The 55080-nt window shown below is 64.4% G+C and carries 57 protein-coding genes and 1 pseudogene (2 of these 58 cut by a window edge); 33 read left to right on the top strand and 25 right to left on the bottom strand.

The window, feature by feature from the left end; translation table 11 throughout:
- Positions 1-636 carry the beginning of a formate dehydrogenase subunit alpha gene (fdhF, locus tag QMG80_RS04175; protein WP_085771672.1) on the bottom strand. It extends 2244 nt beyond the left edge of the window, so 636 of the gene's 2880 nt are visible here — the first part of the coding sequence; its start codon is at positions 634-636; the stop codon falls past the left edge of the window.
- Between the two features lie 396 nt (positions 637-1032).
- Here fdhF and QMG80_RS04180 point away from each other — a divergent pair, with 396 nt between their 5' ends.
- Positions 1033-1524, top strand: coding sequence for a GNAT family N-acetyltransferase (locus tag QMG80_RS04180; protein WP_085771673.1), 492 nt, complete (start codon positions 1033-1035; stop codon positions 1522-1524).
- An 81-nt stretch (positions 1525-1605) separates the two neighbouring features.
- Here QMG80_RS04180 and hrpB read toward each other — a convergent pair whose 3' ends face one another.
- The 3 genes and pseudogenes from hrpB to QMG80_RS04195 all read right to left on the bottom strand — a co-directional run.
- Positions 1606-4161 carry an ATP-dependent helicase HrpB gene (gene hrpB / locus QMG80_RS04185; RefSeq protein ID WP_085771674.1) on the bottom strand — a complete coding sequence of 852 codons (2556 nt, stop codon included), beginning with the start codon at positions 4159-4161 and terminating at the stop codon, positions 1606-1608.
- Positions 4162-4435: 274 nt separating this feature from the next.
- Positions 4436-5401: an outer membrane protein gene (locus tag QMG80_RS04190; protein WP_245299884.1), complete on the bottom strand. Its 966-nt coding sequence runs from the start codon at positions 5399-5401 to the stop codon at positions 4436-4438.
- 218 nt (positions 5402-5619) lie between these two features.
- Positions 5620-6132: pseudogene (locus tag QMG80_RS04195) on the bottom strand (DEAD/DEAH box helicase); the annotation flags it as partial.
- A 530-nt stretch (positions 6133-6662) separates the two neighbouring features.
- Between QMG80_RS04195 and QMG80_RS04200 the strand changes: the two are divergent.
- The 3 genes from QMG80_RS04200 to QMG80_RS04210 all read left to right on the top strand — a co-directional run bounded on the left by QMG80_RS04200 (position 6663) and on the right by QMG80_RS04210 (position 8217).
- Positions 6663-6974 (top strand): hypothetical protein, encoded by a 312-nt coding sequence (locus tag QMG80_RS04200; RefSeq protein WP_085773666.1) that lies wholly within the window; start codon positions 6663-6665, stop codon positions 6972-6974.
- Positions 6975-7090: 116 nt separating this feature from the next.
- Positions 7091-7879, top strand: a complete 789-nt coding sequence (locus QMG80_RS04205; protein ID WP_085771676.1) for a tRNA-uridine aminocarboxypropyltransferase — start codon at positions 7091-7093, stop codon at positions 7877-7879.
- 194 nt (positions 7880-8073) lie between these two features.
- Positions 8074-8217 carry a hypothetical protein gene (locus QMG80_RS04210; protein ID WP_199769099.1) on the top strand — a complete coding sequence of 48 codons (144 nt, stop codon included), beginning with the start codon at positions 8074-8076 and terminating at the stop codon, positions 8215-8217.
- 209 nt (positions 8218-8426) lie between these two features.
- Here QMG80_RS04210 and QMG80_RS04215 read toward each other — a convergent pair whose 3' ends face one another.
- Entirely contained in the window at positions 8427-8924 is a 498-nt protein-coding gene (locus QMG80_RS04215; protein ID WP_245299885.1) for a phosphate-starvation-inducible protein PsiE, read from the bottom strand.
- A 283-nt stretch (positions 8925-9207) separates the two neighbouring features.
- Positions 9208-9375, bottom strand: coding sequence for a hypothetical protein (locus QMG80_RS04220; protein WP_158658716.1), 168 nt, complete (start codon positions 9373-9375; stop codon positions 9208-9210).
- A gap of 251 nt (positions 9376-9626) precedes the next feature.
- Between QMG80_RS04220 and QMG80_RS04225 the strand changes: the two genes are divergently transcribed.
- Both QMG80_RS04225 and QMG80_RS04230 read left to right on the top strand, forming a co-directional pair.
- Complete coding sequence (locus QMG80_RS04225) at positions 9627-9866, top strand: CopG family ribbon-helix-helix protein (RefSeq protein ID WP_085771678.1); 240 nt, start codon at positions 9627-9629, stop codon at positions 9864-9866.
- A complete protein-coding gene (locus tag QMG80_RS04230; RefSeq protein ID WP_085771679.1) occupies positions 9863-10150 on the top strand; it encodes a type II toxin-antitoxin system RelE/ParE family toxin in 288 nt (95 codons plus the stop codon). Before QMG80_RS04225 ends, QMG80_RS04230 begins: the two co-directional genes overlap by 4 nt.
- Before the next feature lie 27 nt (positions 10151-10177).
- Here the strand turns inward: QMG80_RS04230 and QMG80_RS04235 are convergent, their stop codons facing one another.
- From QMG80_RS04235 to QMG80_RS04250, 4 genes are all read right to left on the bottom strand, one after another.
- Positions 10178-10888 carry a c-type cytochrome gene (locus QMG80_RS04235; RefSeq protein ID WP_245299886.1) on the bottom strand — a complete coding sequence of 237 codons (711 nt, stop codon included), beginning with the start codon at positions 10886-10888 and terminating at the stop codon, positions 10178-10180.
- 50 nt (positions 10889-10938) lie between these two features.
- On the bottom strand, positions 10939-11556 hold the full coding sequence (locus QMG80_RS04240) for a c-type cytochrome (RefSeq protein WP_245299887.1): 618 nt from the start codon (positions 11554-11556) through the stop codon (positions 10939-10941).
- Positions 11557-11567: 11 nt separating this feature from the next.
- Positions 11568-12251 carry a c-type cytochrome gene (locus QMG80_RS04245; RefSeq protein WP_085773669.1) on the bottom strand — a complete coding sequence of 228 codons (684 nt, stop codon included), beginning with the start codon at positions 12249-12251 and terminating at the stop codon, positions 11568-11570.
- Between the two features lie 89 nt (positions 12252-12340).
- Positions 12341-14077: a hypothetical protein gene (locus QMG80_RS04250; protein WP_158658717.1), complete on the bottom strand. Its 1737-nt coding sequence runs from the start codon at positions 14075-14077 to the stop codon at positions 12341-12343.
- Positions 14078-14530: 453 nt separating this feature from the next.
- Here QMG80_RS04250 and QMG80_RS04255 point away from each other — a divergent pair, with 453 nt between their 5' ends.
- Both QMG80_RS04255 and der read left to right on the top strand, forming a co-directional pair.
- A complete protein-coding gene (locus tag QMG80_RS04255) occupies positions 14531-15295 on the top strand; it encodes a tetratricopeptide repeat protein (RefSeq protein WP_085773670.1) in 765 nt (254 codons plus the stop codon).
- 95 nt (positions 15296-15390) lie between these two features.
- Complete coding sequence (der, locus tag QMG80_RS04260; RefSeq protein ID WP_085771682.1) at positions 15391-16788, top strand: ribosome biogenesis GTPase Der; 1398 nt, start codon at positions 15391-15393, stop codon at positions 16786-16788.
- Positions 16789-16909: 121 nt separating this feature from the next.
- Here the strand turns inward: der and QMG80_RS04265 are convergent, their stop codons facing one another.
- A complete protein-coding gene (locus tag QMG80_RS04265) occupies positions 16910-17767 on the bottom strand; it encodes a bifunctional 5,10-methylenetetrahydrofolate dehydrogenase/5,10-methenyltetrahydrofolate cyclohydrolase (RefSeq protein WP_085771683.1) in 858 nt (285 codons plus the stop codon).
- Positions 17768-17859: 92 nt separating this feature from the next.
- On the opposite strand from QMG80_RS04265, the gene QMG80_RS04270 reads away from it, so the two are divergent.
- The 4 genes from QMG80_RS04270 (at position 17860) to QMG80_RS04285 (ending at position 20952) form a co-directional block, all read left to right on the top strand.
- Positions 17860-18948 (top strand): mitochondrial fission ELM1 family protein, encoded by a 1089-nt coding sequence (locus QMG80_RS04270; protein ID WP_085771684.1) that lies wholly within the window; start codon positions 17860-17862, stop codon positions 18946-18948.
- 228 nt (positions 18949-19176) lie between these two features.
- Positions 19177-20127, top strand: a complete 951-nt coding sequence (gene trxB, locus QMG80_RS04275) for a thioredoxin-disulfide reductase (RefSeq protein WP_085771685.1) — start codon at positions 19177-19179, stop codon at positions 20125-20127.
- Between the two features lie 15 nt (positions 20128-20142).
- Positions 20143-20382 carry a CDGSH iron-sulfur domain-containing protein gene (locus QMG80_RS04280; RefSeq protein WP_085771686.1) on the top strand — a complete coding sequence of 80 codons (240 nt, stop codon included), beginning with the start codon at positions 20143-20145 and terminating at the stop codon, positions 20380-20382.
- A 3-nt stretch (positions 20383-20385) separates the two neighbouring features.
- Positions 20386-20952 carry a hypothetical protein gene (locus tag QMG80_RS04285; protein ID WP_085771687.1) on the top strand — a complete coding sequence of 189 codons (567 nt, stop codon included), beginning with the start codon at positions 20386-20388 and terminating at the stop codon, positions 20950-20952.
- 82 nt (positions 20953-21034) lie between these two features.
- On the opposite strand, the gene fba is transcribed toward QMG80_RS04285, so the two are convergent.
- From fba to QMG80_RS04300, 3 genes are all read right to left on the bottom strand, one after another.
- The gene (gene fba / locus QMG80_RS04290; protein WP_085771688.1) at positions 21035-22099 is read right to left on the bottom strand and encodes a class II fructose-bisphosphate aldolase; all 1065 of its coding nucleotides are present in this window, start codon (positions 22097-22099) and stop codon (positions 21035-21037) included.
- Positions 22100-22427: 328 nt separating this feature from the next.
- A complete protein-coding gene (locus QMG80_RS04295; protein WP_085771689.1) occupies positions 22428-22820 on the bottom strand; it encodes a HEPN domain-containing protein in 393 nt (130 codons plus the stop codon).
- The gene (locus QMG80_RS04300; RefSeq protein ID WP_245299888.1) at positions 22817-23305 is read right to left on the bottom strand and encodes a nucleotidyltransferase domain-containing protein; all 489 of its coding nucleotides are present in this window, start codon (positions 23303-23305) and stop codon (positions 22817-22819) included. The genes QMG80_RS04295 and QMG80_RS04300 overlap by 4 nt, the downstream gene beginning before the upstream one ends.
- Before the next feature lie 109 nt (positions 23306-23414).
- Between QMG80_RS04300 and QMG80_RS04305 the strand changes: the two genes are divergently transcribed.
- From QMG80_RS04305 to QMG80_RS04350, 10 genes are all read left to right on the top strand, one after another.
- The gene (locus tag QMG80_RS04305) at positions 23415-24413 is read left to right on the top strand and encodes an ABC transporter substrate-binding protein (RefSeq protein WP_085771690.1); all 999 of its coding nucleotides are present in this window, start codon (positions 23415-23417) and stop codon (positions 24411-24413) included.
- A gap of 50 nt (positions 24414-24463) precedes the next feature.
- Positions 24464-24973, top strand: coding sequence for a pantetheine-phosphate adenylyltransferase (coaD, locus tag QMG80_RS04310; RefSeq protein WP_085773672.1), 510 nt, complete (start codon positions 24464-24466; stop codon positions 24971-24973).
- 63 nt (positions 24974-25036) lie between these two features.
- Positions 25037-25573: a peptidylprolyl isomerase gene (locus QMG80_RS04315; protein WP_085771691.1), complete on the top strand. Its 537-nt coding sequence runs from the start codon at positions 25037-25039 to the stop codon at positions 25571-25573.
- 157 nt (positions 25574-25730) lie between these two features.
- Positions 25731-26186 carry a peptidylprolyl isomerase gene (locus tag QMG80_RS04320; protein WP_085771692.1) on the top strand — a complete coding sequence of 152 codons (456 nt, stop codon included), beginning with the start codon at positions 25731-25733 and terminating at the stop codon, positions 26184-26186.
- Positions 26187-26217: 31 nt separating this feature from the next.
- Positions 26218-27060, top strand: coding sequence for a class I SAM-dependent methyltransferase (locus QMG80_RS04325; RefSeq protein WP_085771693.1), 843 nt, complete (start codon positions 26218-26220; stop codon positions 27058-27060).
- 174 nt (positions 27061-27234) lie between these two features.
- The gene (gene groES, locus QMG80_RS04330) at positions 27235-27522 is read left to right on the top strand and encodes a co-chaperone GroES (protein ID WP_085771694.1); all 288 of its coding nucleotides are present in this window, start codon (positions 27235-27237) and stop codon (positions 27520-27522) included.
- Between the two features lie 48 nt (positions 27523-27570).
- Positions 27571-29208 carry a chaperonin GroEL gene (gene groL, locus QMG80_RS04335; protein ID WP_085771695.1) on the top strand — a complete coding sequence of 546 codons (1638 nt, stop codon included), beginning with the start codon at positions 27571-27573 and terminating at the stop codon, positions 29206-29208.
- 126 nt (positions 29209-29334) lie between these two features.
- Positions 29335-30390: a hypothetical protein gene (locus QMG80_RS04340; protein ID WP_085771696.1), complete on the top strand. Its 1056-nt coding sequence runs from the start codon at positions 29335-29337 to the stop codon at positions 30388-30390.
- 72 nt (positions 30391-30462) lie between these two features.
- Positions 30463-30768 (top strand): HEAT repeat domain-containing protein, encoded by a 306-nt coding sequence (locus tag QMG80_RS04345; RefSeq protein ID WP_085771697.1) that lies wholly within the window; start codon positions 30463-30465, stop codon positions 30766-30768.
- Positions 30769-30886: 118 nt separating this feature from the next.
- The gene (locus QMG80_RS04350) at positions 30887-31312 is read left to right on the top strand and encodes a cupin domain-containing protein (RefSeq protein WP_085771698.1); all 426 of its coding nucleotides are present in this window, start codon (positions 30887-30889) and stop codon (positions 31310-31312) included.
- 73 nt (positions 31313-31385) lie between these two features.
- Here the strand turns inward: QMG80_RS04350 and QMG80_RS04355 are convergent, their stop codons facing one another.
- Positions 31386-31775, bottom strand: coding sequence for a cupin domain-containing protein (locus tag QMG80_RS04355; RefSeq protein WP_085771699.1), 390 nt, complete (start codon positions 31773-31775; stop codon positions 31386-31388).
- A gap of 179 nt (positions 31776-31954) precedes the next feature.
- On the opposite strand from QMG80_RS04355, the gene scpA reads away from it, so the two are divergent.
- Complete coding sequence (gene scpA, locus QMG80_RS04360; protein ID WP_085771700.1) at positions 31955-34111, top strand: methylmalonyl-CoA mutase; 2157 nt, start codon at positions 31955-31957, stop codon at positions 34109-34111.
- 151 nt (positions 34112-34262) lie between these two features.
- Here the strand turns inward: scpA and QMG80_RS04365 are convergent, their stop codons facing one another.
- Entirely contained in the window at positions 34263-34538 is a 276-nt protein-coding gene (locus tag QMG80_RS04365; protein ID WP_158658718.1) for a hypothetical protein, read from the bottom strand.
- A 165-nt stretch (positions 34539-34703) separates the two neighbouring features.
- Between QMG80_RS04365 and QMG80_RS04370 the strand changes: the two genes are divergently transcribed.
- Positions 34704-35123, top strand: a complete 420-nt coding sequence (locus tag QMG80_RS04370) for a hypothetical protein (RefSeq protein ID WP_158658719.1) — start codon at positions 34704-34706, stop codon at positions 35121-35123.
- Positions 35124-35129: 6 nt separating this feature from the next.
- On the opposite strand, the gene QMG80_RS21655 is transcribed toward QMG80_RS04370, so the two are convergent.
- Positions 35130-35534, bottom strand: a complete 405-nt coding sequence (locus QMG80_RS21655; protein WP_085771703.1) for an HU family DNA-binding protein — start codon at positions 35532-35534, stop codon at positions 35130-35132.
- Positions 35535-35894: 360 nt separating this feature from the next.
- Here QMG80_RS21655 and QMG80_RS04375 point away from each other — a divergent pair, with 360 nt between their 5' ends.
- Positions 35895-36173 carry a hypothetical protein gene (locus QMG80_RS04375; RefSeq protein WP_085771705.1) on the top strand — a complete coding sequence of 93 codons (279 nt, stop codon included), beginning with the start codon at positions 35895-35897 and terminating at the stop codon, positions 36171-36173.
- A 7-nt stretch (positions 36174-36180) separates the two neighbouring features.
- On the opposite strand, the gene gorA is transcribed toward QMG80_RS04375, so the two are convergent.
- Together gorA and QMG80_RS04385 are read right to left on the bottom strand one after the other, a co-directional pair.
- Positions 36181-37566, bottom strand: a complete 1386-nt coding sequence (gene gorA / locus QMG80_RS04380; protein ID WP_085771706.1) for a glutathione-disulfide reductase — start codon at positions 37564-37566, stop codon at positions 36181-36183.
- Between the two features lie 177 nt (positions 37567-37743).
- Positions 37744-38256 (bottom strand): DUF2380 domain-containing protein, encoded by a 513-nt coding sequence (locus tag QMG80_RS04385; RefSeq protein WP_158658721.1) that lies wholly within the window; start codon positions 38254-38256, stop codon positions 37744-37746.
- A 204-nt stretch (positions 38257-38460) separates the two neighbouring features.
- On the opposite strand from QMG80_RS04385, the gene QMG80_RS04390 reads away from it, so the two are divergent.
- Positions 38461-39828, top strand: coding sequence for a sensor histidine kinase (locus tag QMG80_RS04390; RefSeq protein WP_085771709.1), 1368 nt, complete (start codon positions 38461-38463; stop codon positions 39826-39828).
- Positions 39825-40481 carry a response regulator gene (locus tag QMG80_RS04395; RefSeq protein WP_085771710.1) on the top strand — a complete coding sequence of 219 codons (657 nt, stop codon included), beginning with the start codon at positions 39825-39827 and terminating at the stop codon, positions 40479-40481. The genes QMG80_RS04390 and QMG80_RS04395 overlap by 4 nt, the downstream gene beginning before the upstream one ends.
- A 28-nt stretch (positions 40482-40509) precedes the next feature.
- Here the strand turns inward: QMG80_RS04395 and QMG80_RS04400 are convergent, their stop codons facing one another.
- Together QMG80_RS04400 and QMG80_RS04405 are read right to left on the bottom strand one after the other, a co-directional pair.
- Positions 40510-40875, bottom strand: a complete 366-nt coding sequence (locus tag QMG80_RS04400; protein ID WP_085771711.1) for a hypothetical protein — start codon at positions 40873-40875, stop codon at positions 40510-40512.
- Positions 40876-41164: 289 nt separating this feature from the next.
- On the bottom strand, positions 41165-41605 hold the full coding sequence (locus QMG80_RS04405; protein ID WP_085771712.1) for a VOC family protein: 441 nt from the start codon (positions 41603-41605) through the stop codon (positions 41165-41167).
- Between the two features lie 292 nt (positions 41606-41897).
- On the opposite strand from QMG80_RS04405, the gene QMG80_RS04410 reads away from it, so the two are divergent.
- From QMG80_RS04410 to ftsH, 3 genes are all read left to right on the top strand, one after another.
- Positions 41898-43190, top strand: coding sequence for a hypothetical protein (locus tag QMG80_RS04410; protein WP_085771713.1), 1293 nt, complete (start codon positions 41898-41900; stop codon positions 43188-43190).
- 91 nt (positions 43191-43281) lie between these two features.
- The gene (locus QMG80_RS04415) at positions 43282-44700 is read left to right on the top strand and encodes a cation diffusion facilitator family transporter (RefSeq protein WP_085771714.1); all 1419 of its coding nucleotides are present in this window, start codon (positions 43282-43284) and stop codon (positions 44698-44700) included.
- A 158-nt stretch (positions 44701-44858) separates the two neighbouring features.
- Entirely contained in the window at positions 44859-46853 is a 1995-nt protein-coding gene (gene ftsH / locus QMG80_RS04420) for an ATP-dependent zinc metalloprotease FtsH (RefSeq protein WP_085771715.1), read from the top strand.
- 167 nt (positions 46854-47020) lie between these two features.
- On the opposite strand, the gene QMG80_RS04425 is transcribed toward ftsH, so the two are convergent.
- The 3 genes from QMG80_RS04425 to amrB all read right to left on the bottom strand — a co-directional run bounded on the left by QMG80_RS04425 (position 47021) and on the right by amrB (position 49310).
- Positions 47021-47515, bottom strand: a complete 495-nt coding sequence (locus tag QMG80_RS04425) for an Hsp20/alpha crystallin family protein (protein ID WP_085771716.1) — start codon at positions 47513-47515, stop codon at positions 47021-47023.
- A 344-nt stretch (positions 47516-47859) separates the two neighbouring features.
- Positions 47860-48462 (bottom strand): AmmeMemoRadiSam system protein A, encoded by a 603-nt coding sequence (amrA, locus tag QMG80_RS04430; RefSeq protein WP_085771718.1) that lies wholly within the window; start codon positions 48460-48462, stop codon positions 47860-47862.
- Entirely contained in the window at positions 48459-49310 is an 852-nt protein-coding gene (amrB, locus tag QMG80_RS04435) for an AmmeMemoRadiSam system protein B (RefSeq protein WP_085771719.1), read from the bottom strand. The genes amrA and amrB overlap by 4 nt, the downstream gene beginning before the upstream one ends.
- 51 nt (positions 49311-49361) lie before the next feature.
- On the opposite strand from amrB, the gene amrS reads away from it, so the two are divergent.
- The 3 genes from amrS to QMG80_RS04450 all read left to right on the top strand — a co-directional run bounded on the left by amrS (position 49362) and on the right by QMG80_RS04450 (position 54584).
- Positions 49362-50483, top strand: a complete 1122-nt coding sequence (gene amrS / locus QMG80_RS04440; RefSeq protein ID WP_085771720.1) for an AmmeMemoRadiSam system radical SAM enzyme — start codon at positions 49362-49364, stop codon at positions 50481-50483.
- Positions 50484-50852: 369 nt separating this feature from the next.
- Complete coding sequence (gene acs / locus QMG80_RS04445; protein ID WP_085771721.1) at positions 50853-52787, top strand: acetate--CoA ligase; 1935 nt, start codon at positions 50853-50855, stop codon at positions 52785-52787.
- Between the two features lie 210 nt (positions 52788-52997).
- The gene (locus QMG80_RS04450) at positions 52998-54584 is read left to right on the top strand and encodes an OpgD/OpgG family glucan biosynthesis protein (RefSeq protein ID WP_085771722.1); all 1587 of its coding nucleotides are present in this window, start codon (positions 52998-53000) and stop codon (positions 54582-54584) included.
- A gap of 90 nt (positions 54585-54674) precedes the next feature.
- Here QMG80_RS04450 and QMG80_RS04455 read toward each other — a convergent pair whose 3' ends face one another.
- A protein-coding gene (locus tag QMG80_RS04455) for a UDP-2,3-diacylglucosamine diphosphatase (RefSeq protein ID WP_085771723.1) crosses the window boundary here: on the bottom strand, positions 54675-55080 show its final stretch. 422 nt of this gene lie beyond the right edge of the window; only the last 406 of its 828 coding nucleotides appear in the window; its start codon lies off the right edge, out of view; it ends in the stop codon at positions 54675-54677.

Raw genomic sequence — 55080 nt, forward strand, 5'->3', positions numbered from 1 at the left:
CATGCCGGGAGAGACGCGCGAGTCGAAACCACGGCCTTCGATCGTCAGCGCGAAGGTCCCCTGCACCTCGGAGCAGGCGCGCACGCATCGGTTGCAGACGATGCACTTCGACGGATCGTAGGTGAAATAGGGATTGGACTTGTCCTTGGGCTTCCAGTCTTCGTTGGGGCGCCCGGCGTTGCGGGCGAAGACATGGTTGCGGCCCTCAGAGCCGTACCGCACCTTGCGCAAGCCCACCGCGCCGGCCATCGCCTGCAGCTCGCAGTCGCCATTGGCGGAGCAGGTCAGGCAATCGAGCGGATGGTCGGAGATATAGAGCTCCATGATCCCACGGCGCATCGCGTCCAGGCGCGGGGTGGAGGTCTTGACCGCAATGCCCGACGCGACCGGCGTCGTGCAGGAGGCGGGCAGGCCGCCGCGCCCTTCGACCTCGACGAGGCAGAGGCGACAGGAGCCGAAAGCCTTGATGTTGTCGCTCGCGCAGAGCTTTGGGATCGCGATCCCGATCTCCATCGCCGCCCGCATGATCGACGTTCCCTCGGGAACGGAAACCTCTCGCCCGTCGATCGTCAGCGTGACGGTTTTCCCGGATTTGGCCTCGGACGTGCCGTAGTCGATTTCCTTGATGAGCGGCATGACCGCCTCCTCCCCAGCGCCCCGCAGGGCCGCGCCTGCGTTATTTATTCATATTACATTGCGATGAATATTGAGGAATGGAGGCGGCCGGTCAATAAGGCTATTTCGTGCGGCTATGGGATTCGCCTATCGACAAAAGGTCGAGGGATGGGTCGGCGCCGACCTAGAAACCATTTGTTGCGGCAGGCTCCAACAGATTTTCAGCTGAGCGCTCCTTAACAGCGCGATGAACATGCAGGCGATGAGCAACTTGACTCCTCGTATCAAATAGGATGCGCGCGGATTCCGCTTCAAGCGTCCAGACTGTGGGTTCTCTTCTGTTTATCGTGGCGGAAGCCGAATAGACTGACAAACTCGGATAATTTTGGCGCACGTGATCGGATCACGGAGTTGAAAATGCCGCTGATGCCCCGAATTTCGATCCTGTCGGCGAACGCCTCGGATGGCCCCGATCTGCGTCGAGCCATCGTCGCGCTGCAGGAGCACGAACGCGCGCTGCACGACACAAGACGGCCCGGGGAGGATGTTGCAGACGCCTATCTCGCGCAGCTCCTTGGTCGAACGGCCGTGAGCGGCGCAATCTTGAAAGCCGACCTCGACGGCCTATTCGCCGGCTTTGTCGCGGGTTGGGTGGAAGAAAGCGACGCCATCGCAGAGACCGAGAGCTCCAATCGTCACGGGTTGATAGCGGACATTTGCGTGCTGCCCGAATATCGAACTCAGGGCATCGGCGCGTTGCTGCTGGCGGCCATGGAGAGGCGACTTGCAGCTTTCGGCGTCGAACGCATTCGTGTCGTCGCACTGAGCAGCAATAGTCTCGCCCGAGCGTCGTATGAGCGCGCCGGCTTCCACCCTTATGAAATCACCTATGAGAAGAAGTTGGACTGACAAAGAACGGGGCGCACCCTTGGCGAAGACATCAAGGATTTCATTCCGTGCGCCGTTGAGGGCGACATGGAAATCGTCGCGCTAGCCCTTCGGCTTCGCGCGCCTCGTCGGCAGGGCGTTCGCTGGATCGTCGGGCCAGACATGGCGCGGGTAGCGGCCCTTCATCTCCTTTTTGACGTCGTTCCAGGAACCCTTCCAGAAGCCGGGCAGATCGCGCGTCGTCTGGATCGGGCGATGTGCGGGCGAGAGCAATTCCAGCGTCACGGGAACACGGCCTTTCGCCAAGGTCGGATGGCGCTCGAGGCCGAAAAGCTCCTGCACGCGCACCGAGAGCAGCGGGCCATTGGCCGCCGCATAATCCAGCGCGATGTGTGAACCCGCCGGCGTCTCGAAAATGGCCGGCGCCTCTTCATCCAGACGGCGGCGCAGGGCGTAGGGGAGAAGCGTAGCGAGCGCCGCGTCGAGATCGCCCGCTTCGATCGCGGCAAGGCCCGTGCGCCCGAGGATGCACGGCGCGAGCCAATCGGCGGCGCTCTCGGCGAGCCCCGCATCGGAGAGATCGGGCCAGTCTTCGCCCTCCGCCGCGCGCAGGAAGGCGACGCGGTCGCGCAGCTGGCTCTGCGCCTTGCTCCAGGGAAGCCGCGCGATTCCGAGGCTCGCCGCGCCTTGGGCAAGCATCTGCGCCGAGGCGAGATCGGGCTCGATCGCGAGATTCTGCTCGGAGAGCCGGATCGCGCCGAGCTGCTTGAAGCGCCGCCGGCGCAGCGCGCCGCTCTCGGGCTCGAAACGAGTCTCCTCGCGCGCCTCGATGCGGCCTGCGGCGACCCCCTCGACTTCCGCGAGTGTGAGCGCCGCCGCAGCGAGAATGCGCGCGGCGCCGGCGCGACCGGCGATCTCGGCCACGGCGAGATAGGCCTCGCGCGAAAGCGCATGTTCCGGCGGCAGCGACGCCGCGCGGCCATTGGCCATGGTGAAGGCGCCCGCGCCCCGCGCCTTGGCGATCCTATCGGGGAAAGCCAGCGCGATGAGGGCGCCGTCGGAGAATTCCCTCTCCCCGCCTGCGGGGAGAGGGTTAGGGAGAGGGGCTTGGGCAGTTGGGGAAGCGCTTGGCCCCTCACCCGGGCCCTCTCCCCGCAGGCGGGGAGAGGGGGCGTCCTTGCTCGCCGCCCGCGCAATCCCTTCGGCCAGGCGCCGCGCGTCGCGCGCCCGCGGCGAATTTTCGTGGGCGAAGCGCTCCAGGCGATGCGAGAGATCGGGATCATCGCCGCCGAGCCCGCGTTCAGACAGCAGCGTCGCGAGCCGCGCCGCGCGCAAGCCCTCGCCTTGGCCCGCCGCCTCGATGATCATCGAGGCCAGACGCGGCGCCACGGGCAGGCTGCGCATCGCCGCGCCTTTTTCCGTGAGGCGGCCGTCTTCATCCAGCGCGCCGAGCGCCTTGCAGAGCGAGAGCGCCTCGGCCCAGGCGGCGGCGGGCGGCGGATCGAGAAAGGCGAGGCTTGAAGCATCGCTCACGCCCCAATGCGCGAGATCGAGCGCCAAGCCGGAGAGATCGGCGGCGAGGATTTCGGGCTCGGCGAAGGCGGGCAGCGCCCCGGTCGCCGCCTCCTCCCAAAGCCTGTAGCAGACGCCGGGCTCCACGCGCCCTGCGCGGCCGCGCCGCTGTTCGACATTGGCGCGCGAGGCGCGGATCGTCTCCAGGCGCGTGAGCCCCAGCCCCGGCTCGAAACGGGGCACGCGCGACAAGCCGCTGTCGATGACGACGCGCACGCCCTCGATCGTGAGCGATGTCTCGGCGATCGAGGTCGCGAGCACGATCTTGCGCCTACTCGCGGGCGGCCGCGTGATCGCGCGATCCTGCTCGCCGCGATCGAGCGCGCCATAAAGCGGCGCGAGCTCCACGTTTGGCGGCAGGCCGCGCTCCTCGAGGAGCGATGCGACGCGACGGATCTCGGCCTGGCCGGGCAGGAAGACGAGGATCGAGCCCTCCTCCTCGCCCACGGCGCGCATGATCGCGCGCGCCATGTCCTCCTCCGGCCGCAGGGAGGGATCGCGCCCGATATGGCGCGTCTCGACGGGAAAGGCGTGGCCTTCGCTCGCAATGACCGGCGCGCCGCGCATCAGCTTAGCCACGCGTGCGCCGTCTAACGTCGCCGACATGGCGACGAGGCGCAAATCCTCGCGCAAGCCCGCCTGCGCGTCGAGCGCCAGCGCAAGGCCGAAATCGGCGTCGAGCGAGCGCTCGTGGAACTCGTCGAAGAGCACGGCGACGACGCCCTTGAGTTCCGGATCGTCCAGAATCATGCGGGCGAAGACGCCCTCAGTGACGACCTCGATGCGCGTCTTGGCGGAGACTTTCGTCTCCAACCGCATGCGCAAGCCGACGGTCTCGCCGACGCTCTCGTTAAGCGTTGCGGCGAGGCGGCTCGCTGCGGCGCGCGCGGCGAGACGGCGCGGCTCGAGCAGGATGAGCTTGCCCTCGCCGCGCCAGGAGGCGTCGAGCAGCGCGAGGGGAACGCGCGTGGTTTTGCCGGCGCCGGGCGGCGCGACCAGCACGAGATTGGGCCGCTTATCGAGCGCGGCGTCGAGCTCGGGAAGGATGTCGTCGATCGGCAGGCGATCGGCAAAGGCGCGGACCAAGTGGGGCTCCAGGAGTTCGGGCCGCTACAGATGCGCGATTGCCGCAGGCGCTGGCAAGATGGGCGATACTGCACTGCGCCGGATGGAACGCGTCCCTGCTCACGTTCCCGCCCAGAGACAAACGCTTTGGCGCTTCCGGTTTGCGCCGTCCCCGGACATCGGCCGAACGTCTGGTCTCCGTTTCTATCGCGAACACCGGCGCGCACTTAAAAACCCCGCCTGGCGCAAAAAGGCCGGGGTTTTTTAGCCTTCAGACGGGGCTGCCCCAATCTGATCAATACTTCGCGAGCACCGGATCGGCGGCGAAGGGATTGAAGTGCCAGTTGACGCCGACACGCACCGTTTGGAAGCGGGTCGCCGAGGCCTGCCGGTAGGCGAAACCCGCATTCGACAATGGGGCGGTAAGGGGGCGGAACGGGAGGAAGCCCGGGGTGGCGCCGATAGCACTGCCGTAGATCGTGGTCGAGCCGAGGTCGGTGTAAAGATATTCGAGCTTTACCGAGAAGGTCTTCAACAGCGGAGAAGTCGTGAACGGGGACCACTCGACGCCGCCGCCCGCGGTCCATCCGACTCTCGTGCTGTCATAGTTTCCGCCCGAGCCGTAGATCGCGCCCGCGCCGAAGCGGACTACCGGAAAGGCGGTACGGGCGCTGGGAAAGAAGTCCGAAGCGTTGACGCTGTGAACCACGCCGCCATAGGCTAAGCCGCCCGTTCCATACACCAAAAGGCTCGGGAAGCTTGGGAGGGTCACGCCGACGCGTGCGCGCACCGTGCCGAACCAGTCGACGCTCTTGTTCTGGGAAGCGAAAACGAAATTGCTCGTCGCCGGGTTGAGCTGGGGGATGAAGGCGGAGCCCGTTCCAAGCGTTCCAATGCCCACGCCGGTTCCCTGGCTGTGCACGTCGCTCGCCTGGAGGTCCGCCTCGAGGCCGACGACCAGCCACGGATTGAACTGGTAGTTGTAGCCGACCTGACCGCCGCCGACCACGCCGTTCAAATCGTTGGAAATGGTCCAGCCCGGGATTCCAAAGGAGGCCGGAAAGAGGGTGACCGCGTACCCAGAGTCCTGATCGCCATTGCCGACGCCATAGCCGATGTTGATACCGCCATAGAGGCCCGTCCAGGTGAACGGCGGCGGCGGCGCGACGAGGGGTGCCTTGTAGGATGGAAGGTCGGCTGCGAAGGCCGACGCGGTGAGTGCTAGGCTGAGCGCCGTCGCCGAAAGGAAAGATTTCAGCATCGTATGCTTCCTTCTCTCTGCCTCTAAATAAGCTTTTCCTTTACATAATCATCAGGGCCGCCCCACAAATAGTCAAGGAAACTAGTCGTTCGATTGAGGCGTTTACATACATTTTCTCAGGCCGTGTAACAAAATTGCCACACATCATTTGATCAAGCTCAAGACGTCTCGCCGCGTTGCAGTAATGCGGGCGACGACCGGTCAGGGTCAGCATGCGTCGCGACGCGTGCGCCATCTAACGTCGTCGACATGGCGACGAGGCGCAAATCCTCGCGGAAGCCCGCCTGCGCGTCGAGCGCTAGCGCAAGGCCGAGATCGGCGTCGAGCGAGCGCTCGTGGAACTCGTCAAAGAGCACGGCGGCGACGCCCTTGAGTTCCGGATCGTCCAGAATCATGCGGGCGAAAACGCCCTCAGTGACGACCTCGATGCGCGTCTTGCCTGAGATTTTGGTCTCCAACCGCATGCGCAAGCCGACGGTCTCGCCGATGTTTTCTTTCAGCGTCGCGGCGAGACGGCTGGCGGCGGCGCGCGCGGCGAGACGGCGCGGCTCGAGCAGGATCAGCTTCCCGTCGCCGCGCCAGGAGGCGTCGAGCAGCGCGAGCGGAACGCGCGTGGTTTTGCCGGCGCCGGGCGGCGCGACCAGCACGAGATTGGGCTGCTTATCGAGCGCGGCGTCGAGCTCGGGAAGGATGTCGTCGATCGGCAGGCGATCGGCAAAGGCGCGGACCAAGCGGGGCTCCAGGAGTTCGGGCCGCTACAGATGCGCGATCACGGCAGGCGGTGGCAAGACGGATGGAACTTCGCGAAGGCGGGAGAACCCTTAAGACAGTTTCTTCTCGTAACCGGCAAATAGCTGCTTCATTTCATCGAGTCGGGCTTGGTCGACTTGACGGCCGAAGAACTTTCGAAACCAAGACTCTGTGCCTCTGCGAACGCAATTTTGACGCCGAAATGTGCGACCTGCCTTGTCGCGCAAAGGCAGTTGATTTGCGCGGCGGCGTTGCCGATGTGCTTGGCCAGCTCCGATAAGACCGCTTCCATCGAAAGCAGAATTCGCTGGCCCGTATAATGTCAAGCTCATGGCGGTCTAAAAATATGTTGATCTTGCAGGAGCGGCCGCTGACGTCGGTTTTCGTAGCAGCAATACTTATGTTTCAGCTTCTCCGACCGAAGAAATTAGCCGAGTTCGCTTGACGAAGCCTTGGCGCGAGACACGTAAAATACGGATGCGGAATCCATCGTCAAAGTGTGGAGGCGATGATGACACTCAAAAGCTTGATAGTTCTGCTTGCGGCGACAGCGCTCGGCGTTGGGGCGCTCGCTTATTCAGGCCCGGCCGACGCTTATCACAGGGGTTGCAGGGGCTGGCATCGGGGCCCAGTCGTAGCATCCGACTACGTCGTAGCCTCTGACTACGTCGCGCCCGGCTATACGCCTGTGGTGGTGGCCGTGGCGAGTGGAAACTACTGCGTGACTTCCGTCAAGACGTGCCTGCTCCAGGAGCCGGGCGTGCTCGCAACTGGATGCTCCTGCCATATCCCCGGCGGCATTGCGCGCGGCCTGGTGGAATAGTGAGTAAACCTCAAGGCGGGACTGCGACCTCGATGGGGCCGCAGCTCCCAACTCGGCGATGCTGCTCGATCGATTTCGTCCTTCGTGAATCTTGCCGCGCCAGTGTATGAACGGCGATGCCCCCGCAAGAACCGATCGACGCCGATCCCCTGGACATCGCTCCGCCCGTCGCGGCGGATACGGCCGATTGCCCGCGCTGCTCGAAGCCGGCCGCACTCTGCATTTGTGACGCCGTCACGCCGATCGACAACAAAGTCGGCCTGCTCGTGCTGCAGCACCCTCAAGAGCAGGACCGACTCCTCGGAAGCGCTCGACTCGCAACGCTGCATTTGACCAATTCGGTATTCAAGATCGGACTGTCATGGCCCAGTCTCGCCAAGGCGCTTGGCCGGCCCGCCGATCCGGCCGAATGGGCGATCCTGCATCTCGGCTCCGCGAGAAGCAGCGATTTGCCCAAAGACCGAGAGCTTGTCGTGCTCGACAAGAAGGGCGTTGCGATTCCCGATCAGGATCATGCGCTGAAAGGGGTCAAGGGCATTGTGATTTTCGACGGGACGTGGGCCCAAGCGAAGACGCTCTGGTGGCGAAACGCTTGGGTTCTAAAGGCCAAGCGCCTGGTGCTGAATCCGCGGCGCGCCTCGCTCTATGGCGGGCTGCGTCGCGAGCCGCGCCGCGAAGGGCTGTCGACCATCGAAGCCGCCGCTCTGACGCTCAGCCGGATGGAACAACGCCCCGAAATCGAAACGGCGCTGCACGCCAGTTTCGCGCTTATGCTGGCCCGCTACCGCTCCGCGCAGTCGCACGGCGCCTTGGGCGACCGCGCCGCCGTTTCGAAAGGCTCTGGAGGGCCCCCCAAGAAGCGTTGGGGAGGGCGTCGCCGTCGATCGGCCGTTTCTAAGCCATGATCGGGCTGGACTCGGGAAATCGCGTTCACGCGTCCATTCGTTGGGAAGCGTTTGGCGCAACGCCATGCACTGCCAAAAAGCCCTGGAGCGGGGCTTATGCGCGGGGCGCAGAGCAATTAAACCCGGCGGTCCAAGAAAGCATGCTAGATTGATCGATCCGCGACACATGGCGGCCCATCAAAAAGGAGGAAGTCATGGCGAAAGGTCAAGCGAAGGGCAACAAGGAGGCCAAAAAGCCGAAGGCGGACAAGGGTCAGTCGAAGGCCGCCCCTTCCGCCTACAAGATCGCCCAGGGCAAGGACGGCCAAACGATATCCCCGTTCGTGAAGAAGTCCTGAGCGAGCAACGAGACAAGAGCGCCGCGCCGGGCGGGCCCCGCCACCCGCGCGCGATCTCTGCGTTTTGACCGCTCGATCCATCCTCTAAAGCGCCGAGACGCTACTCCAGCGGCGCGAGAAAAGCCGCGGCCTCAGAGATCTGCTGCGGCGTCAACCCATGAGCGATGGCTTCACGATCCGCGATGCGTCGAGCTTCGCCCACGCAAAGCTCAATCGGTCTTGATCTCTCGATTGCCTTCCCGGGATCCGTAAACCGCCGAAGCATAGCGCACGACCAAGACGGCGAGAGCCAGAATGAGCGTCGCCCCCGCCAGGATCAAAACGCCGGCGTCGGGCGATGAGTCCAATTGCACATAACCGATCATATGTCGCGTCAGCGCCGTGATGCCGACGTAAAGCAGAAAGCGCACCGGCATAGCGTTGGTGCGGAAATAAATGCCGACCATCGACGCGATCTCGAGATAGATGAACAGCAGCAGCAGGTCTTCGATCGACACGACCCCCTGCGCGGCCATTCTCATGAGCGCTTGCGCCCCCGCAACGAAGGTCACGGCGAGGATCGCAAACAGGCCAAGGAGATGAAACCCCTCGGAAGCGAAATAGCCCAAGGGGTCGAGGATCTCACGCATGCGCCGCACGGCGTGCAGACGCGGGTCGGGGCTTTCCTGCGTCATGGGCTTCACTCGCTCCACGCATTCTTCGGGCATGCTCACTCCGAGAAGATGAGGCACAAGCCTTATTTCAGCGGACCGGAGTGTCCGGCGGTTCGACGGTTTTGACAAGGCGCGTCCACTCGAAAGCTTAACGGTACAAGCGGCGCGCAAAGGGGGGCTCAGGCCATGCGCGATGGGCTCCATGAGCTGCGACGTATCGGGCTTGGCGGGGTCCTGGCCGCGCTCCTTGCTCCAATTCGTGAGCTTTCTTGTCGTGTAATCATAGAGCTGGCCGGCGAGCTTGAGTGGCCCCCTGTCTTGGCCCGTGAGCCGCGTGTCACAATCCCCCGCAATAGGGACCCCTCACATCTAAGTTCGCGACGCTAGATTTTTGAGTGTCGGAGGACAAGAGCACGTGCTGAACGCAAGTGAGGAGATCCGCTTCGGCATCGATCTCGTCGAGGACGCCACGCGCCGCGCCGAGCTCTGCGATTGGCTCACTCACAGTGTGCGCCCGATGTTCGAGCAGCAGGGCCGGACACACCCTCTCGCGGCCAGACCTGTTCATGGCGGCGACGGCCCAGCATCACAGGCTGATAGTCGTGACGCGCGACGCGGCGGATTTGAAGCGCGCGCTCGTTCCCGTGGTCAACCGAGGAAGTGAAGACCGATAGTTAGGCTGGAAAGCGGATGCGGTTTCTACTAGAATACAAGCGAACCGAACCGCACCAACGTAACAATAACACGAGCAACCTCATGTCCGCCGCATTCACCGTCCGCATTGATGAGGCGATGCTTGGCGCGCTTGACCAGCTCGCCGAGAAAACCGAACGCCCGCGCAACTGGCTCGTAGCCAAGGCCATCGAGGATTACCTGGCCGTCAACGCTTGGCAAGTCGGCAAGATCGAAGCCGGCATCACAGCCGCCGACGGCGGCGACTTCGCCAGCGATGAGGAGTTGGCGCGCGTGAGGATGAAATTCGCAGTTAGAGAATGAGGCTGCGCTGGACGACTCCGGCGCTACGCGATTTCGAGGAACTCGGCGATGACATCGCGCGCGAAAACCCAGCCGCCGCCGCTCGCGTCGTTACGAACATGTTCGATCGAACCGAGCTGTTGGCGAAACATCCGCATGTCGGACGTCCGGGCCGTGTTCCAGGAACACGAGAATTAGTCGTCACCGGCACGCCGTACATTATCCCTTACCGCGTATGCGGTGACGTGGTGCAAATCCTCGCCGTCCTTCACGGCTCACGTCGCTGGCGGGATAGCTTCAAATGAAGCCACAGTGACTGAAAAGACCCACCGCTACTCCAGCGACCCGAGATAAGCCGCGACCTCGGAGATCTGCTGCGGCGTGAGGCCTTTCGCGATGGGCTCCATGACCTGCGAGGAGTCGGGCTTGGCGGGGTCCTGGCCGCGCTCCTTGCTCCAATTCACGAGCTTCCTCGTCGTGTACTCATAGAGCTGGCCGGCGAGGCGCGGCATGGCGCCTTGGCCCTTGGCGTCCTCGCCGTGACAAGACGCGCAAGCGGGGACGTTCGTCGCCGTAACGCCTTCTTCAAAGATCTTCTTGCCGGCGGGGATCAGCTCCCTCGGCTCGCCGCCGAGCGGCTTCGGATTGAGGTTTTGAAAGCTTTCGGCCAGCGCCGTGAGCATGCCGGGCTTCAAGACATGCGCCACGTTGAACATCACCGGGTTGACGCGTCGGCGCTCGCTGAAAGCCTGCAGCTGGCTCTGGAGATATTCCGGCTGCTGCCCGGCGAGACGCGGCATCGACGTGTCGCCGCGAAAGCCTTGCCCGGCGACGCCGTGGCAGGTCTTGCAATAGGTGAGCTTGGCCTCGATCTCGGCTCTCGGCGGCGTCTCCGCCTTGGCGGCCTCTGGCTTGGCGGCCTCTGGCTTGGTTGCTTCTGGCTTTGGAGTCTCCGCATTGAGCCCCTGGGCGCGCCCCATCGTCGAGCAGAGCAGCGCAAGGAGAGCGAAGCAGCACAAGAGCAGCGAGCGAAGTGGCGTCATCAGAAGGCTCCCTCAATTCCAAGGCATCGCGTGTTGGCCGACGCGACGAGCTATTTCAGAAAGCTCAGATAAGAGGCGAGCGCGTCGATCTCCTCTGGCGAGAGGCTCGTCGCGACGCGCGGCATGGGATAGGCCGAGGCGTGGAAGCCTTGCGACCACTGCTCCAGCCGGCTCTTCAAATAGCCGTAGGAGAGTCCGCCCAAGCGCGGAATGGCCTCAAAGCCTTCTCCGTTGGGCCCGTGACAGACCACGCAGGAGACGACATTGGCCTCCGCTGCGCCCTGCACGTACAGTGCTTTGCCCGCCTCGACGAGGGCGCTGTTTCCGTCATTGGCGGGCTCAGCGGGCAGCGCCGCGAAATAGGCTGCGAACTCGCTTGCGAGCTCGGGGCTGACCCGCGCCGTGGCGCCCCACATATATTGCGCGGAGGTGGGATTGTCGCGGCTGTGGTCTTTGAAGGCCAGCAGCTCCCGCACGATGTAATGCGGCTTTTGTCCGGCAATCCGCGGCGCCGTGGAGAAGCCCTGCGCCGACGATCCATGGCACCACGTGCAATTGCGAGTGGGAAGCGCCTCTTGCGCTTGCGTCCCGGGGCTTGACGACCAGCAGGCAAAAGCAATCGCCGCCGCCTGACCGGCCGACGAGCAGAATGAGCGCGTCCTTGTCAAAGCGCTCCGCTTCATCTCAGAGAGCTCACATAGGCGGCGACGGCGGAAGCCTGCGCGGGCGTTAAATTCTGCACCGTCGGAATCATGATCGCGGACACGTCGTCCTTAGCGCCGTTTTGGCCACGCTCGCGGGTCCAATAGGCCAGCTCGTGCAGCGTGTAAGGGTAGAGCTGCCCAGCGAGCCGCGGGATTTCGGCCCCGCCCTTCCCGTCGGGCCCGTGACAGGCCATGCATGCGGGCACATTGGTTTCCGGCAGTCCATTCTCGTAGATGCGCTTGCCAAGGGACATCTGCTCCGTTGGCGCGCCGCCCAGGGGCGCGGGATCGAGAGATCGAAAATGCGCCGCCAGGGCGCCGAACTGAGCGGGTGAGAGACCATGCGCCACATTGAGCATGACCCCCTCCGCCCCCGCCTCGCGGGCGGCGCCGAGCGGGCTCTTGCGCCGACGCTCGAGGAACGCCCTGAGCTGGTTCTCGATATATTTGGGCTGCTGGCCCGCCAGCCGCGGTATCGGGTAGTAGCCGCGATAGCCCTCGCCGGAGAGTCCGTGGCAGGTCTTGCAATATTCGACCTTCGCCTCGAAACCGCTTTGGGCCGCGACATGCCAAACGCGCTGTCGAGCCCAGCCCGCCGCCGTGAAGGCGAGGGCGATCAAAACCGCGCAAAGCGCCGCAACCAGACTCGTCCGCCTCATGATTTTCCCCCAGCCCATGTCCTGCTGTCGTCAACTCTTTCGGTTCTTCGGCGTCAGAGCCGGAGTCGTCTGGTGAACTTCGCGTCCGCTCAGAACGCGATCCAGGTGTAGAAAAACAGCGTGTTGTTGTCGGTCGCGCTATGCGTCCGCCAGCTGCTGCCGTTGTAAAAGATCCCATTGCCGTCGAAATTCGACGTCCCGCCCCACATCGAGAGATAATGCGTGTAGGAAACGCCGATCTTGGCGTTGGCCCAGGGCCAGGCCTCGGGGCCGCCCTTGCTGAAGGGCATGTAAGCAAAATCGAAGATGAGGCCGGCGCCGTTCGGCAAGCCGACGGCGGAGGGACCCGAATTTGGATAGCCGCCGAGGCCGCCGGCGCTCACGGAGCCCAGCCAGCCCAGCATCGCATTGCCATAGAGCGTGAAGTCCGGCGAGCCGGTCACGTGAAAGTAGCTGACATAGCCGCTCAGCGTGTGGTCCCACGTATAGCCCGCCGTCGCCTTGAAGCTCGTCAGATAGTTGAGCGGATTGGACGACGAGGCGTAGCCGCCCGAGACCGGCAGGCCGTAGATGTTGAGAATGTTGTTGGCGGCGATGAATTGCGAGGCGATTCCCTGCGCATAGGTGCCTTTGAGATTTTGCATCTCGCTGATGTGCGTGAGCTGCAGGGTCAGCGCATGCACGCCGCTGATATACTGGTATTGCGCGTCTAATCCGATGTCGCGGTAATGGTCGACGCCATAGCCGATGATCCGCCCCGGCAGCACGTCAGGGTAAAAGCCGAAGGCGCCGATCATCAGCGAGTGCTCGCCCCAGTTCTTCTCCAGCGCGACGCGCCAATAGGGCGAGGCGTTGGCCAGCGAGCTCGACGAGCAGGCGATTGTGTAGTTTTGTGGGTTCTGGGTGAAGGGCTGCCAGGCCGGGAACGGGAGGCCGGCGACGCTCGGATAGGCCAAGGGGGCCCAGCCCTGCTGCACATTGCTGATGTAATCCGCATTATAGCCGCAGGCGTAGCCGAGCGCGCCCAGCATGCCTTTCGACATGGGGTGATAAAGCGAGGTCTCCACATAAAGCATGTCGTTGAGGAAGGCGTAGGCGCCGGTGCCGACCGTCGTGCCCGCCCAGCTGCCCTCGATCTGCGTCCCCGGCGGCGAAAAGGCCGGCCCGAGGCTCGCGGCCACATAGGGAAAGCCCCAGGCCGGCGTCGTGTTCCAAACGTCCTGGACCGTCGGATTGTTGTTGGCGTTCAGGCCGATGATGGCGTCGATCCCGCCGATATTCACCGTCCGCGTGTAGCGGATATCGGTATTGTCGAGGAATGTGCGCTGATCCGCCTTGTCATAGGTGCCTTGGACGAAAGCGCCCAGATTTTCGTAAATCTTGCCGCCGTAAAACAGGCTTGCCTGCTGCATGACGAAATTGTCGTTCACATGCGCGTCGGGATAGCCGCCGGTATTGGTCGGCGGCATGTCCTGCTGAACCTTGGTCTTGGTGAAGGTCGGCAGCACCATGGCGGCGATCGGCGGAACCTCCCAGGGCTCGGTCCCGCCGGTGGCCGTGTAGCCGCCCAGCTTGAAGCGCCGCCCATAGGGCGTGAGTTCGGGGAAGTTTGTATGGCAGGTGGCGCAGGGCTGGCCGGTCTGGCGGGCGAAGCTCGGCACCGCCTCTGCCGGCGCCGACAAGCCGACGACCACGAAAATGACGGCGGCGGCGCCAAGGGCGCCGAGGAGCCTATGGGCGCCGAAAGCGAAAGCCTTTCTCGGAAGGGAGCGTGCCGCGGCGGCACTTGAGGACGGCGGCGCCGACGCGCGATTCTCTCTCGGCAAGGCGGACTCCTCCCGCTGAAATTCCATTCGGCGGCAGCCCCGAAGCCTCCGCCCAAATGCACATTCACAAAGTCAGCGCCGCGACGGCGCTTGCGAATCCAAGAGTAGTTTAAGCTGCGTCACATAGCCTTGGCTAGGCCTTTTGCGTCTCACAATAAGATGATCCAGCTACGCCATAATATTCAGCGGGCTATGAGCAAACAGAGCGGCGACCGTAAGCTGTGCAGCCATCGAATTCGCAGCGCGATGATCGACTGTCTTTATCTTACGCTCCCCTGCATCCCGGAATGATGGTTCTGATCCTGCCGAGGCATGCCGAAAATTGTTTCCAATGCGCGAAAGCGCAAGCGGCGCCGAAACGCCTGCTTTCCTTCTCCTGGCGCCGCCGCGCCCGCCATGCTAACAGGCGGAAGGAGCGCCGAAAGGGGCGCAAGCAAGGGTTCCGGAGCGGTCATGTCCGATATTTTCCGAGAGGTCGACGAGGAAGTCCAAAGAGACCAGGTCGAAAATCTCTGGAAGCGCTTTCAGACGCCGGTCATCGTGGCGGCGGTGCTGATCGTCGCGGGGACGGGCGGCTGGAGCTATTATAAGTCCGAGCGGACCAAAGCGGCCGAGGCCGCCAATGTGCGCTTCCTCGCGGCGGTCGCCGACGCAGACGCCGGCAAGAGCGCCGAGGCCGTCGCCGCCTTCGACGCGATCGCCAAGAGCGGCCAGCCGGGCTATGCGACGCTTGCGCGGCTGCGCGGCGCCGAGGAGATCGCCAAGAGCGACAAGGCCAAGGCGATCGAGCTCCTGGACGCGGTTTCCGACGACAAGAAGGTCGACAGCCTGACCCGCGCCGTCGCGGAGTTGCGCAGCGCGATGTACACCATGGAGCTCGGCGACCGCGAAAAGAGCATGATGAAGCTCGGCCCGCTCATGACCGAGAACGGCGTCTTCCGCTTCAGCGCGCAGGAATGGACTGGACTCGACGCGCTCGAGGACAAGGATTTCGACGAGGCGGAGCGCGTGTTCAACCTGCTCTTGAGCGACCCCAACGCGCCGGCGGGCATGCGCCAGCGCGCCCAGGCCTATCAGGGCCTGCTGCATGCGGCGCGCGGCGTCAAGGCGAAGGCCGGGGGGATCACCTCCATCACGCCCGTCGTCGAATCGGCCGACGGTCAGGACCCGGCCGACGCCGGCGTGACGGTCGAGATGAAGCCGATCGAGAAGAAATAGGCGGGCATTTTACCGCTGCCCCCTCCCTGTCCCTCCCCCGCTTCGCGGGAGAGGGACAGGGAGGGGTTTTCGTCGTCGAGTCCCGGGCCACCACCATGACCTTCTCGCTCGCCATCGTCGGCAGGCCCAATGTCGGCAAATCGACGCTCTTCAACCGGCTCGTCGGCAAGAAGCTCGCGCTCGTCGACGATCGACCGGGCGTGACGCGCGATCGGCGCGAGGGCCAGGCCAAGCTCGCCGATCTCACCTTCACCATCATCGACACGGCGGGGCTCGAGGAGGGCGCCGACAGCTCGCTCATCGGGCGCATGCGCCGGCAGACGGAAGCGGCGGTGGAGCAGGCCGACGCGATTCTGTTCATGATCGACGCGCGCGTCGGCGTGACGCCGGATGACAAATATTTCGCCGATCTCGTGCGCCGGGCCGACAAGCCCGTGATCCTCGCCGCTAACAAGGCCGAGGGACGCGCGGGCGAGGCCGGCGTGCTCGACGCCTATGCGCTGGGCCTTGGCGATCCTGTGCCGCTCTCCGCCGAGCATGGCGATGGACTCATCGACCTCTTCGACGCCCTGCGCCTCGCGCTGCCCGAATTGACCGAGGCCCCGCCGGAAGAAGAAACATCGCCTCGACGAGAACTCGACGAAGACGAGGACGGCAGCGACCTCGATCTGACGAAGCCCTTGCGCATCGCCGTGGTCGGGCGCCCCAATGCCGGGAAATCGACGCTCATCAACCGTCTGCTCGGCGAGGAGCGCCTGCTCACCGGGCCCGAGGCCGGGATCACGCGCGACAGCATCGGGATCGACTTCCTGTGGCGCGAGCGCAAGATCAAGCTCTTCGACACGGCGGGGCTGCGCAAGCGCGCCCGCGTCGTCGACAAGTTAGAGAAGCTCGCGGGCGCCGACGCGCTGCGCGCCGTGCGCTTCGCCGAGGTCGTCGTGCTGCTCGTCGATTGCGCCATTCCCTTCGAGAAGCAGGATCTGACCATCGCCGACATTTCCGCCTCGGAGGGCCGAGCGGTCGTCATCGGCCTGAACAAATGGGATGCGGTCGAGGATCGCGGCAAGACGCTGACCACGCTGCGCGAGGAGGCCGAGCGCCTGCTGCCGCAGCTTCGCGGGTGCAAAGTCGTGCCCGTCTCGGGGACGACGGGCTTTGGTCTCGAGGCGCTGATGCAGGCGATCATCGAGACGCATGAGGTCTGGAACAAGCGCGTCTCGACGGGGCGGCTCAACCGCTGGCTCGAAAGCGCGCTGTCTGAGAACCCTCCGCCTGCCGTCTCCGGACGGCGCATCAAGATCCGCTATGTCACGCAGCCCAAAAGCCGCCCGCCGCATTTCACGCTCTTTGGCAATCAGCTCGACGAATTGCCGACGAGCTATGAGCGCTATCTGATCAATAGCCTGCGCAAGTCCTTCGATCTGCCGGGTGTGCCGATCCGCATCTCGAAGCGCACGGGCGAGAACCCCTATGAGGGGAAGAAGAGAGGGTAGAGCGCGATGCGAAAAAGTGGGAGCCGGTTTTTCGCACAAATCGCGCTCTAAGTTTTTAGAATCGATCACGTTTTTCTGCGTTCAGGCGATTCCGCCTGGACGCAGCGTGATCTAGCGCCTCTCACCGGTGATTTTCCCGACTCCGCTCGATGAGCTGCAGCAGATTTTCCAAGATCAGCACCGAGGTCAGCGGCCCGACGCCGCCGGGAACGGGCGTGAGGGTAAGGTCGAGGTCCTCCAACGCGGCGCTGTCGACGTCGCCTGAGACCTTCCCGTCGATAAAGCCGATGCCGGCGTCGATGACGAGCTGACCGTCGCGAAAATACTCCCTGCCGAAACCCTTTGGGCGGCCCGTCGCGACGAAGACGATCTCCGCCTCGCGTGTGATCAGCGGAATGTCCTTCGTGCCCGAGTGGCAGACGGTCACGGTGGCGCCGGCGCTGATGAGCATATTGGCGAGCGGGCGGCCCACCGTGCGCCCGCGCCCGATCACCGCGACGCGCTTGCCGGCGATCTCCGACACCGAGGAGGCGAGCGCCATGCAAGCCTTTGGCGTCGCCGGCTCGGTGAAGCGCTGCTTTGCGCCATGCTGCACCAGCGCGCCGAGATTCGACGCCGACAGGCCGTCGACGTCCTTCTCAGCCGGAATGAGATTGGCGAGATCGAGCTCGTCGGTTTCCGGCTTGGACGACATCACGAGGATGGCGCCATGAACGTCGGGACGCGCGCAGAGGGCCTGAATGGCGCGCGCGTCATCGTCCTGGTCGCGCACGCCGGAGAGATCGACGGCCTCGAATGCGGCGCCCACCTCATTCGTGTGCTTGCGTTTGACCGCGACATAGCTCTGGGCCGCCGCGTCCTCGGAGCAAATAATGGCGGTGAGCCGAGGTTTGATTCCCTGCTGCTTCAACGTGGCGATCGATTGGACGAGCCGCGCCTTGCGCTCCGCCACAATCTCCTTGCTATAAAGACGCCTCATGATCGACTGCCTTCCAAGAGCCTGCGGACATCATGATTTAGCGCCCAAACCCAGAGCCGCAAACTGGTGAAGGCGCAGAAGACGGAGCCGCCGTGAATCCCGACTCCCCCAAGACTCCCGCGAGGCAGGCGCTCGTCCCGGCGGCGCATGCCCTCAACCTGCGGATCCTTTCCGATGGTCTGGCGGGCCATGACGCGCAGACGCTCGGCATCGCCGAGGCGCTCGGCCTCGAGCCCGACATCCGCTGCATCCATCCGCGCAAATTCTTCGAAGTTCTCGCGCCTTTCGGCCCGCTCGATTGGCGCGAGCGGGAAAGCCGGCCGGGAAGTCCCATCGGGCCTCCTTGGCCGGACATCGCGCTCGCCGCCGGCCGCCGCACGCTTCCCTATCTCAAGCGCCTCAAGCTCGCCTCCGGCCGCAAGGTGTTCACGGTCTACGTCAACCGTCCCGCGACGGGCCGCGCGGCCGCCGATCTCATCGTCTCCCCGCTTCACGACGGATTCTTCGGCCCGAATGTCATAACGCCGATCACCCCGGCCCATCGAGTCTCGTCTGAGCGCCTGGCGCGACAGCGGCGCGACCCGGACCCGCGTGTGGCTGCGCTGCCCGCGCCGCGCGCGGCGCTGCTCGTCGGCGGCGACAACCGCCATTTCCAATTCACGCCAGCGGTCGCCGGCGCCCTGCAGGAGGCCGTGCGGGCGCTGTTTTCGGCGGGCTTCAGCGTGATGGCGACCGCCTCGCGACGCACGCCCGCGATGATCGTCCGGTCGCTGCAAGCCGCGCTCGCCGAAGGACCAGGGTGGATTTGGGACAAAGAGGGCGAGAACCCGTATTTCTCCATGCTCGCCGCGGCCGATCTCATCCTCGTGAGCGCGGACAGCGTCAGCATGATCGGCGAGGCGGTCGCGACCGGCGCGCCCGTCCATATCTTCGCGCCGAGCGGCGGCAGCGCGAAGATCAAGCTCTTCCTCGAGCGCCTGCAAAGCGAAGGCGCGGTGCGGCCCTGGACCGGGACGCCCGAGCGCTGGACCTATGAGCCGATCAACGAGACGCCCAAAGTCGCCGCGGCGATCCGGCGCGCCTATCAGGTCTTCAAAGGCGAGCTGCCGCCGCTCCCGGCCTGGCGGCCGCCGAACCCCGATCAGCTGCTGGATTATGAGGATGGAGAGGAAGCCGGTTGAAGCCTTTGGATGGCCCCCTCCCCAACCCTCCCCCGCAAGCGGGTCGCAAGCGGGAGAGGGGGCAGACCCGGCGCTTGATCGGCAGAGCGGGGCATAGCCGAACAAGGCGTAACGCAGCAGTCCTCCCTCTCCCGCAAGCATCGCGAAGCGGGGGAGGGCCGGGGAGGGGGTGGCGCCCCACGCGTACGTAGTGCTAACCCATGCCGACCACGAGGAAGCCCTTCGCTCATGACCGCTCCCCGCCACGCCAAGCTCATCATCATCGGCTCCGGCCCCGCCGGCTACACGGCGGCGATCTACGCCGCGCGCGCCATGCTCGAGCCCATTCTGATCGCCGGCTTCGATGCGGGCGGACAGCTCATGATCACGACCGAGGTCGAGAATTATCCGGGCTTTCCCGAGCCGATCCAGGGCCCCTGGCTGATGGAGCAGATGCGCGGCCAGGCCGAGCATGTCGGGGCGACGCTCATCGCCGATCACATCGTCGAGGCGCGGCTTTCGAGCCGTCCTTTCACGCTCATCGGCGATTCTGGCCAGCGCTACACATGCGACGCGCTCATCGTCGCGACCGGCGCCAAGGCGCGCTGGCTCGGCATCCCGAGCGAGGAGAAGTTCAAGGGCTATGGCGTCTCCGCCTGCGCGACCTGCGACGGCTTCTTCTTTCGCAAGAAGCGCGTTGTCGTCGTCGGCGGCGGCAATACGGCGATCGAGGAGGCGCTGTATCTATCGAATATCGCCGCGCATGTGACGCTCGTGCATCGGCGCGGCGAGCTGCGCGGCGAGCGCGTGCTACAAGAGCGGCTGAAGGCCCAGGCCAATGTCGATATTCTTTTCGATCATGCGGTCGATGAAATTCTCGGCGTTGAGTCCCCGCTCGGCGTGACGGGCGTGCGCGTGAAGCATGTGACGACGGGAGCAAAAACCACGCTGGAGGCGGACGGGCTCTTTGTCGCGATCGGCCACAGCCCGGCCTCCGATCTCTTCAAGGAGCAGCTCGCGCTGAAGCCCTCGGGTTATATCCTCGTCGAGCCAGGGACGACGCGCACGAATGTGCCGGGCGTTTTCGCGGCGGGCGACGTCGCCGACGAGGTCTATCGGCAGGCGGTGACGGCGGCGGGGCTCGGCTGCATGGCCGCGCTCGATGCGGAGAAATTCCTGCTCGAAACGCAGCTCGTCTAATCGGAAAGAGAGTCCATGACGGAACGCGTCGTCTATCAGAAGAAATCCATGCCGGTCGAAGTCGAGACGGGGAAGACCTATTACTGGTGCGCCTGCGGGCGCAGCGCCACGCAGCCCTTTTGCGACGGCGCCCACAAGGGGACCGGGATCGGCCCCGTCGCCTATACCGCCGAGGCGACCGGCAAGGCGTTCTTTTGCGGCTGCAAGGCGACGAAGAAGGAGCCTTTGTGCGATGGCGCGCACAAGGAGCTTTGAGCGATGCGATCGAGCCTTCTAGCCCTCGCCCTGCTGTGCGCGACGCTCGCGCCCGTCACGAGCCGCGCCGCCGGCTGGCATTATTACGATCCCGAGTGCCCGATCGCGCTCGGCGCCAAGTCGATGAAATTCGTGGCGATGCAGCCCAAGAAAAACATCGACCGGGTCTGCGACGCCTTGGGCGACGTCGGGCCGACCGTCATCGCGCTCGACGCGCCCGACTCGGAGCTGCGCGAAATGACCTGGGACATTCGCGTGATCGGCGACCCCAAGGGCGACGGAATCGGCAGCGACGCGCCGGGGGACATCGTCTATCAGCTGCCGGTCGAGAAGCACCGCAACGGCATGGTGAATTTCGACTTCCCGTTCCACACGGCGGGGAAATATGTGCTGCTCGCCAAGCTCACGAGTGATGACGGCAAAACCGAATATGTCGGCCGGCATCCCTTCACAGTCGGGCTGATGGATACCGCCGAAACCTCCGCCTATCTGCTCTTTGGCGCTTTTGCCCTCGTGGTGGGCGGCGGCTTCGGATTTTACTACTGGAAGAAGAAAGCGGCGGCCGCGTAATGTTTGGCGCGGGCTGCGAGGAGGCGACGCATGCGCTACGCCTCCCCCCCGGAGAGAGCTTCCGCTCAAGTCGCAACGCGTCTCAGGCGATCTTGGGATCGAGCTTGCCCGCCGCATAGAGCTTGGCCATCTCGGCGAGCGGAATCGGCTTGATCTTGCTCGCCTGGCCCGCCGCGCCGAATTCCTCATAGCGCTGCTTGCAGACCTTCTTCATCGCCTCCTGCGCGGGCTTCAAATATTTGCGCGGGTCGAACTCGCCCTTGTTCTTGCCGAGCGTCGCGCGGATCGCCGCGGTCATGGCGATGCGGCAGTCCGTATCGATGTTGATCTTGCGCACGCCGAACTTAATGCCGCGCTGAATCTCCTCGACCGGCACGCCCCAGGTCTGCGGCATCTCGCCGCCGGCCGCATTGAAGGCGTCCTGCAGATCCTGCGGCACGGAGGAAGAACCGTGCATGACGAGATGCGTCGTCGGCAGGCGGCGATGGATTTCCTCGACGACCTTCATCGCGAGGATTGCGCCGTCGGGCTTGCGCGAGAACTTGTAGGCGCCATGCGAGGTGCCCATGGCGATGGCGAGCGCGTCCACCTTGGTCTTGGCGACGAAATCGACGGCCTGGCCCGGATCGGTCAGGAGCTGGTCGTGGGAGAGCTTGCCCTCGGCGCCGTGGCCGTCCTCTTTCTCGCCCTCGCCGGTCTCGAGCGAGCCGAGCACGCCCAATTCGCCCTCGACCGAGGCGCCGACCCAATGGGAGAGATCGACGACGTTCTTCGTCACGCGGACATTGTAGTCGTAATTCGCCGGCGTCTTGCCGTCGGCCTCGAGCGAGCCGTCCATCATGACCGAGGAGAAGCCGAAGCGGATCGCCGAGGCGCAGGTCGCTTCGCTATTGCCGTGGTCCTGATGCATGACGATCGGAATGTCCGGATACATGATCACGAGCGCCTCGATCATCTTGGCGAGCATCGTGTCATTAGCGTAAGAGCGCGCGCCGCGCGAGGCCTGGATGATGACCGGCGCATCGACTGAGGAGGCAGCCTCCAGCACGGCCAGACCCTGCTCCATGTTGTTGATATTGAAGGCCGGAACGCCATAGTCGTGTTCGGCGGCGTGATCGAGCAATTGGCGGAGCGTGACGAGGGCCATGGGGGTCTCTCCTGGGCGACCGGAGGGCTTACGGATTCGCGCGATGCTTTACACGCTTCATGCAGGAAGCTCCAGGAGGCGACGCGTGAGGGTAATCTTTTCTGCGACACCTTAGCATTACGGCTAACTCGAAAATGGATCGAGTTCATCGCAATTAGGCACAATCAGGCGCGACGATCCCACCACAGTCGCGTTCGGGGGCGGCTGCCGACCGCTCGCCACGGGATGCGGGGCTTCGCCGTGACGTCGGCGCCAATGCGGGCGGCTCTGGGACTAAAGCCCGCGGAAAACCGCTTAAAGTCTAGGGGTAGCCCCGGTGGCGGAGACTCTAGCCATCCGCAGGGAGAAGTCCCTCCACGCAAGCCACGAAACGGCGCGCCGTCAGTAGCGCCGCGCGAGCATTCTCCGCGCTCACCTTGGAGCCCGAGCCCAATTCATAGTCGGCGATCTCCTTGAGCTGATAGGCGTAGCCGAGGAAACCACGGAGCTCATTATCGAGGCGGGGCTCGTTCTTCACGAGGCGCGCAAACTCGCTGCGCACACCGGAATGCGTCTTGCCCACCCGCGCCATGGCTTCGAAGATGAGGGCCTGCGCTGCATGGAAGCCCGCAAGATAAGCCGTGCGTCCGGCGGCGTCATTGAGGTCGACCCTGAGCATCGTCTCCGCCTCTTCGAGAAGCGCGCGCGCCTTTTCGAGGAAGGCGGCGCTCTGCGGCTTCATAGGTCGACGCCCTCTCGGCGAATTTCGTGCATGAGCGGCATCCGGGGGTCGTCGTAAGTGTCCGCCCCATAAGGCAGTGCGTTTATGACTCCGCCTATGTCGTAAAGAATAGCTGTGCTGACATCGGCGAGGCGATGCACCTCCCTAAGGCGGTCGGGCAGGTCCCCGCGCAAGAAAACGGCGATGTCGTAATCGGAATCCGGTCGCGCGTCGCCCCGCGCGCGTGAGCCATACAACACCACGCGCGCCACGCGGTCACCGTATAAATCGCTCACGGCGGCGCGGAAACGCTGTAGGATCGGGTCGGCAGCCGCTCTACTAGCCATCTGAAATTTATAGCCTATCTCGCGCCTCGTGGCCATTCTTATCGAGGCCTCCGATTTTGGCCCGACGCCGAGCCCGGCGGGAAGCGCGTGCTTGACAAAGCCCCACCGCTCGCCATGCTCACCGCCTTGACGAGTAAGACGCAGAGTTGTCGGCGTCATGGCGACAAGGCGTGAACATCACGGGCGCTTCGGGCGCTCGCCAATTCCCTCTCCCCGCGGGGGAGAGGGACGCTCTGTCGATAATGCAGACCTGGTTGAAAGTCGCCCCATGCCCCGCCGCCTGCTCGCCCTGTTTCTGCTCCTCCTCACCGCCGCAAACCAAGCCTACGCCCTCGACAAAATCAGCTTCGCCACCAATTGGCGCGCGCAGGCCGAGCATGGCGGCTTCTATCAGGCCGTCGCCGACGGGACTTTCGCTCGCTACGGCTTGAATGTCCGCATCGTGCAGGGCGGGCCGCAGATCAATGCGCGGCTGCTGCTCGCCGCGGGCCGCGTCGATTTCGCCATGGGCTCGAACCTCATCCAGACCTTCGACGCGGTGAAGCAGAAAATCCCCGTCGTCGACGTCGCGAGCCTTTTTCAGATCGATCCGGTGATCCTCATGTCGCATCCGGGCATGGGCTACGACCGTTTCCAGGATCTGCCGAAAGCGCCGACCGCCTTCATCGCCAGCGACATGCTGGTGTCGGTCTATCAGTGGCTGAAGAAGGACTATGGCTTTCGCGATGAAGCGGTGAAGCCCTATGGCTTCAACCCGGCGCCCTTCATCGCCGACAAGCGCTCGATCCAGCAGGGATATTTGACCTCGGAGCCGTTCCAGATCGAGCGTCAGGGCGGCTTCAAGCCCAATGTGTTCTTGCTCGCCGATTATGGCTATGACAGCTACTCGACGATGATCGAGACGCGCGCCGACACCATCGCCAAGAATCCGGATCTCGTGCAGCGCTTCGTCGACGCCTCGATCATCGGCTGGCGCAATTATCTCTATGGCGACAATCGCGCCGCCAATGCGCTCATCAAGCGCGACAATCCGGAAATCACCGACGATCTGATCGCCTTCTCGATCGCCCGCTTGAAGGAGCGGGGGATCGTCGACTCGGGGGACGCCAAGACGTTAGGCATCGGAATCATGACCGACGCGCGCGTGAGAAGCTTCTTCGACAAGATGGTCAAGGCCGGAGTCGTCCCGGCGGACTTGCCCTATCAGAACGGCTATACGTTGCGTTTCATCGGAAAGGGCGTGGGGCTGGAGGAGGGGAAGAAGTGAGCGATCCGGACGACCTCGCCGAAACAGCAGAAATCGCCTATGGTCGCGCCATGACCTCACCGACGCGCGTCGCGCTTTATCCCGGCTCCTTCGATCCCCTGACTTTCGGTCATCTCGACGTGATCCGCAAAGGGGCGGCGCTGTTCGACAAGATCATCGTCGCGGTCGGCGCGCATCCGGGCAAGACGCCCATGCTGTCGCTCGAGCAGAGGATCGCCCTGATTCTCGAGGCCTGCGCGATGCTTAGCCTCCCGAAGCCCTGCGAGTTCGAGGCGCGGGCCTTCGAGGGTCTGGCGGTCGAGGCGGCGCGAGGGCTCGGCGCTTCGACGATTTTGCGCGGTTTGCGCGACGGCGCCGATTTCGACTATGAAATGAGCATGGCGGGGATGAACACGGCCCTCGCGCCGGAGATCGGCACGCTCTTTGTTCCCTCCTCGCCCGAAGCGCGCCACATCAACGCGACGCTCGTGCGTCAGATCGCCAAGCTCGGCGGCGATCTTTCCGCCTTCGCGCCGGAGGCCTCGGTCGCCGCGCTGAAAAGGGCCGCCGGCCGCTCCTAGGCCGGGGAGAAAAGGGCGCGTCCAAGGCGCGCTGCACAACGACGAAAGACCGGGAGGACTTCAATGACCATCGACCGCCGCCGTTTCGTCGCGAGCGCCGCCGGCGCAGCGACGCTGCTTGCCTCGGGCGCCGCTCGCGCCGAGGACAAGCTCATCAACCTCGATACGGCCTATGGCCGCACCGTCATCAAGATGCGCCCGGACCTCGCGCCCAAGCATGTCGCGCAGATCGAGAAGCTGGCGCGCGACCATTTTTACGACGGGATCGTCTTCCACCGGGTGATCCCGGGCTTCATGGCGCAGACCGGCGATCCGACCGGCACCGGCATGGGCAAATCGAAGCTTCCGAACATTCCGGCGGAGTTTTCCAAAGAGAAGTTCCTGCGCGGGACTGTTGGGATGGCGCGCAGTCAGGAGCCGGACTCGGCCAACAGCCAGTTCTTCATCTGCTTCGGCCCGGCGCGCTATCTCGAGGAGCAATACACGGTCTGGGGGAATGTGATCTCCGGCATGGAGTTCATCGACCAGATCAAGCCCGGCGAGCCGCCGGCGAACCCGGACAAGATCGTCAAGCTGCGCATGGCCGACGACAAGAGCTGAGGATTTTCACCCCCTCCCTCACCCTCCCCCGCTAAAGCGGGAGAGGGAAAAGGCTGGCGTTTCGCGAGCTATCAATGCAGCCCGAATCTGCCCCCTCTCCCGCGCTAGCGGGGGAGGGCCGGGGAGGGGGCGCTCACCTACCCGCAAAGGAAATCGCATGTCAGAAGACACCAACACGCTCACCCTAGAGACCACCAAGGGCCCGGTCGCGATCAAGCTGCGTCCCGACCTCGCGCCGAACCATGTCGCGCGCATCAAGCAGCTCGTCTCCGAGGGCTTTTACGACGGGATCGTCTTCCACCGCGTGATCGAGGGCTTCATGGCGCAGACCGGCTGCCCTCACGGCACGGGCACGGGCGGCTCGAAATATCCGAACCTCGCGCAGGAGTTCAATGCGGCGCCGCATGTGCGCGGAACCTGCTCCATGGCGCGCGCCTCGCATCCCGACACGGCCAATTCGCAATTTTTCATCTGCTTCACGGACGCGCGCTTCCTCGACAAGCAATATACGGTCTGGGGCGAGGTGATCTCCGGCATGGAGAACGTCGATAAGATCAAGCGCGGGGAGCCGGTGAAGGACCCGGACAAGATCGTCAAGGCGACGCTGAGCTGAGGTCTTAGATCCAAAACTTGTTGCGGCATCCGTGAAGGACGATCGGCCGAGCCTTACCGCGCGCGGCGCCGCAGGACATCGCGCCGCGCATCAGCGTCTCGAGGGGGGAAGCGTCTTTGACGACCCCTTCGCGCGCAAAATTCTCGGCGCGGAAGGCTGCGCCGAGGCTGATCAACGCGCGCGGGACAGGGGCCTGCGGCCGTTGCGGCTTCTCATCGCGGCGCGCAGCCGCTTTGCCGAGGCGGCGCTGGCCGAGGCCGTCGCAGGCGGCCTGCGCCAAGCGGTTGTGCTGGGCGCGGGACTCGACACTTTTGCGCTGCGCAATCCCCATGCGGAGCAGGGGCTGCGCGTGTTCGAGGTCGATCATCCGGCGACGCAAGCCTGGAAGCGCCGGCGCCTCATTGAAGAAGGCCTCGCGGTCCCGCCCTCGCTCGTCTTCGTTCCCGTCGACCTCGAGCGCGAGAGCCTGGGCGAGCGGCTGAGGGCGAAGGGCTTTGACGCCGGCGCCCCGGCCTTCTTCTTCTGGCTCGGCGTCGTCCCCTATCTCACGCGCGACGCCATCCTGGCGACGCTGCGCTTCATCGCGCGGATTCCCGCCGGCGAGGTCGTCTTCGATTATTCGGAGCCCTTGGCGAACTACCCTCCGGCGCGTCGCGCGGGCCTTCAGGGCCTGACCGAGCGCGCGGCCGCGGCGGGCGAGCCGATGATCTCCTTTCCAGAGCCGGCCGCGCTCGCGCAGGATCTCCGGGCGCTGGGCTTCGACGAGGTCGAGGATCTGGATTTATCAGAAATTTCAACCCGCTTTCTCGGCGGGCGGAAGGGACGTGGCCGGCGGGCCGGCCCGCATTTCCTGCGCGCGCGGCGCCGAGGTTGATGGCTTTCCGGACAGTTTGTCCCGGGGCCGCCCATTGACAGTCGCCGGTCGCGCTCCTATTTCGCAATTGTCGCTGTTGGCACTCCCCTGGGACGAGTGCCAACAGCGCTTTCCGTTGACCCTTTGCCGGGCGCGCCACCCTGGGCGGCCGGCGCATCGAAGGAAGATTGCAACATGGCGTTCCGTCCCCTGCACGACCGCGTCGTCGTCAAGAGGCTCGAAGGCGAGGAGAAGACCAAGGGCGGGATCATCATTCCCGACTCCGCCAAGGAAAAGCCCCAGGAGGGCAAGATCGTCTCCGTCGGGCCCGGCGCGCGCGACGAGGCCGGCAAGCTCGTCCCCCTCGACGTCAAGGCCGGCGACCGCGTTCTCTTCGGAAAGTGGTCGGGCACCGAGGTCAAGATCGACGGCGAGGACCTGCTCATCATGAAGGAGAGCGACATCCTCGGGGTTGTCGGCTGATCCGCGCCCGCACAGCAACCAGAATTCCCCTAACGGAGTGGACCCAACATGGCCGCTAAAGAAATTCGCTTTTCCTCGGACGCTCGCGACCGCATTCTGCGCGGCGTCGAGCTCCTCTCCAACGCCGTCAAGGTCACCCTCGGCCCCAAGGGCCGTAACGTCGTGATCGAGAAGAGCTTCGGCGCCCCGCGCATCACCAAGGACGGCGTCACCGTCGCCAAGGAGATCGAGCTCGCCGACAAGTTCGAGAACCTGGGCGCCCAGCTCGTCCGCGAGGTCGCCTCGAAGCAGAACGACCTCGCCGGCGACGGCACGACGACCGCCACCGTGCTCGCCGCGGCCATCGCCAAGGAAGGCGCCAAGGCCGTCGCCGCGGGCCTCAACCCGCTCGATCTGAAGCGCGGCATTGATCTGGGCGTCGAGGCGGTGGTCAACCACCTCAAGACCCATTCGAAGAAGGTCACCTCGAACGACGAGATCGCCCAGGTTGGCACGATCTCCGCCAATGGCGACACCTTCATCGGCTCGGAAATCGCCAAGGCGGTGCAGAAGGTCGGCAATGAGGGCGTGATCACGGTCGAGGAGGCGAAGAGCCTCGAGACCGAGACCGTCATCGTCGAGGGCCTGCAGTTCGATCGCGGCTATCTCTCGCCCTACTTCATCACCAATGCGGAGCGCCTCGTCGCCGAGCTCGAGGATCCCTACATCCTCATCCACGAGAAGAAGCTCTCGACGCTGCAGCCGCTGCTGCCGATCCTCGAGGCGGTCGTGCAGACGGGCAAGCCGCTGCTGATCATCGCCGAGGACGTCGAGGGCGAGGCGCTGGCCACGCTCGTCGTCAACAAGCTGCGCGGCGGCCTGAAGATCGCGGCCGTGAAGGCGCCGGGCTTCGGCGATCGCCGCAAGGCCATGCTCGAGGACATCGCGATCCTGACCGGCGGCGAGATGATCGCCGAGGACCTCGGCGTGAAGCTCGAGAACGTCACGCTCAGCCAGCTCGGTCGCGCCAAGCGCGTCAAGATCGAGAAGGAGAACACGACGGTCATCGACGGCGCCGGCGCCAAGAAGGACATCGAAGGCCGCGTCACCCAGATCAAGAAGCAGATCGAGGAGACCACCTCCGATTACGACCGCGAGAAGCTCCAGGAGCGTCTGGCCAAGCTCGCGGGCGGCGTCGCGGTGATCCGCGTCGGCGGCGCGACCGAGGTCGAGGTCAAGGAGAAGAAGGATCGCGTCGATGACGCGCTCAACGCCACCCGCGCTGCGGTTGAGGAAGGCATCTCGCCCGGCGGCGGCGTGGCGCTGCTGCGCGCCATCTCGGCGCTCGCGGATATCAACACGGCCAATTCGGACCAGAAGACCGGCATCGACATCGTGCGCCGCGCCATTCAGTGGCCGGCTCGCCAGATCGTCGACAATGCTGGCGGCGACGGCGCCGTGGTGGTCGGCAAGATCATCGAGGGCAAGGAATACGGCTTCGGCTTCGACGCGCAGAAGGGCGAATATGGCGATCTGATCAAGCTCGGCATCATCGACCCGACCAAGGTCGTCCGCACCGCGCTGCAGGATGCGGCCTCGATCGCCGGCCTCGTCATCACGACGGAAGCCACGATCGTCGACGCGCCGAAGAAGGAAAGCCCCGCGATGCCGGGCGGCCACGGCGGCATGGGCGGGATGGATTTCTAATCCATCCGCATCTGTGCTGGAATTTGGAGCCCCGGGCGGAAGCGCCCGGGGTTTTTTCATGAGCGTGGCCTTGACAAATGTTCTTGTTATGTTCTATTATGAATCCTCTCCAGCGAGGCATTTCCCATGGCGGCGCGTTCTTTCGGGGCAATTCGCGAATATGGGCTTGAAGCGCCGGGGCATGCGCGCGGTCCGAGTTGCGACGGTGACGGCCCGGCGCTCGGTCCGGTGCGACTGCTGATCAAGATCGACGGGGAATTTACTCCACGTCCCCTTGAGGAGCTCAACCGGCTCTTTACCCGGATCTTCGCGCGCCCGATCGATTGCGCCGGCCTTACGTCCGGCTTGCACGCCGTCGCCCGGGCTCTGAACGCAGGCGACATTGCCCTTGCGATGATCGCGACGACGCAAATGCGCCTGCCAACGCTCTCCGAGCACGAAGCGCGACGTGCGGCAGCGCCCGTGTGTCTCGCCAAGGCGTCCGAAGACGATCCCGATCATCCGGGCTGGCCGAGGGGAACGCCAGGCGGTCGCGGCGGCAAGTTTCGTCCCAAGGACGCAGCGGGCGAAGGCTCCAGAGCGGTCCAGCGAATAAAGACGGGGGAAGCGCTGGAGCAGTTCCGGCGCCGCGCGCTGATCCGCGCAGCGCTGCGCGAGCTCCTGTCGCCCGCGCGTGTCTTGCGGCTTTTAGGCGAGGCGGCGGCGAATGTGGTTCCCATTTTGGACGCCGCCGCAGACGCCGCGATGGTCGCTGACATCGCCTCGATGGCCGCCGATTACGCGCAGTTGAAACGTGACGCCGCCGCAGCGCTCGAATTCGCCAAGCACGGTCCTTACAAATTGGAGGACCTGTTCGTCGACACAGAGGAGCGCAGCTTCTCCTCCTTCGCGGCGCTCAAGAAGGTCGAGGTCGAGAAATTCTACGGCCCGGCCGGCGATGGTTGGGAATATCATCACATCGTGGAGCAGAATCAGCAGGGGACGATCTCCGCGAGCGAGATCAATTCGACGCGGAACGTCATTCGGATTCCGAAGCTGCTGCATGAGGAGATCAACGGCGCGTACGCGCGCAAGAATGAGTCCTTAGGCGCCTCTCTTCGGCAATCTCTTGAGAGTGGACGTTTCGATCAACAGTATCGAGCGGGGATCGGAGTTCTGCGAGATCTTGGTGTAATCGAATAGGAGGCCACGATGCCGGGAATAGCCGAGGATCCAGCTGCTCGACTCTTGGTCGCCCAGTTTAAGAGAGCCGCGATGGCGACCAACTTTGGATATCAGGACGAAGACAAAGCCATGCAGCTTGCGGGTCTTCGCGCTCTTGATCGCGCGGCGAAAGGATTGGACCTTTTGTTCAAGGAGAAGGGGCGCGAAGCGCTCGTTCCCTTGCTAGACGACGCCGATCTGAGCGTGCGCGTTTTCGCCGCGGGATACCTGCTCAAGCTAATGCCGGATCGGGCGCTCGCGGTGCTCGGCGACATCCGGCTTCGCGGCGAAAGTGAAGTGCGCGTGACCGCCGGCAGCCTATTGAGACGGTTCGAGAATGGGACGCTGGACATGTGACCCGATGCCTGGCGCGGATATGTAACCGAGCGCATTGCGGAGTTTCATCGGGATGCGTTGGCTGCGGCTTCCGCCTACATTTAGCCCAAGCTCATTTTTCACGAACTCAGGAGCCGCCATGGATGCCGTCCGCAAGCCCAAAGACCAGCCCACGCCTTGCGCTGTCATTCGCGCTGCGGAAAACGCCACCGGCAAGCAAGGGCTCACTTTCAAGCCTGGCGTTTCCGCGCAGAGCGTCGGCGCGACGGGCATTTATCTCGAGCTTTTGACGATCCCGCCGGGCGGTCGCGCCAAGGCGCATAAGCATGTCTCGCATGAGACGGCGATCTATATGATCTCGGGCGAGGCCACGACCTATTGGGGCGAGCGGCTCGAGAACAAGGTCGAGACCCGCGCCGGCGACTTCGTCTATATCGGCGCCAATGTCCCGCATCTTCCCGTCAACACGGGCAGCGAGCCCGCGGTCGCCGTCGTCGCGCGCACCGACCCCGATGAGCAGGAGAGCGTCGAGCTTCTGCCGCATCTCGACGCGCTCGCGCCCTGAGACAGCAGCGTCACGAGCCACAGGCGCAGGGGAACGAGCGTCATCGCTTCGCTTCGCCGCGATGACGGATAGCCTACTCAGCAAAATGCACCGCGAGCCAGACGGTCGGCTGCGCGGCGTCCGTCCATTCCACGCGATGACGGACATGGGCAGGGATTTCGAGCCAGTCCCCCGGCCCAAGCAGCCGCGCTTCAGCTTCGTCGGCGAAACGCAGCGCGGCGCGGCCTGAAACCACGACGACCCATTCCGTCCAGGCCTGATCGTACCAAAAGCCCGGCGGGCTCGCCTGACCCGTCGAGACGATGCGCTCGATGCGCGCCCCCGCGTTTTCGGCAAGGGTCACAAGCTCTTCGCGATCCGCCGGCGCGGGAATTTGCGCGAAGAGATTGCCCGACTTGATCACGCCCGCCTCCTGCTCTCCTAGAGCATGACACGGAAAAGTGCGAAGCGGTTTTCCGGTCATGACATGCTCTCACTTTTTGACTTGACGCGGTTCCTTCTCGCTCGAACGATTCCGTTCGAGCGGGAAACGCGCTAGGCGCGTTTCGCCGCGCCCGCGCCCGCTTCCCCCTCGGGAATTCGACTGTTAAGAGACTTTGGCGGCCCCAAGCCGCCCCGCAGCCCTTAGAGACGCCGAAGATCATGCCCGCCATCCCCGATTTCTCCCAAATCCCTTTCGCGCCGGCGAAGGCTTTGCCGCCCAGCCCCGAGGCTCGGCGCTGGCTGACGCCCGAGGGGATCGAGGTGAAAAACCTCTACGCGGGCGCGGACACGGCCGGGCTCGACTTCCCGCGCTCCTATCCCGGCCTCGCGCCCTTCGTGCGCGGGCCTTATCCCACCATGTATGTCGCGCAGCCCTGGACGATCCGGCAATATGCCGGCTTCTCCACGGCCGAGGACTCCAACGCCTTCTACCGGCGCAATCTCGCCGCGGGCCAGAAGGGCCTCTCCGTGGCCTTCGATCTCGCCACGCATCGCGGCTATGATTCCGACCATCCGCGCGTCGCCGGCGACGTGGGCATGGCGGGCGTCGCAATCGACTCGATCTACGACATGCGCACGCTCTTCGACGGCATCCCGCTCGATCAGATGAGCGTGTCGATGACGATGAACGGCGCGGTGCTGCCCGTTCTCGCGCTCTTCATCGTGGCGGCGGAAGAGCAGGGCGTCTCGGCCGACAAGCTCACCGGCACGATCCAAAACGACATTCTCAAAGAATTCATGGTGCGCAACACCTATATCTATCCGCCCGCTCCTTCGATGCGCATCGTTTCCGACATCTTCGCATACGCCAGCAAGCATATGCCGAAGTTCAACTCGATCTCGATCTCCGGCTATCACATGCAGGAGGCCGGCGCCTCCGCCGATCTCGAGCTCGGCTACACGCTCGCCGACGGCGTCGAATATGTGCGCGCCGGCATGGCCGCCGGGCTCGACATCGACGCTTTCGCGCCGCGTCTCTCCTTCTTTTTCGCCATCGGCATGAACTTCTTCATGGAGGTCGCGAAGCTGCGCGCGGCCCGGCTCTTGTGGGCGCGGCTGATGAAAGATCTGGGCGCGAAGTCGGAAAAGAGCCTGACGCTGCGCACGCATTGCCAGACCTCCGGCTGGTCGCTCACCGCGCAAGACGTCTATGTGAACTCGATTCGCACCTGCATCGAGGCGATGGCGGCGACGCAGGGCCATACGCAGTCGCTGCACACAAACGCGCTCGACGAAGCGCTCGCCCTGCCGACCGACTTCTCGGCGCGCATCGCGCGCAACACCCAGATCGTCTTGCAGCAGGAGAGCGGCACGACGCGCACCATCGATCCTTGGGGCGGCTCCCATTATGTCGAGCGGCTCACGGCGGAGCTCGCCAAGCGCGCGCTCGTCCATATCGAGGAGATCGAGAAGCTCGGGGGCATGGCGAAGGCGATCGCCGAAGGCGTGCCGAAGCGCCGCATCGAGGAGGCCGCCGCCAAGACCCAAGCGCGCATCGACACGGGCCAGCAGGTCGTCGTCGGCGTGAACAAATATCAGCCGACGGACGACGTCGCGCCCGATGTGCTGAAGATCGACAATTCCGCCGTGCGCGCCGCTCAGCTCGGAAAGCTCGCGCGGCTGCGCGCCGAGCGCGACGAAACGAAGACTCAGGCCGCGCTCGACGCGCTGACCGAAGGCGCGACGTCCGGCGCCAATCTCCTCGATCTCGCGGTCAAAGCCGCGCGCGCCAAGGCGAGCGTCGGCGAGATCTCCTTCGCGCTCGAAATGGTCTTCTCGCGCCATAAGCCCAAGGCCAATGTGATCTCGGGCGTCTATGCGAAAGAGGCGGGGATCGACACGCCGGTCGTGACGCGTGTCAGGGGCATGACCCAGGCTTTCGAGGAGAACGAGAAGCGCAAGCCCAGCATTCTCGTCGCCAAGATGGGCCAGGACGGCCACGACCGCGGCCAGAAGGTGATCGCCTCGGCCTTCGCGGACTTAGGCTTCAACGTCGTGATCGGCGATCTCTTCGCGACGCCGGACGAGGTCGCGAAAAAAGCCGCCGAGGCGAATGTGCATGTCGTCGGCGTCTCAACCATGACGGCGGGCCATCTGACGCTGACGCCGCAGCTCCGCGACGCGCTCAAGAACGCCGGGCGCGACGACATCATGATGGTCGTCGGCGGCGTGATCCCCAAGCAGGATTTCGAAGCGCTCTACGACGCCGGCGCAAGCGCCATCTTTCCGCCCGGCACGAATATTCCCGAGGCGGCGGAGAAGCTCCTGGAGGAGCTCAACATAAGACTCGGCTATGCGCAGCGGGAGCCGCGCTGAGCTAGCGCGTTTCCCGCTCGAACGGAATCGTTCGAGCGATAAGGAATCGCGCCAAATCAGAAGGTTGGAGCATGTCTTGACCGGAAAACCGCTTCGCGCTTTTCCGGGACATGCTCCAGCGCCCGCTGCGTAAATCGACCCTGCGGTGTCTTCACTTGCGGTTGCTGGGCGCCCCGCCGGCGACCGTGCCGGCCTCGGTCCCCGGCGCGGCCTCGATCCCCGGCGCCCCGGCTGCGGCCTCGCTCTGCCGACTCGGTCGGCCGCCAACATAGGGATTGGCCTTCTGAACCACCGTCGAGGGCGCGACGGGGGTTCCGACCGCTGGTCCGCTCGTGTCGCCCACCGACCCCGCGCGCTCGACCGCCGCCGCAGCGCCGCTGAAGCTGAGGGCCGAGACCAGAAGCAAGAGAGGTTTGATCGCTTTCATGCGCGCCTCCATCGGCGATCGGATGGCGGCTAACGCGATCCGCTCGCCCTTTGGCGTCTCGATATAGGGCCTCGCCGAGGATCGACAACGAAAGGAGGCAAGGGCTGCGTTTTTGCGAGGCAAGCTCGACCTTCCCTGCCGTCGACAGCCTTATGGGGGATTCGTATGAGCGCGCGTCCCGATCGCTTGGCGTCACGCGCTCGAAAAGAACCAGACCTGAAAACCGCTTCGTGCGTTTCCCTGATATGCTTTGGAGCGAATTCCGTAAGAATTGAAAGATTTTTGCGGGCGGAATTCGCTCCAACCATGCGATTGAGTTCGATTTCTTATCGCTCGAACGATTCCGTTCGAGCGGGAAAAGCGCAGGATCACGCTGTGTTCAGGCGGAATCGCCTGAACACAGAAAACATGATCGATTCTGAAAGTTTAGAGCGCGATTTGTACGAAAAACCGGTTTTCACTTTTTCGCATCGCGCGCTAGCGCGTTTCCCGCTCGAACGGAATCGTTCGAGCGATAAGGAATCGCGCCAAGTCAAAAAGTTGGAGCCTGTCATGACCGGAAAACCGCTTCGCACTTTTCCGTGACACGCTCTAGGGTCGGCGGTTAGCTTCCCGCCCTTGGGCTTTCTCGACTTTTTCCTTCAGCCCGATCGAAGGCCTGAAATTCAAAATCTTGCGCCGGCGGTTGGGCTCGCCTTCCGTTGGAAGAGGATCGCGGCTTGGACGCCTCGTTCTTTCTCGGATAAAAAATGTTCCGAATTCGTGCAGTTTCACGCTCTCTTCTCTCTTCGACAGCGCGTCGGCGATCTCTTGCAAGGCGCATTCAAAAATTCGCGTCGCCTCCCGGCGCGACAGGTTTGGCACGCGCTTCATGATCGCGGTGGCGATATCGTAGCGCGTCACTGTTCGGGAAGTCTTTGTGGAGGCGACGTGAGGGATCGGAGGCGCGGACGAAAATGGCGCATGGTAAGTCTCGGGCCGCATATTAAGCTCCATTATCTACGCAGTTATACGTAGATTGCTATATTGGGACAAGTGGCGTCGGAAAAAAGCCTTATTCAACAAACTCGATCGAGGCGGCTCGGCTCGGAAATGCGGACGCAGCGGACGAGCTCTCCCAGGCGAGGGCCGTGACGAGAGCCAGCGCAGCGAGCGCTGTGATGAGCCGACGCAACATCGAGAGTGTGACCATAGGCTGTTCTCCGTTTTCGCCTCGTTGCGAGGCGTCGCGAAAATGCGCCAGCGGCCAAGCGGCCGCCGTGCGCCGTCGCACACGCGTCGAGCGCTCGGGCGTCGATCTGTGCGCCATCGCACCTGCGACGGGAGATCGGCCGCATTGAAAGAAAGGGAGAGCTGATGGGCCTGCCGCCGATCGATCCTCTGGTCGCCGTGGGCGTTGTTCTGTCGACGGCGGTAACCGATGCGGTCTACGTGTTTTTCAACGCGGCCGTCGCGGCGCGGCGCCGCATCGCCGCGGCAAGCTGGAGCAGCGTCTGGTATCTGCTCTCCGCCTTTGCGGTGATCAGCTACACGTCAAATTGGGTGTATGTGCTCTTCGCCGCGCTCGGCTCGTGGGTGGGCGGCTTTTTGTCGATCACGGCGCTCGAATATATCTCGCCCTCTCGGCGCGAATGACGCTCGATCACTCGCTTTGGGAATGAGCCCTGCGCTTTCGAGAGATTTTTCGCATCGTGACGAGCTCCTCCGCGAGCGTCGGATGCAGCGCCATCGTCGCGTCGAAATCGGCTTTGGTCGCGCCCATGCGCAGCGCCAGCGCGAGAAGCTGAGCCATCTCCGCCGCCTGCGGGCCGAGGAGATGGGCGCCCAGCACGCGCCCGCCGTCTGCCGCGACGATGAGCTTCATATAGGCCTTCGTCGACCGCCCCGTGAGCGTCGCCTGCATCGGCCGGAACTCCGCTTCATAGATGTCGAGCTCGCCGACGCGGCCCGCCGCCTCTTCTTCGGTGAGCCCCACCGTGCCGATCTCGGGCGTCGAGAAGACGGCGGTCGGCGTGAATTCATAATCGACGGGCGGCGCTCCTTTCCCAAAAAGCCGGTCAGCGAGCGCCTGGCCCTCGCGAATCGCGACCGGCGTCAGATTGAGCCGATCGGTCACGTCGCCGACCGCGTGGATCGAGGCGACGCTGCTCTGTGAGGCGGCGTTGACCATGATGGCGCCCTGCTGAGAAAGCTGCACGCCGGCGGCTTCGAGGCCGAGTCCCGCGGTTGCGGGCCTTCTGCCGGTCGCGGCCATCACGATGTCGGCTTCGAGCGAGCTCCCGTCCTCGAACCTTGCGCGGAGGGTCTCGCCCGTCTTTTCGAGCGACCCGAGCTTCGCCAAAGGGAAGAGCTCGACGCCCGCATCGGCGAGACCCGCGGCGAGGCGCGTGCGCAGGTCGTCGTCGAATCCGCGCAGCGGCAGATCGGCGCGATAATGGAGCGTGACCTTCGCGCCGAGCTTTGCGAAGAGCGCGGCGAATTCGACGGCGATATAGCCGGCTCCTAGTATGAGCAGTCGCCGCGGAAAACTGGGCAGGTCGAAGATTTCGTTCGAGGTGAGCGCGAGCTCGATTCCTGGAACCTGCGGCGCATGCACCGGGGCGCCGCCGGTCGCGACGAGAATATGGCGCGCGCTGAAGACGCGCCCGTCTGACAGGCAGACCGCTTCCGGACCCTGAAGCGTCGCACGCGCCGGAAAGATCGAGACGCCCGCCGCCTCGAGATTGGCCCGGTAGAGCCCCTCGAGCCGCGTGATCTCTCGCTCCTTTGCGGCGACGAGCCGGCTCCAATCGAACTCGGCTCCGGCGACGCTCCAGCCGAAACCGCGCGCGTCCTCGAAGTCGTCGGCGTAGCGCGACGCCATCACATAGAGCTTTTTGGGAACGCAGCCGCGAATCACGCAAGTGCCGCCGAAGCGGAAGCTCTCGGCGATGCCGACCTTTGCGCCATGCCCGGCGGCGATGCGCGCAGCGCGCACGCCCCCTGAGCCCGCTCCGATCACGAAGAAGTCGAAGTCGAAATCCGCCATGCGATCCCGCCGTGTCTCGTGGCCGCGCCCGCTCAGCGCGGTTCGCGTCGATGCAGGCGCCATAGCGTGAATTCGCGGCGGCTCAAAGCGCCTCTTCGGTCCGCCCGGCGCGTGGAAGCTTACCCCGCTGTCAGCTCGCGTTCGAGCCCGTCGACGCCTCGATAACGACGGTGGGGGTCATTGGCGCGGCTCCTTCGCTTCCGCCTGCTTGATCAGCTTTTGCGAGACATAATCCGCTGCACGTCGCCAAGCCTGCTCGTCGTCGCCGCGAAAGGTCAAGTGACGGTCGTCGAGAAGGCGATTTTCATCGACATCGATCAATTCCACGCGACCCCATTGCACGAGCGTGCTCATCTTGTGCAGACCCCCAAACAGCATGAGCTTCGCTCCGGCGCGACGCGCGATGACGAAGAGTTCTTCCGGCGCGAAGGCCTTCGCCGAACAAGGCGTGGCGGGGCAGGCGGCGGCGACGACGCGATAGGCGCCGCTGCCGGCAAGCGCAGCGCGGATCCGCTCCGCGAATTCCCCGAGCCGGGCCTCGTGGATCGCTTTCTGGTCCTGTGGCTCGCCGGAGCTGTCGGAGTAGTCGAAGTCGAGGACGGTGATGGAGATGGGCTCCAAGGCGTCGGCGCGCATCGCGACCGTGGAGAGCGCCAAGATCAGCGCCACGCATTGGCAAGCCTTCCGCAATTGCTCCTCCATCCTCACAGGCCCTTCCAGCGGGTTTCGACGATGAGCCCAGCGGCGCGGACGTCGGCGACAGGCTGCTCTGCGGCTCTGCCCCCGACAATGTCGAGCCGGCCTGAGATTTCATGGGCATTTTGCCCGACGAGTCTCGCGCCCGATGGCCGAGCCCAAGAAAAAGGATTAACTTCCCAGGCCAAGGAGCAGAACATGCCGATCATCGCGCAGTCCGTGTTGCGCCTCGTTTGCGTCGCGGCTTTTTGTCTGGCGGCGACGACACTGTGGGTCGTCGACTCCGCGCATGAGGCGATCATGGAGTCGACGGCGGCCTCCGCCGAGCGCGTCGCCGGCCAGCTGCAAAATCTCTATTGGCGCGAGCTGCTGTGGCGAGGCAGTCTGCATAAGACTCTCGTTCTGCCGGTTCCCGAATGGGAGACGCTTGAGACATTAAAGCTCATCTCCCCGGGAGTGTGCGTCGATTTCGCGCCCGGCGACGGCCCCGCGAAGCGCCTTTGCAGCCAGATCGAGGGCGTCGGCGCTGCGGCGCCGGCTTGGTTCTCTCGGGTCTTTCTCGCCTGGTTCGGGGCGCCGCCCCCGATCTCGCGGTTCATGACGGTGCGCCAAAAGGACGCCGGCGTCCTCACCGTGCAGGCCAATAGTCAAGCCGCCGTTCGGCTCGCCTGGCGCGAAGCGTCGATCGTGCTTCGCGTGGCGACGTTGATGGTGATCGCCGTCGTGCTTCTCGGGGCGCTCGCGCTCGGGCATTTGCTCGCGCCCACCCGGGCGATCGTTTCAAGCCTGCGGCGCCTGGAGCGCGGCGACTTCGGCGTGTCGCTGCCGGCCTTCGGCGCTGCGGAGTTCGGCGTCATCGCGCGGGCCGTCGACGATCTCGCGAGCCGGCTCTCGGAGGTCACCGAGGAGCGCATCGCCCTGACCCGACGCCTTTTCGAAGTGCAGGAGGAGGAGCGACGCGCGCTGGCGCGCGATCTGCACGACGAATTCGGCCAGAATCTCGCGGCCGCCACTGCCTTCGCCGCCTCGATCGAGGCCGGAGCGAAAGACAGGCCCGATCTCGCCGAGGATGCGCGAGCCATTTCGCGGCTTGCGCGCAGCATGCGGGCGACTCTTCGCCAGGCGCTGGCCCGGCTGCGGGCGCAAGAGCTCGAGGAGCTGGGTCTCGAGGCGTCCTTGGCGCGTCTGGTCGCCGGTTGGAACGCCCAGGCCGGACGCGGCCCCGCCTTCAGGCTCGACGTTAGCGGCGATCTCGCGGGCCTGCCCGGAACCGTGACGATCGGCGTCTATCGCGTCGCGCAGGAATGCTTGACCAACGCCGCGCGCCACGGCCGCCCCAATGAAGTGCGGCTCAGCATCGCGCGCGTCGCGGCGGCGGGCGGCGGCGTCGCGCTCTGCGTCGAGGACGATGGCGGCGGTCATGCGGGCCGGATCTTGGCGGCGCCGGGCAGCGGCGTGCTCGGCATGCGCGAAAGGATCTCCGCCCTGGGCGGAAATCTTCGCATCGCCGAAGCGCCCCGCGGTGTGCGTGTGGAGGCTTACATCCCGGTGCGCGAGGCGGCGTGAGCGACCTTTCCATTCTGCTTGTCGACGACCATCCGATCGTGCGCGAGGGCTATCGCCGCCTGTTGGAGCGTTGGCCCGGCTATCGCGTGGTCGCCGAGGCCGGCGACGCCGCTGCGGCCTATGAGGCCTATCGCAAGTTCAGACCCGACGTGACGGTCATGGACCTCGCCCTGCCGGGCGCCGGCGGGCTCGAGGCGCTACGCCACATCCGGCAATGGGACAAGCGTGCGCGCGTGCTGATCTTTTCCATGCACACCGGCGCCGCCTTCGCGCTGAAGGCCTTTGAGGCCGGGGCGATGGGGTATGTGACGAAGAACAGCGACGCGGACGAGCTTCTCCGGGCGGTGGCCTGCATTGCGGCGGCGACGCCCGGATCTACGCGGATGGCGCTCAGCAACGACATCGCGCTCGAGGTCGCTGCGGAGCGGCTGGCGGGCAAAACCTCGCCCGTCGACCGATTGGCGCCGCGAGAAACAGAAATCCTGCGGCTCGTGGCGACCGGCATGACGACGCAAGCCATCGCCGACGCGCTGTGCCTCAGCCCCAAGACCGTGCAGAACTATACCTATCAGATAAAAGCGAAGCTCGGCGTCGAGACTGACGCGCTTCTCGTCTGGACAGCGTTGCGCGCGGGGCTCGTGGCTTGGGCGTGAAGCCTCGCCGCGCGCTCTGCCGCGCCCGTCAGTGCGCGTAGGCGACCGAGCCACATTTGCGCCGATCATAGAGAGCGCTTACCGACTCGATAGAGTCGTCCCCCTCCGCGCCAACGAGCTCTTCCACCTCGAGCGACGGCTCCAGCAGACACGTCAGCCCCCGCAAAATGGGCTGATCCGCGCCGACGATCTCACGCGAGAGGGCCTGCATCGTCTCGCCGTCGGCGCAACGCGCGAACTCCTGCACGAGGATCGCGACGAATCCACCCATTTCCATGCCTTTCTGGCGCGCGGCGGCCGCCACGCGCTCAGCGAAGGCGCCGCCGATGCACCGCACCGCCGCTTTCGCGACATGGGCGTTGGAGCAGGAATGGATCATGTCTGCGATCACCATGAGACCCTCCGCTTACGTCTATTCCGCCATCGACTTGAGCGTTCAGCCCCGAGACGGCCCAAGAGAGCCCCTCGCGGCGTCGCGCCCACAATGAACCGCTTACGATGGGAACGCTTACGCAAAAAGCTCGCCGGGGAATCCCCGAGGCCTCGCCGTGTTTCCTCATGGAGCGGTGAGCCCGAGCGACAATGCGCACTCGTGCTGCGAAACGTAAACGCGCGCACCGCGGAGCTGGTTCCCGCGGTGTGGAATATTTCTATTGTGCAATGCGCAATCGATCTCGCAATATCTACCAGGATCCCACATTTTTCATGGATTTCCAAGGTTCTGCCGGCGGAAGCGGCGATCCGCGCTGCAGCAATTCAATGGAAATATTATCCGGCGTTCGCACAAACGCCATATGTCCGTCACGTGGCGGGCGATTGATCGTCACTCCCTGGCTGGAGAGCTTCGAGCAGATCTCGTATATATTGTCGACCGCGAAGGCCAAATGGCCGAAATTACGCCCGCCGCTGTAGTCTTCCTTGTCCCAGTTATAGGTGAGCTCGACCATGGGCGCCGCATTTGTTCGCGCCGCGGCCGCATCTTCAGGCGCCGCCAGATAGATGAGCGTATAACGACCCTTTTCGTCGTCGACGCGGCGAATCTCCTCCAGCCCAAGGCCGCCGCAAAAAAAGGCGAGCGACGCCTCGACATCGGACACTCTGACCATCGTGTGCAAATACCGCATCGCCCCTCTCCTGCCTTGAGCGCGTCCTTGCGCCCTCTCCGCTCGAGCGAAGTCGTTCAAGCGGGAGCCGTCGCGCCAGGATAAAATGCTGGAGCGACATTCCGAACGCAAAAGTCTATCAGCTTTTGCAAAACTCGCTCTCGATGCGGGCGAGTCGCGAGCGCGGAAGCCAATTGCGGCCGCGTTGGTCAAAATTTAACCCTATTTGCCGGCTTCCGCTATGGCGGCGGCGAGGGGCTTTTCCCGCGCCGCGCCGCCGATCGTGCGACCGGCTTTAGGGTGGAGGGAAGCCATGCCGGCTGTGGAGCAAAAGCGTCTCCTGGAGGCTTGTCGCGCGCTCGGCGAAGCCGCTGGCGGGCAACCCATGCTGCCGCCGCTCATTCGCGAGGCGGGCGAAAACGAGGGGAGCGGCGGGACCGTCCATTACGTCGCCGTGGGCGACGCCTGGGTCCGTTTCGAAACGCGTTTCGATAAAGCCTATGTCAATCGCCATGAATTTCCGCTTAAGCGCCTGCCGCTTCTGATCGACTGCGCCTTATGCGATCAAGAGCGCCGGCCGCAGGCGAAAATGCTCGACGAGGAGGAGAAATTCGCCCTGCTCTGCGCCTTCTTTCTCGCGGCGCAGACGCCGATCGGGGTCGAGCCGATCGAGGACACGGGCGATTACCGGCTGAGCCTGCGGCTTTCGTCGACGTTCGTCGTCGAGTGGCGCGAGGCGTTCGAGACGGCCGCGCTCGAGTCCTGCGAGACGCTCTGCCGGCGGGTCGCCTCGAGCCTGTGGGAAAAATCCCGCGAGTTCTTTGCAAGCGAACGCGTTGGACTGGCCGTCTGGAGCCTGCGTGCGGCGCAAGAGCTGCTCGGGGCGCCGAAGCTCTCCCCGAGGGCGGTCGAAGACTTCGTCGCCGCCTCTCTCGCGGAGGATCGGCAGGGCCGCAACGAGATTATCGTTCCGCCGCTACCCGAAAGTCGGGCGGAGGCGTTGGCGCTGATGATGTCGCTGGGCAATAAGTCCGCGGCGATGGCCGTCGCCGCGCCGCCCGCGCCGCTGAGCGACTTCGCCACCGTTCTCGTCCCCTCGGCGGATCGACTGGTTCCCTTGGCGGCTCCAGAACCCGCTTTCGGTGGGAAGGCCTGGGGCAGCGTCGCGACCGGAGTTCTCGCTGCGGCCATTCCGCTCGCGCTCATGGTCAGCGTGAGCGCTTTCATGAGCCTGTCCCACCAGGGAGAGGTCGAGGCGCCGCGCATCGAGGCGAGAGAAGCGCCGACTCCGCCGCCTGCCGCGGTCTCCGTCGCGGCTCTAGCGCCGGTGGCCGTCGATGCTGGCGCAAAAGACGCTCTTGCCCCGACCGAGCCGTCAGGGGCGGAGAGCGCGCATACTGTCGTCGATCAAAAGCCGGCCCCTGACGCCGCGGCCGCGCCGCCCGCTGCGCCCAAATCTCGACGCACGGGGCATGCGTCGGGCAAGTCGCGCCGCGCGCGGAACCCGCTCACGGAAGTGCAGCGCGCGGTCGGCCGATTTACGGCGGACGTCTGGGACGGGTTGTCGTCCATCCCGAAGCGTTTCGGAGGCGTTTCATATTACTGAGATTGCCAGCGGGTACGGGAGTCGACAGGAGCCGCTGCGACGCCAACGTCCGCGGCTCGACGCGTTTTCCGCAGCCTGATCCCCGAGCCCGATGAACGAGATAGCAGACGCCGAGAGGAACTCCGCCTCACGCAAGCAGAGCGCGGCCTTGGCCTCCATCGCCGCCAGCGCCCTCCTGGCGCTCGCCAAGCTGGGGGTGGGGCTCTGGTCGGGCTCGCTGGCGCTGCTTTCAGAGGCGGGGCACGCCGGCGTCGACACGGGCGCGACGATCCTGACCTACTTCGCCGTTCGCGAGGCTGACAAGCCCGCGGACGCGGAACACCATTACGGCCACGGCAAATATGAGTCGCTCGCCGCGCTTGTGGAGACGGGCCTGCTCTTCGGCCTTGCCCTCGTCGTCGTGAGCGAAGCGGTGCGCCGCCTGCAGGAGCCGCCGCATGAGATTGACGTCAACGCGGGATGGCCGGCCTTTGCGGTGCTCGGCGTCTCGATCCTCGTCGATCTCGTGCGCTCGATGCAGCTTTCGCGCGTCGCTAGGGAGGAAGGCAGCGACGCGCTCGCCGCCGACGCTTTACACTTTGCAAGCGATCTCATTTCCTCCGTGCTCGTGGTCATCGGGCTCGGCGCGATGCGACTGGGCTTTCAGCACGGCGACGCGGCGGCGGCGCTGGGCGTCGCGCTATTCATCGCGGTCGCCGGCTACAGGCTGGGCCGGCGGACGATCGAGACATTGCTCGACGCGGCTCCGAGCGCGCTCATTCCGCCCCTGCGGGCCGTCATATCCGAGGCGCCGGGCGTCATCGCCCTGGAACGACTGAAGCTGCGCCAAGTCGGCCGCCAGATCGTCGGCGAAGCGACGATCTCAGTGTCGCGCAGCCTCAGCGTCGATCAGGCGGAGCGCATTAGTCGGGGCGTTGACGCCGCGATCAAAGCCTATGCGCCGGAGGCGGAGATCACGCTGATCGCCGCGCCCCGCGCCCTCGACGACGAAACTGTGATCGAGCGCACGCGCTTGGTCGCCGCGCGTCGTCATCTGCCGGTGCACCACATCGTTGCTCAGGAGATCCAGGGGCGGCTTTCGATCAGCCTCGATCTCGAGGTCGACGGCGGCATGAGCCTGCGTAGCGCCCATAATATGGCGAGCGAGCTCGAGGAGGCCATTCGTGACGAATTCGGCGCAGAGGTCGAGATCGAGACGCATATCGAGCCCGCCGCGCCGCTGGTGATGGTCGGCCATGACGTCGACTCCGAGACGCGCGAGACAATCGAGACGGCGCTCGAGCGCTGCGCTGCCGAGCGCGGCGTGCTGCGTCACGTGCACGACGTGCGCGTGCGGGGAGTCAATGGCGGGCTCGTCGTCAACTATCACTGCGAGCTTGACGGACTCCTCTCGGTCGAGGCCGCGCATGAGGCGGTCGACGTCGTCGAGCGCGACTTGCGCCAGCACTTCGCGCAAATCATCCGCATCGCGGGCCATTGCGAGCCGCTGGGCGCCGACGAGACGCCATAGAGCGCGATGTTTCGCGCCAATCGGGCTCTAAACTTTTAGAATCGAGCACGTTTTCCGCGTTCAACGTAAACGGGGGGGCGAGGCCGCGCCTTTTGCGCCATGCGCCCTAAGGTAGAGCTTAGGGGAGCCGCTCCTGCGCGGCTTATGAGGCGAAAGCAATGGCGAAGCCGGATAATGGACGTGAGCAAAATCGGCGGGGATGGCATTTCGACATCGCTTATTTTCTGCTGGCTTTGATTGCGATCTTGATCTTCCAGCAGCTCTGGACCGCCTATACGTCGACCGAGGTCATACCCTTCAGTGAATTCACGAAGCTCTTGAACGAGAAAAAGATCGCCGAGGTCGAGGTGGGCGACAAAGTCATTCGAGCCACCTTGAAGGAGGCGGCTCCCGATGGCCGCAAGCAATTGCTCACCGTTCGCGTCGATCCGGCAGTGGCAAGCGAGTTGGAAAAGGAGGGGGTGAAGGTTACCGGCGTCATGGAAAGCAGCTGGATCACCACCCTGCTTTCCTGGATCGTGCCGACCGCCTTGTTCTTTTTCATCTGGAGCCTGCTGTCGCGTCGCGTCGGCCAGGGGCTCGGCCCGCTCATGTCGGTTGGCCAGAGCAAAGCCAGGGTCTTCGTCGAGACCGACGTGAAGATCGGCTTCGCGGATGTCGCCGGCGTCGATGAAGCCAAGGAAGAGCTCCAGGAGATCGTGGCCTTCCTGAAAGACCCAAAGACGCACGGGCGCCTTGGCGCGCGCATCCCCAAAGGCATATTGCTCGTGGGGCCGCCCGGAACCGGCAAGACCCTGCTCGCCCGCGCCGTCGCGGGAGAGGCGGGCGTGCCGTTCTATTCGATCACCGGCTCCGAATTCGTCGAAATGTTCGTCGGCGTCGGCGCCGCGCGGGTCAGGGACCTCTTTCAGCAAGCGCGCGCAAACTCCCCTTGCATCATCTTCATCGACGAGCTCGACGCTCTGGGCCGGGCGCGCGGGATCTCGGGCTTGAGCGGAGGCCATGATGAAAAAGAGCAGACGCTCAATCAGCTATTGAGCGAGCTCGACGGTTTCGACCCGACGATCGGCGTGGTGCTGCTCGCCGCGACGAACCGCCCCGAGGTGCTCGACCCCGCTCTGCTGCGCGCCGGACGCTTCGATCGGCAGATCTCGGTCGATCGCCCCGACAAGAATGGGCGCAGAGAAATTCTCGAGGTGCATCTCAAGAAGATCAAGCTCGCCGCCGACATCGATCCCGTGCAGATCGCCGCGCTCACTCCCGGTTTCACCGGAGCGGATCTCGCCAATCTCGTCAATGAGGCCGCCGTGCTCGCGACGCGGCGTCAGGCCGCATCCGTGACCCTCGAGGATTTCACCGCCGCGATCGAACGAAGCATCGCCGGCCCCGAAAAACGCAAGCGCCTGCTCAATCCCCACGAGCGGGAGATCGTCGCTTATCATGAAATGGGGCACGCGATCGTCGCCATGGCGCTCCCGGGCGCCGATCCGATCAAGAAGGTGTCGATCATTCCAAGAGGCATGGGCGCCTTGGGCTACACGATGCAAATGCCGACGGAAGACCGCTATTTGATGAGCCGCACGGAACTGCTCGACCGCATGACGGTGCTGCTCGGCGGACGGGCGGCCGAGATGGCGGTGTTTCACGAGGCGACGACCGGCGCCGCCGACGATCTGCAACGGGCGACGGAATTGGCGCGCTCCATGGCGACGCGTTACGGAATGGAGAGCGAGATCGGACAGGCGTCCTTCATCACCGATCGGCCGCGCTATCTGGATCTGGCGGGACTAGGACCCCAGCCTTCCGAAATGAGCGAGGAGACGAGCGCTAAGATCGACGTCGCGATCCGCGATCTCATCGACAAAGCCTTCCAGCGCGCCTCAAAGATTTTGCGAACCTGCGCAACGGAGCACAGGGCCGCCGCCATTCGGCTCCTCGACCAGGAGACATTCGGCGACGCCGATCTCGACCAGATCCGCTCGGCCGTGACGGCGCGGATGCAGGAGGCCGAGCGGGCGGAGAGCGAGAGGAAGCGCGAAGAGCCGAGCCTCTCACCGCCGGCCGCAGAGACCGCAGTCGGGGCTCTCGCCGAGCTTACCGAGATCTCGAAGCGCGCGCTCGCGAGCGTCACGCATCGGCTGGGCCTGCGCTAGAGCATGTCTCGGAAAAGTGCGAAGCGGTTTTCCGGTCGAGACATGCTCTAAATTTTTGACTTGGCGCGTTTCCTAATCGCTCGAACGATTCCGTTCGAGCGGGAAACGCGCTAGACAGAGCGCGTTCGCCGGATTGTCGAAGGCGCTCTGCTGCGGTAAGGCTGCGTTCAGCCGGCCTGCGGCGCCGAGCCAGCTTGCGGCGGGGCGCCGGTTTTGATCTGCACGGTCTTGACGTTCTTGACGGCCTCTCCGGGCTTCTTGACGCTCACATGCAGCACGCCTTTGTCGAGATGGGCGGAGATCGCGTCATCCGCGGGGCTGAAAGGCAGGCTCATCGAGCGATAGAAAGAGCCGAAGCTGCGCTCCTCGACGTGCCAGTCCTTCTCATCCCTTTTCTCCTCGTGCTTTTTCTCGCCGGAGATCACCAGGCGATTCCCTTCGACGCTGACCTTGATGTCCTTCTCCTCGACGCCGGGCAGCTCGGCTGTCACCTCGAGGGCGCCGTCGGTTTCGGCGACATTGATCGCCGGCGCTCCGGCGCCGACGCTCAGCGCGGGGAGATTGTGACCGAAATTGCGGACCATGTCCTCCATCTCGCGCCGTAATGACTTGAACGGATCTGGCGTCAGATCCTGGCCGCTCCAAAGGCTTGGCACTTTCATCGGCAAGTCTCCTCTGTTGAAGTGAATTGACCAGTGAATGAAATAGGCGGTTTCTCGCCTTTCGATAGGCTAGCGGGGCGATGTGTCGCGCTGGAGACAGGCCGGGTTTCGCGGCCGGATCAATCAGGACTCTCTGTCGAGCCCGCCCTCGCTTTTGCCGTGAAAGTCCTTCTCCGAGCGCCGCCTTTCTCGAGCGACGACGGCATTGGCGGCGCGCACCGCCCGGCCTTCATCTCCCGTCTCTCCCAACACCTCATTCGCCACTTCAGACCACAATCGACAGAGATGCGGGGTATCCGCCTTATGCGTGTGTCTCGGCGCGTCTTGGGGGAGCCAAGGCATTGTCAGGCGATCTCCGGCATCTTCTCCGACGCGCGGCAAAGCAAAGGCTCCGCCGCGGATTGCGCCGTCGAGAAGCGGCTTGCGCGAAAGGCCGGCGACCAATGGCCCTGCGCCAATCCCGCCTTGGCCTTCAAATGCGCGAGGAACTCCTCCTTCTCGTTCAGCATCTCCCAGACAGCGGGCAGAAATATTGCCTGTCGGCCCGCATCCTCGATCAGCAGCCCGTCGCGATGCGGCTGCAATTGCGACAAGAGATCCGCCTCGCCTTCAAAGCGCATCGGCTCCAACGGCGACAGCAGCGTCACGGTCAGGGAGAGCGTCCCCCACTCGAGGCGTTGTAGCGGCGCGAAGCGCGGATCGGAAAAGGCCGACCTCACGGCGTTCGCCTTTATGTCCTCGACGAGGGGGCGTCTTGCCGAAACAGAGCCGCAACAGCCCCGCAAACTCCCTGCTCTGTGCAGGGTCACGAAGCTCGCTCCGGCGCGCCCAAACTCGGGGGGCAGCTTCTCCGAGGGTTGCGAGGAGCTTTCGCCGCAGATGGCGCGGCGCGCGAGATCGTTCATCATGGCGCCATGACGGCTGACGAGGTCGTCCGCGGCGGTCATCGGTTCTGCTCCCAAAAAGCCCAGGCCCCATAGCCGACGACGCGATGGCGAGGGCCGGCTGTGTCGCCGGAATTGCGCAGGTCGAGCGTCCTCACCTGTAGGCCCCGGCGGCGTGCCGCCGCGAGCAGCCCGTTCACCGGCGCGGCGCCGCAGGCCTGCTCCGGATTGAGCGAGGCGGGGTCGAGCCGCTCGATCGCCGCGCAAGTGCTCTCGTCCAGCGCGCGACAGGCTTCGTAATCGAGGTAATGAGAAAGGTCGGAGGAGACGACGATGAGGGTCTCGGGACCGTCCCATAACGCCTCGAGCAGATCGGCGGCCGGCTCGGCGCCGACGCGGCCGAAGAGGATGGGAACCAGCTTGAATTCTTGCAGGACGACCTGGAGAAACGGCAATTGCGTCTCCAGGCAATGCTCGCCCTCATGCGCCTCATCCAAGAACCCGAACTGCGGAATCTCCCGCGCTCGGTCCAGCCATTGCCGATCGACCGGAACGACGCCGAGCGGCGTTTCATAGGCGTCAGCCGACGTCGCCGCCATGCCGGTGAAGGCGACGCGATGTGAAGGCCCGAGCAGCACCACGCGGGAAATCTTTTCGCGCGCCTTGGCGAGGAGGCGATATGCGGCGGCGGCGACCGCGCCGGAATATACGTAACCGGCGTGCGGCGCGATCAACGCTTTGGGCGGCGGGACGTCGTCGAGCATCGGCCGAGAAAGCGCGGACCCTCGCGCTGCTGAAACCCCGCCGAGCAATTCGCTGACGCTCGCGCGCAAGTCGATCGGATCCGCGGGGTAAAACAGCCCCGCCACAGCCGCGGCTCTGGTCGCGCGTCTCGCGCGCGTTTCAACCATCATCGGCCTCTTTCATTCGCAACAGGGCGTTTCCATCTAAGCGTCATGCACATGACAGACACGATCGATCTCGCCGTCGCGCAGCCAGCCGCACGTTATTGGCATGCGCTCGACGACGGTCGTATTCAATGTGATCTCTGCCCACGGTTTTGCAAGCTGCGGGACGGACAGCGGGGGCTTTGCTTCGTGCGCGCTCGCCAGGGCGATGCGATGACGCTCACCACCTATGGGCGTTCGTCGGGCTTCTGCGTGGACCCGATCGAGAAGAAGCCGCTCAATCATTTTCTGCCCGGCACGCCGATCCTTTCTTTCGGCACGGCGGGTTGCAATCTCACCTGCAAGTTCTGCCAGAATTGGGACATTTCGAAAGCGACCGAGCTCGATCGCCTTCAGGATCAGGCCTCGCCCGCGCAAATCGCGCAAGCGGCGAGAGAGATGGGCGCCCGTTCGGTCGCCTTCACCTACAACGACCCCGTGATCTTTCTCGAATATGCGGTCGACGTCGCGCAGGCCTGTCGCGAAGCCGGCGTTAAGACCGTGGCCGTCACCGCCGGCTACATCACGCCTGAAGCCCGCAAGGAGTTCTTCAGCGCGATGGACGCGGCGAACATCGACCTCAAGGGCTTCACCGAGGAATTTTACAAGACGCTTTGCACGGCGGAGCTTCGCGCGGTGCTCGACACGCTCGAATATGTGAAGCACGAGACACGATGCTGGCTCGAGATCACGACGTTGCTGATCCCCGGCCGGAACGATTCTCCGGCGGAGATCGAGGCGCTGACCCAATGGGTTCGCGAGCGGCTCGGCTCCGATACGCCACTGCATTTCTCCGCCTTTCATCCGGATTGGCGGATGCGCGACACGCCGAGAACGCCAAAAGCCACGCTCGAGAGGGCGCGCCGGATCGCGTTGGAGAACGGGCTTCGATACGTTTACACGGGCAATGTTCACGATGAATCGGGACAAAGCACCTATTGCCACAACTGCGGCGCGCGTCTCATCGGGCGTGACGGCTATGACCTCACCGCCTGGAAGCTGACCCCGGAAGGCCGCTGCGCCGAATGCGGCGAGCCATGCCGCGGAGTCTTCGAGGAGCGTCCGGGCGACTGGGGATCGCGGCGCGCGCCGGTGCACCTTGCGAAAAGCGAACCGGCCGTAGCCGCGATCGCGTAAAAATTTTGAGCGCGATTTGTGCGAAAAGCCGGTTTCCACTTTTCCGCATCGTGCTCGAGGCGAAGCTTTCGAGTCTTGATTGCGAATGCGCCGCTGGACGGAACCATTGACCCGATCACGCTTCCAACGCCGGTCAATCTTTTGCGTTGCGGCACCGGAGGTCCAAGGGTTCGACTTCCTAAGCTGGCTTTCCTCGCTGCAGTGCGAAAACGCGAGCGGCGATTGAGCCTTTCGAAAACCTAGTAAATATCAAGCTTTGGCTCGACGCGTCGTAAGCCCTGCGCTATCGTGCCTCTGCTCTCGTTATTGACGGGAAGACGGCCGTTTCTCGCGCCGTCCCTGCTCGACTCACAGGTCAGATCGGCGCCCATGCACAAGAAAATCTACGAAATCCCCGAGGACTGGGCGGACCATGCGCTCGTCAGCGCCGAACGCTACCAGAGGCTCTATGATTTTTCTTTCAGGGATCCCGAGGGTTTTTGGAGCGAGCAAGGCCGCCGCATCTCCTGGATCGCGCCTTACACGATCGTCAAGGACACGCGCTTCGATCCCCACAAGGTTTCGATCAAATGGTTTGAGGACGGCACCACCAACGCCGCGATGAATTGCATCGACCGGCATCTCCTCACGCGCGGCGATCAGGTCGCGATTATTTGGGAGGGCGATGATCCGTCGCAATCACGGCGCATCACTTATCGCGAACTGTATGAGGAAGTCAGCCGCTTCGCGAATGTGCTCAAGAAGCACGGCGTGCGTCGCGGCGATCGCGTGACGATTTATCTGCCGATGATCCCCGAGGCGGCCTTCGCAATGCTCGCTTGCGCACGGATCGGCGCGATCCATTCGGTCGTCTTCGGCGGCTTCTCGCCCGAAGCGCTGGCGGGGCGCATCGAGGATGCGCGATCGGAGGTCGTCATCACAGCGGACGAGGGCGTGCGTGGCGGAAAGCGCATTCCCCTCAAGGAGAATGTCGATAAAGCCCTGACCCGGGTCTCAGCGAAAACCGTGTTCGTCGTAACGCGCACCGGCGGCGAGATCGGCATGGAGAAGGGCCGTGATTTTCGCTATGAGGAGGAGCGTGAGAGCGTCTCCGCTCATTGCCCTTACGCCGAAATGGGGGCCGAGGACCCCCTCTTCATCCTGTATACGTCGGGCTCCACGGGCAAGCCCAAGGGCGTCTTGCACACAACGGGCGGCTATCTCGTTCAAGCGTCGATCACCCATGAGCTCGTCTTCGACTATCGCGACGGCGACGTCTATTGGTGCACGGCGGACGTGGGCTGGGTGACGGGCCACAGCTACATCGTCTATGGCCCCCTTTCGAATGGCGCGACGACGTTGATGTTCGAAGGCGTGCCGAACTATCCGACGGTCTCGCGCTTTTGGGAGGTCGTCGACAAGCATGCGGTGAACACTTTGTACACCGCGCCGACGGCGATCCGCGCCTTGATGGCTGCGGGCGAAGAACCAGTGAAGAGGACGAGCCGCAAGACGCTGCGGCTCCTCGGCTCGGTCGGCGAGCCGATCAATCCCGAAGCCTGGGAGTGGTATCACCGGGTCGTCGGCGAAGGCCGACTTCCGATCGTGGACACTTGGTGGCAGACGGAAACCGGCGGCGTCCTGATCTCGCCGCTGCCCGGCGCGATCGCGCTGAAGCCCGGCTCGGCGACGAAGCCCTTCTTCGGGGTCGTTCCCGAGATCGTCGGCCCCACGGGCGAGGTTCTGCACGGCGCCTGCGAAGGCAATTTGGTGATCGCGGACTCTTGGCCCGGACAGGCGCGCACGCTTTGGGGAGATCATGAGCGCTTCGCTCAGACCTATTTCCATGCCTATCCCGGAAAATATTTCACCGGCGACGGCGCGCGCCGCGACGAGGACGGATATTATTGGATCACCGGCCGCGTCGACGACGTCATCAACGTCTCCGGACATCGGCTGGGAACGGCCGAGATCGAAAGCGCGCTGGTCGCTCATGAGCTGGTTTCCGAAGCCGCGGTCGTCGGCTATCCTCATGATCTGAAAGGCCAGGGCATCTACGCCTATGTCACGCTGATGCAGGGCGTCGAGCCGCATGACGCGCTACGCAAGGAGCTCGTCTCCTGGGTGCGGCGTGAGATCGGTCCGATCGCTTCCCCCGACGCCGTTCAATTCGCGCCCGGCTTGCCGAAGACGCGCTCCGGCAAGATCATGCGGCGGATCCTGCGCAAAATCGCCGAGGGGGAGTTCGGAACGCTCGGGGACACCTCGACGCTCGCGGATCCGGCGGTGGTCGGCGACCTGATCAAGCACCGGGCGGAAGTCTGACGCGTTGCCGAGAATGAGGCCCTCCGCGGGCCTCGCTCGGCGGCGTCGAGTTCCGATTTTCTCCGGCGGCTTGCCAGGCGTCTTGCCAGTCCACGCGAAGATGGCTAGGCAACGGGCGCCTGCCGATGCGGCAGGGGGAGGATGCGCCCGAACCTCGGGCGTCTGTCCCGAGGCTAAAAATAAGAAACGCCCCGCGAGAACCAGGCCTGGATGTCGACGATCACTCGCCGCAAACTGCTCGCGACGCTCGCCACCGTAGCGGCGCCCGAGTTTACACCGAGATTAGCTTTGGCGCAGGGCCCGCCAGCCCTTCCCAGCACGGAAACGCCGAAGGGGCCGCGCTTCGCCTATCAGGAGGTCGTCGAGCGCGCGAGGCGGCTCGCCGATCAGCCTTTTCAGGAGACGACGACATGGCGTCTGCCGCGGGTCTTCGACAAGCTCGATTACGACGCCTGGCGCGAGATCCGCTTCAAGCCGGAGCAGGCCATGCTCGCCTCGGGCGGCGGTCCCTTTCGCCTCGAGACCTTCCATCTCGGATTTCTCTACCGGCGACCGGTCACGATCAATCTCATTCGCGACGGGATCGCCGCGCCGATCCCCTATTCGACCGCGCTCTTCGATTACGGTCGCGTCAAGCCGGACGAGTCGCTGCCGGTCAACTTCGGCTTCGCGGGTTTCCGACTGCATTATCCGTTGAACGATCCGCATGTGAACGACGAGGTGATCTCCTTCCTCGGCGCGAGCTATTTTCGCTTTCTGGGGCGCGAGCAGAAATACGGGCTTTCCGCGCGGGCGCTCTGCGTCGAGGCGGGAACGGACAGCGAGAGTTTTCCCTTCTTCCGCGAATTCTGGATCGAAACTCCAGAAATCAGAGCCGGACGCGCGACCATTTACGGACTCGTCGACGACAAGGCTGCGACCGCGGCCTTCCGTTTCGATCTGGCTCCGGGTCAAGACAGCGAGCTCGAGGTGCAGGCGACTCTGTTTCCGCGGCGAGCCGGCGTTAAGTTCGGCCTTGCGCCGCTGACCTCCATGTTTCTCGCCGGCGAGAACGATCATCGCATCAGCCCGGGCTTTCGCGCCGAGTTGCATGATTCCGACGGCCTTCTGATGGAGACCGGCGCGAGCGAATGGCTCTGGCGTCCGCTCGCCAACCCGAGCTTTGCCCGCACGACCTCATTCCTCGACAATGAGGTGAAGGGCTTCGGGCTCATGCAGCGCGACCGCACCTTCGAATCCTACCAGGACCTCGACCTCAGCTACGAGGCGCGGCCGAGCTATTTCGTTGAGCCTTCAGCTTCCTGGGGGCCAGGACGGGTCGAGCTCATCGAGCTTGCGACCGCGGACGAGACGAACGACAACATCGTCGCGAGCTGGACGCCCGCGGCGGCGCCCGCACCGCTCCTGCCCTACGTCTACGCTTATAAGATCACGGCCTGTCTCGACGAGCCGCGATTTTCGCCCAATGGCCGCGTCGTGAACACTTTCACGGCCCCCGCGAAAGCCCTGGGCTCCTCAGAGGCCGCCGCCGTCAATTCAAAGCGCTTTCTCGTCGATTTCGCGGGGGGAGATCTCGGCTATTACGTCGCCGATCCAAGCGAGGTCGAGGTCGTGGCGACCACCACGAATGGGCAGATCCTCCGCAAGGCCATCGCCGCGAACGCGCACATCGAGGGGCTGCGCGCGATGTTCGACGTCTCGGTGAAATCCGGCGAGACCGCGGATTTGAGACTCTATCTGCGGGCCGGCAATCGCGCCTTGACGGAAACCTGGACTTTTCCGTGGACCTCGCCGTAGAGCGAGTCCCTCTGGCAAAAGCGCGAGACCGAAAATTTATAGGTTGTTGCGCTCTCGCTCTCGCCGAATGCGCATTCACGACGGCGCGAATCAGGCTGCGGCCTGACGCTGCGGCAAACGTTCCGCGGTTCCTGCAGCCGCGGTCGCCGCGGCCTCGCGTTCCTCCGCCGTAGCGCGCCAGTGAAGAATCTCCAAACGTCCATCGTCATGCTCTGCGATCGCCGTGCAGCTCTCAACGAAATCGCCGGTGTTGATATAGAGCACGTCTTCGATGGTCTTGATTGCGGCGTGGTGAATGTGACCGCACACCACCCCGTCGAAGGAGCGACGGTGCGCCTCGGCCGCTAGGGTTTGCTCGAAGTCGCCAATGAAATTGACCGCATCCTTCACCTTGAGCTTCGCCCAGGCGGAGAAGGACCAGTAGCCCCATCCAAAGCTGTGTCGCAAGCGATTGAAATGGGTGTTCAGCTCAATGGCCATCTCATAGGCCCAGTCC

The organism is Methylocystis bryophila, from assembly GCF_027925445.1.
Taxonomy (GTDB): domain Bacteria; phylum Pseudomonadota; class Alphaproteobacteria; order Rhizobiales; family Beijerinckiaceae; genus Methylocystis; species Methylocystis bryophila.

Bases quoted from the DNA above. Each gene is read 5' to 3' on its own strand.
- QMG80_RS04425 (WP_085771716.1), bottom strand. From the start codon at position 47,515: ATGAAAGTGCCAAGCCTTTGGAGCGGCCAGGATCTGACGCCAGATCCG.
- QMG80_RS04210 (WP_199769099.1), top strand. From the start codon at position 8,074: ATGGCGAAAGGTCAAGCGAAGGGCAACAAGGAGGCCAAAAAGCCGAAG.
- QMG80_RS21655 (WP_085771703.1), bottom strand. From the start codon at position 35,534: ATGGAGCTTAATATGCGGCCCGAGACTTACCATGCGCCATTTTCGTCC.
- QMG80_RS04300 (WP_245299888.1), bottom strand. From the start codon at position 23,305: ATGACGCCGACAACTCTGCGTCTTACTCGTCAAGGCGGTGAGCATGGC.
- QMG80_RS04180 (WP_085771673.1), top strand. From the start codon at position 1,033: ATGCCGCTGATGCCCCGAATTTCGATCCTGTCGGCGAACGCCTCGGAT.
- QMG80_RS04190 (WP_245299884.1), bottom strand. From the start codon at position 5,401: ATGCTGAAATCTTTCCTTTCGGCGACGGCGCTCAGCCTAGCACTCACC.
- QMG80_RS04265 (WP_085771683.1), bottom strand. From the start codon at position 17,767: ATGAGGCGTCTTTATAGCAAGGAGATTGTGGCGGAGCGCAAGGCGCGG.
- QMG80_RS04255 (WP_085773670.1), top strand. From the start codon at position 14,531: ATGTCCGATATTTTCCGAGAGGTCGACGAGGAAGTCCAAAGAGACCAG.
- QMG80_RS04345 (WP_085771697.1), top strand. From the start codon at position 30,463: ATGGCGACCAACTTTGGATATCAGGACGAAGACAAAGCCATGCAGCTT.
- QMG80_RS04280 (WP_085771686.1), top strand. From the start codon at position 20,143: ATGACGGAACGCGTCGTCTATCAGAAGAAATCCATGCCGGTCGAAGTC.
- trxB (WP_085771685.1), top strand. From the start codon at position 19,177: ATGACCGCTCCCCGCCACGCCAAGCTCATCATCATCGGCTCCGGCCCC.
- QMG80_RS04305 (WP_085771690.1), top strand. From the start codon at position 23,415: ATGCCCCGCCGCCTGCTCGCCCTGTTTCTGCTCCTCCTCACCGCCGCA.
- QMG80_RS04225 (WP_085771678.1), top strand. From the start codon at position 9,627: ATGTCCGCCGCATTCACCGTCCGCATTGATGAGGCGATGCTTGGCGCG.
- QMG80_RS04410 (WP_085771713.1), top strand. From the start codon at position 41,898: ATGCCGGCTGTGGAGCAAAAGCGTCTCCTGGAGGCTTGTCGCGCGCTC.
- gorA (WP_085771706.1), bottom strand. From the start codon at position 37,566: ATGGCGGATTTCGACTTCGACTTCTTCGTGATCGGAGCGGGCTCAGGG.
- QMG80_RS04315 (WP_085771691.1), top strand. From the start codon at position 25,037: ATGACCATCGACCGCCGCCGTTTCGTCGCGAGCGCCGCCGGCGCAGCG.
- QMG80_RS04295 (WP_085771689.1), bottom strand. From the start codon at position 22,820: ATGAAGCCGCAGAGCGCCGCCTTCCTCGAAAAGGCGCGCGCGCTTCTC.
- amrB (WP_085771719.1), bottom strand. From the start codon at position 49,310: ATGGTTGAAACGCGCGCGAGACGCGCGACCAGAGCCGCGGCTGTGGCG.
- QMG80_RS04340 (WP_085771696.1), top strand. From the start codon at position 29,335: ATGGCGGCGCGTTCTTTCGGGGCAATTCGCGAATATGGGCTTGAAGCG.
- QMG80_RS04235 (WP_245299886.1), bottom strand. From the start codon at position 10,888: ATGACGCCACTTCGCTCGCTGCTCTTGTGCTGCTTCGCTCTCCTTGCG.
- QMG80_RS04400 (WP_085771711.1), bottom strand. From the start codon at position 40,875: ATGGTGATCGCAGACATGATCCATTCCTGCTCCAACGCCCATGTCGCG.
- amrS (WP_085771720.1), top strand. From the start codon at position 49,362: ATGACAGACACGATCGATCTCGCCGTCGCGCAGCCAGCCGCACGTTAT.
- QMG80_RS04390 (WP_085771709.1), top strand. From the start codon at position 38,461: ATGCCGATCATCGCGCAGTCCGTGTTGCGCCTCGTTTGCGTCGCGGCT.
- der (WP_085771682.1), top strand. From the start codon at position 15,391: ATGACCTTCTCGCTCGCCATCGTCGGCAGGCCCAATGTCGGCAAATCG.
- QMG80_RS04450 (WP_085771722.1), top strand. From the start codon at position 52,998: ATGTCGACGATCACTCGCCGCAAACTGCTCGCGACGCTCGCCACCGTA.
- coaD (WP_085773672.1), top strand. From the start codon at position 24,464: ATGACCTCACCGACGCGCGTCGCGCTTTATCCCGGCTCCTTCGATCCC.
- QMG80_RS04285 (WP_085771687.1), top strand. From the start codon at position 20,386: ATGCGATCGAGCCTTCTAGCCCTCGCCCTGCTGTGCGCGACGCTCGCG.
- QMG80_RS04375 (WP_085771705.1), top strand. From the start codon at position 35,895: ATGGGCCTGCCGCCGATCGATCCTCTGGTCGCCGTGGGCGTTGTTCTG.
- QMG80_RS04230 (WP_085771679.1), top strand. From the start codon at position 9,863: ATGAGGCTGCGCTGGACGACTCCGGCGCTACGCGATTTCGAGGAACTC.
- QMG80_RS04215 (WP_245299885.1), bottom strand. From the start codon at position 8,924: ATGCCCGAAGAATGCGTGGAGCGAGTGAAGCCCATGACGCAGGAAAGC.
- QMG80_RS04200 (WP_085773666.1), top strand. From the start codon at position 6,663: ATGACACTCAAAAGCTTGATAGTTCTGCTTGCGGCGACAGCGCTCGGC.
- QMG80_RS04365 (WP_158658718.1), bottom strand. From the start codon at position 34,538: ATGAAAGCGATCAAACCTCTCTTGCTTCTGGTCTCGGCCCTCAGCTTC.
- QMG80_RS04405 (WP_085771712.1), bottom strand. From the start codon at position 41,605: ATGCGGTATTTGCACACGATGGTCAGAGTGTCCGATGTCGAGGCGTCG.
- QMG80_RS04415 (WP_085771714.1), top strand. From the start codon at position 43,282: ATGAACGAGATAGCAGACGCCGAGAGGAACTCCGCCTCACGCAAGCAG.
- ftsH (WP_085771715.1), top strand. From the start codon at position 44,859: ATGGCGAAGCCGGATAATGGACGTGAGCAAAATCGGCGGGGATGGCAT.
- scpA (WP_085771700.1), top strand. From the start codon at position 31,955: ATGCCCGCCATCCCCGATTTCTCCCAAATCCCTTTCGCGCCGGCGAAG.
- groES (WP_085771694.1), top strand. From the start codon at position 27,235: ATGGCGTTCCGTCCCCTGCACGACCGCGTCGTCGTCAAGAGGCTCGAA.
- QMG80_RS04245 (WP_085773669.1), bottom strand. From the start codon at position 12,251: ATGAGGCGGACGAGTCTGGTTGCGGCGCTTTGCGCGGTTTTGATCGCC.
- QMG80_RS04370 (WP_158658719.1), top strand. From the start codon at position 34,704: ATGAGCGCGCGTCCCGATCGCTTGGCGTCACGCGCTCGAAAAGAACCA.
- fba (WP_085771688.1), bottom strand. From the start codon at position 22,099: ATGGCCCTCGTCACGCTCCGCCAATTGCTCGATCACGCCGCCGAACAC.
- QMG80_RS04205 (WP_085771676.1), top strand. From the start codon at position 7,091: ATGCCCCCGCAAGAACCGATCGACGCCGATCCCCTGGACATCGCTCCG.
- amrA (WP_085771718.1), bottom strand. From the start codon at position 48,462: ATGACCGCCGCGGACGACCTCGTCAGCCGTCATGGCGCCATGATGAAC.
- QMG80_RS04355 (WP_085771699.1), bottom strand. From the start codon at position 31,775: ATGACCGGAAAACCGCTTCGCACTTTTCCGTGTCATGCTCTAGGAGAG.
- QMG80_RS04350 (WP_085771698.1), top strand. From the start codon at position 30,887: ATGGATGCCGTCCGCAAGCCCAAAGACCAGCCCACGCCTTGCGCTGTC.
- QMG80_RS04320 (WP_085771692.1), top strand. From the start codon at position 25,731: ATGTCAGAAGACACCAACACGCTCACCCTAGAGACCACCAAGGGCCCG.
- groL (WP_085771695.1), top strand. From the start codon at position 27,571: ATGGCCGCTAAAGAAATTCGCTTTTCCTCGGACGCTCGCGACCGCATT.
- acs (WP_085771721.1), top strand. From the start codon at position 50,853: ATGCACAAGAAAATCTACGAAATCCCCGAGGACTGGGCGGACCATGCG.